Annotated in this window: 55 protein-coding genes and 1 riboswitch (1 of these 56 running past the window's edge); of the genes, 24 read left to right on the top strand and 31 right to left on the bottom strand. The window is 72.6% G+C overall.

The window, feature by feature from the left end; all coding sequences use genetic code 11:
* Positions 1-8: 8 nt before the first annotated feature.
* The 7 genes from K3554_RS12605 to K3554_RS12575 all read right to left on the bottom strand — a co-directional run bounded on the left by K3554_RS12605 (position 9) and on the right by K3554_RS12575 (position 7,070).
* Positions 9-1,205: a PQQ-dependent sugar dehydrogenase gene (locus K3554_RS12605; RefSeq protein ID WP_259940758.1), complete on the bottom strand. Its 1,197-nt coding sequence runs from the start codon at positions 1,203-1,205 to the stop codon at positions 9-11.
* A gap of 72 nt (positions 1,206-1,277) precedes the next feature.
* Complete coding sequence (locus tag K3554_RS12600) at positions 1,278-3,233, bottom strand: bifunctional 2',3'-cyclic-nucleotide 2'-phosphodiesterase/3'-nucleotidase (RefSeq protein ID WP_259940756.1); 1,956 nt, start codon at positions 3,231-3,233, stop codon at positions 1,278-1,280.
* 116 nt (positions 3,234-3,349) lie between these two features.
* Complete coding sequence (rplI, locus tag K3554_RS12595; protein ID WP_259940753.1) at positions 3,350-3,976, bottom strand: 50S ribosomal protein L9; 627 nt, start codon at positions 3,974-3,976, stop codon at positions 3,350-3,352.
* A 12-nt stretch (positions 3,977-3,988) separates the two neighbouring features.
* On the bottom strand, positions 3,989-4,216 hold the full coding sequence (gene rpsR, locus K3554_RS12590; RefSeq protein WP_259940750.1) for a 30S ribosomal protein S18: 228 nt from the start codon (positions 4,214-4,216) through the stop codon (positions 3,989-3,991).
* Between the two features lie 12 nt (positions 4,217-4,228).
* A complete protein-coding gene (gene rpsF, locus K3554_RS12585; RefSeq protein WP_259940747.1) occupies positions 4,229-4,585 on the bottom strand; it encodes a 30S ribosomal protein S6 in 357 nt (118 codons plus the stop codon).
* A gap of 140 nt (positions 4,586-4,725) precedes the next feature.
* Positions 4,726-6,426 (bottom strand): CHASE domain-containing protein, encoded by a 1,701-nt coding sequence (locus K3554_RS12580; protein WP_259940745.1) that lies wholly within the window; start codon positions 6,424-6,426, stop codon positions 4,726-4,728.
* A gap of 197 nt (positions 6,427-6,623) precedes the next feature.
* Positions 6,624-7,070, bottom strand: a complete 447-nt coding sequence (locus K3554_RS12575; RefSeq protein ID WP_311200334.1) for a PRC-barrel domain-containing protein — start codon at positions 7,068-7,070, stop codon at positions 6,624-6,626.
* A gap of 157 nt (positions 7,071-7,227) precedes the next feature.
* Between K3554_RS12575 and K3554_RS12570 the strand changes: the two genes are divergently transcribed.
* Positions 7,228-7,794, top strand: coding sequence for a YceI family protein (locus tag K3554_RS12570; protein WP_311200333.1), 567 nt, complete (start codon positions 7,228-7,230; stop codon positions 7,792-7,794).
* Positions 7,795-7,815: 21 nt separating this feature from the next.
* Here K3554_RS12570 and K3554_RS12565 read toward each other — a convergent pair whose 3' ends face one another.
* On the bottom strand, positions 7,816-9,039 hold the full coding sequence (locus K3554_RS12565; protein WP_259940743.1) for an acyl-CoA dehydrogenase: 1,224 nt from the start codon (positions 9,037-9,039) through the stop codon (positions 7,816-7,818).
* 120 nt (positions 9,040-9,159) lie between these two features.
* Here K3554_RS12565 and K3554_RS12560 point away from each other — a divergent pair, with 120 nt between their 5' ends.
* From K3554_RS12560 to K3554_RS12540, 5 genes are all read left to right on the top strand, one after another.
* A complete protein-coding gene (locus K3554_RS12560) occupies positions 9,160-10,050 on the top strand; it encodes a MoxR family ATPase (RefSeq protein WP_259940741.1) in 891 nt (296 codons plus the stop codon).
* A 69-nt stretch (positions 10,051-10,119) separates the two neighbouring features.
* On the top strand, positions 10,120-11,337 hold the full coding sequence (locus K3554_RS12555; RefSeq protein WP_259940740.1) for a VWA domain-containing protein: 1,218 nt from the start codon (positions 10,120-10,122) through the stop codon (positions 11,335-11,337).
* Between the two features lie 93 nt (positions 11,338-11,430).
* Entirely contained in the window at positions 11,431-13,815 is a 2,385-nt protein-coding gene (locus K3554_RS12550) for an OmpA family protein (RefSeq protein WP_259940738.1), read from the top strand.
* A 65-nt stretch (positions 13,816-13,880) separates the two neighbouring features.
* Positions 13,881-14,846, top strand: coding sequence for an XdhC family protein (locus K3554_RS12545; protein WP_259940737.1), 966 nt, complete (start codon positions 13,881-13,883; stop codon positions 14,844-14,846).
* On the top strand, positions 14,843-15,814 hold the full coding sequence (locus K3554_RS12540; protein WP_259940735.1) for a molybdopterin-binding protein: 972 nt from the start codon (positions 14,843-14,845) through the stop codon (positions 15,812-15,814). The genes K3554_RS12545 and K3554_RS12540 overlap by 4 nt, the downstream gene beginning before the upstream one ends.
* A gap of 388 nt (positions 15,815-16,202) precedes the next feature.
* Here K3554_RS12540 and infC read toward each other — a convergent pair whose 3' ends face one another.
* Complete coding sequence (infC, locus tag K3554_RS12535; protein WP_259940733.1) at positions 16,203-16,718, bottom strand: translation initiation factor IF-3; 516 nt, start codon at positions 16,716-16,718, stop codon at positions 16,203-16,205.
* 202 nt (positions 16,719-16,920) lie between these two features.
* Here infC and K3554_RS12530 point away from each other — a divergent pair, with 202 nt between their 5' ends.
* Positions 16,921-17,739: a hypothetical protein gene (locus K3554_RS12530; RefSeq protein WP_259940731.1), complete on the top strand. Its 819-nt coding sequence runs from the start codon at positions 16,921-16,923 to the stop codon at positions 17,737-17,739.
* A 121-nt stretch (positions 17,740-17,860) separates the two neighbouring features.
* Here K3554_RS12530 and K3554_RS12525 read toward each other — a convergent pair whose 3' ends face one another.
* From K3554_RS12525 to cysG, 6 genes are all read right to left on the bottom strand, one after another.
* Positions 17,861-18,706, bottom strand: coding sequence for a ferredoxin--NADP reductase (locus K3554_RS12525; RefSeq protein WP_311200332.1), 846 nt, complete (start codon positions 18,704-18,706; stop codon positions 17,861-17,863).
* Positions 18,707-18,777: 71 nt separating this feature from the next.
* Positions 18,778-19,197 carry a DUF934 domain-containing protein gene (locus K3554_RS12520; protein WP_259940730.1) on the bottom strand — a complete coding sequence of 140 codons (420 nt, stop codon included), beginning with the start codon at positions 19,195-19,197 and terminating at the stop codon, positions 18,778-18,780.
* 2 nt (positions 19,198-19,199) lie between these two features.
* Positions 19,200-19,940 (bottom strand): phosphoadenylyl-sulfate reductase, encoded by a 741-nt coding sequence (locus K3554_RS12515; RefSeq protein WP_259940727.1) that lies wholly within the window; start codon positions 19,938-19,940, stop codon positions 19,200-19,202.
* Positions 19,930-21,582, bottom strand: coding sequence for a nitrite/sulfite reductase (locus K3554_RS12510; RefSeq protein ID WP_259940725.1), 1,653 nt, complete (start codon positions 21,580-21,582; stop codon positions 19,930-19,932). The genes K3554_RS12515 and K3554_RS12510 overlap by 11 nt, the downstream gene beginning before the upstream one ends.
* Before the next feature lies 1 nt (position 21,583).
* Positions 21,584-21,928, bottom strand: coding sequence for a DUF2849 domain-containing protein (locus K3554_RS12505; protein WP_259940722.1), 345 nt, complete (start codon positions 21,926-21,928; stop codon positions 21,584-21,586).
* Entirely contained in the window at positions 21,928-23,304 is a 1,377-nt protein-coding gene (gene cysG / locus K3554_RS12500; protein WP_259940720.1) for a siroheme synthase CysG, read from the bottom strand. The genes K3554_RS12505 and cysG overlap by 1 nt, the downstream gene beginning before the upstream one ends.
* Positions 23,305-23,440: 136 nt before the next feature.
* Here cysG and K3554_RS12495 point away from each other — a divergent pair, with 136 nt between their 5' ends.
* The gene (locus K3554_RS12495; RefSeq protein ID WP_259940718.1) at positions 23,441-23,902 is read left to right on the top strand and encodes an Lrp/AsnC family transcriptional regulator; all 462 of its coding nucleotides are present in this window, start codon (positions 23,441-23,443) and stop codon (positions 23,900-23,902) included.
* Positions 23,903-23,981: 79 nt separating this feature from the next.
* Here K3554_RS12495 and K3554_RS12490 read toward each other — a convergent pair whose 3' ends face one another.
* Both K3554_RS12490 and phaZ read right to left on the bottom strand, forming a co-directional pair.
* Complete coding sequence (locus K3554_RS12490) at positions 23,982-24,539, bottom strand: DUF6151 family protein (protein ID WP_259940714.1); 558 nt, start codon at positions 24,537-24,539, stop codon at positions 23,982-23,984.
* Complete coding sequence (gene phaZ / locus K3554_RS12485) at positions 24,539-25,852, bottom strand: polyhydroxyalkanoate depolymerase (protein ID WP_259940712.1); 1,314 nt, start codon at positions 25,850-25,852, stop codon at positions 24,539-24,541. Before phaZ ends, K3554_RS12490 begins: the two co-directional genes overlap by 1 nt.
* A 243-nt stretch (positions 25,853-26,095) precedes the next feature.
* Between phaZ and K3554_RS12480 the strand changes: the two genes are divergently transcribed.
* Positions 26,096-27,826: an alpha/beta hydrolase gene (locus K3554_RS12480; RefSeq protein WP_259945937.1), complete on the top strand. Its 1,731-nt coding sequence runs from the start codon at positions 26,096-26,098 to the stop codon at positions 27,824-27,826.
* 152 nt (positions 27,827-27,978) lie between these two features.
* Positions 27,979-28,428: a Phasin gene (locus K3554_RS12475; protein ID WP_259940709.1), complete on the top strand. Its 450-nt coding sequence runs from the start codon at positions 27,979-27,981 to the stop codon at positions 28,426-28,428.
* Positions 28,429-28,504: 76 nt separating this feature from the next.
* Here the strand turns inward: K3554_RS12475 and K3554_RS12470 are convergent, their stop codons facing one another.
* Entirely contained in the window at positions 28,505-28,768 is a 264-nt protein-coding gene (locus K3554_RS12470) for a DUF4242 domain-containing protein (protein WP_259940706.1), read from the bottom strand.
* Positions 28,769-28,889: 121 nt separating this feature from the next.
* Between K3554_RS12470 and K3554_RS12465 the strand changes: the two genes are divergently transcribed.
* Both K3554_RS12465 and phaR read left to right on the top strand, forming a co-directional pair.
* A complete protein-coding gene (locus tag K3554_RS12465) occupies positions 28,890-29,777 on the top strand; it encodes a LysR family transcriptional regulator (protein WP_259940703.1) in 888 nt (295 codons plus the stop codon).
* Positions 29,778-29,856: 79 nt separating this feature from the next.
* Positions 29,857-30,426, top strand: coding sequence for a polyhydroxyalkanoate synthesis repressor PhaR (gene phaR / locus K3554_RS12460; RefSeq protein ID WP_259940700.1), 570 nt, complete (start codon positions 29,857-29,859; stop codon positions 30,424-30,426).
* A gap of 7 nt (positions 30,427-30,433) precedes the next feature.
* Here phaR and K3554_RS12455 read toward each other — a convergent pair whose 3' ends face one another.
* Both K3554_RS12455 and K3554_RS12450 read right to left on the bottom strand, forming a co-directional pair.
* On the bottom strand, positions 30,434-31,681 hold the full coding sequence (locus tag K3554_RS12455; protein WP_259940698.1) for a DVUA0089 family protein: 1,248 nt from the start codon (positions 31,679-31,681) through the stop codon (positions 30,434-30,436).
* A gap of 53 nt (positions 31,682-31,734) precedes the next feature.
* Entirely contained in the window at positions 31,735-33,120 is a 1,386-nt protein-coding gene (locus K3554_RS12450) for an aminotransferase class III-fold pyridoxal phosphate-dependent enzyme (RefSeq protein WP_259940696.1), read from the bottom strand.
* A 165-nt stretch (positions 33,121-33,285) separates the two neighbouring features.
* Between K3554_RS12450 and otnK the strand changes: the two genes are divergently transcribed.
* The 6 genes from otnK to K3554_RS12420 all read left to right on the top strand — a co-directional run bounded on the left by otnK (position 33,286) and on the right by K3554_RS12420 (position 38,417).
* On the top strand, positions 33,286-34,539 hold the full coding sequence (gene otnK, locus K3554_RS12445; protein ID WP_259940694.1) for a 3-oxo-tetronate kinase: 1,254 nt from the start codon (positions 33,286-33,288) through the stop codon (positions 34,537-34,539).
* Positions 34,540-34,568: 29 nt separating this feature from the next.
* A complete protein-coding gene (locus tag K3554_RS12440) occupies positions 34,569-35,177 on the top strand; it encodes a DUF4178 domain-containing protein (RefSeq protein WP_259940692.1) in 609 nt (202 codons plus the stop codon).
* Positions 35,174-36,451, top strand: coding sequence for a DUF4178 domain-containing protein (locus K3554_RS12435; RefSeq protein WP_259940690.1), 1,278 nt, complete (start codon positions 35,174-35,176; stop codon positions 36,449-36,451). The genes K3554_RS12440 and K3554_RS12435 overlap by 4 nt, the downstream gene beginning before the upstream one ends.
* Position 36,452: 1 nt before the next feature.
* The gene (locus K3554_RS12430; RefSeq protein WP_259940688.1) at positions 36,453-36,629 is read left to right on the top strand and encodes a hypothetical protein; all 177 of its coding nucleotides are present in this window, start codon (positions 36,453-36,455) and stop codon (positions 36,627-36,629) included.
* Between the two features lie 10 nt (positions 36,630-36,639).
* A complete protein-coding gene (locus tag K3554_RS12425; RefSeq protein WP_259940686.1) occupies positions 36,640-36,864 on the top strand; it encodes a DUF350 domain-containing protein in 225 nt (74 codons plus the stop codon).
* Positions 36,865-36,944: 80 nt separating this feature from the next.
* Positions 36,945-38,417: a polyamine aminopropyltransferase gene (locus K3554_RS12420; protein ID WP_311200331.1), complete on the top strand. Its 1,473-nt coding sequence runs from the start codon at positions 36,945-36,947 to the stop codon at positions 38,415-38,417.
* On the opposite strand, the gene speD is transcribed toward K3554_RS12420, so the two are convergent.
* From speD to K3554_RS12365, 11 genes are all read right to left on the bottom strand, one after another.
* Positions 38,384-38,740, bottom strand: a complete 357-nt coding sequence (speD, locus tag K3554_RS12415; RefSeq protein WP_259940685.1) for an adenosylmethionine decarboxylase — start codon at positions 38,738-38,740, stop codon at positions 38,384-38,386. The genes K3554_RS12420 and speD overlap by 34 nt on opposite strands.
* Positions 38,737-39,174, bottom strand: a complete 438-nt coding sequence (gene dtd, locus K3554_RS12410; protein ID WP_259940684.1) for a D-aminoacyl-tRNA deacylase — start codon at positions 39,172-39,174, stop codon at positions 38,737-38,739. Before dtd ends, speD begins: the two co-directional genes overlap by 4 nt.
* Positions 39,171-40,052 carry a carbohydrate kinase gene (locus K3554_RS12405; protein WP_259940682.1) on the bottom strand — a complete coding sequence of 294 codons (882 nt, stop codon included), beginning with the start codon at positions 40,050-40,052 and terminating at the stop codon, positions 39,171-39,173. The genes dtd and K3554_RS12405 overlap by 4 nt, the downstream gene beginning before the upstream one ends.
* Positions 40,053-40,063: 11 nt before the next feature.
* Positions 40,064-41,146 (bottom strand): primosomal protein N' (replication factor Y) - superfamily II helicase, encoded by a 1,083-nt coding sequence (locus K3554_RS12400; protein ID WP_259945932.1) that lies wholly within the window; start codon positions 41,144-41,146, stop codon positions 40,064-40,066.
* Between the two features lie 83 nt (positions 41,147-41,229).
* Entirely contained in the window at positions 41,230-41,778 is a 549-nt protein-coding gene (locus K3554_RS12395) for a cytochrome b/b6 domain-containing protein (RefSeq protein WP_259940680.1), read from the bottom strand.
* 418 nt (positions 41,779-42,196) lie between these two features.
* Entirely contained in the window at positions 42,197-43,318 is a 1,122-nt protein-coding gene (locus tag K3554_RS12390; RefSeq protein ID WP_259940679.1) for an SPFH domain-containing protein, read from the bottom strand.
* A gap of 80 nt (positions 43,319-43,398) precedes the next feature.
* Positions 43,399-44,352: a DUF2927 domain-containing protein gene (locus K3554_RS12385; RefSeq protein ID WP_259940676.1), complete on the bottom strand. Its 954-nt coding sequence runs from the start codon at positions 44,350-44,352 to the stop codon at positions 43,399-43,401.
* A complete protein-coding gene (locus K3554_RS12380) occupies positions 44,349-45,539 on the bottom strand; it encodes a toxic anion resistance protein (protein WP_259940673.1) in 1,191 nt (396 codons plus the stop codon). The genes K3554_RS12385 and K3554_RS12380 overlap by 4 nt, the downstream gene beginning before the upstream one ends.
* Before the next feature lie 5 nt (positions 45,540-45,544).
* Positions 45,545-46,432 (bottom strand): 5-bromo-4-chloroindolyl phosphate hydrolysis family protein, encoded by an 888-nt coding sequence (locus K3554_RS12375; protein WP_259940670.1) that lies wholly within the window; start codon positions 46,430-46,432, stop codon positions 45,545-45,547.
* Complete coding sequence (locus K3554_RS12370; RefSeq protein WP_259940668.1) at positions 46,433-46,624, bottom strand: hypothetical protein; 192 nt, start codon at positions 46,622-46,624, stop codon at positions 46,433-46,435. It abuts the gene before it with no gap.
* Entirely contained in the window at positions 46,621-47,313 is a 693-nt protein-coding gene (locus K3554_RS12365) for a glutathione S-transferase family protein (protein ID WP_259940666.1), read from the bottom strand. The genes K3554_RS12370 and K3554_RS12365 overlap by 4 nt, the downstream gene beginning before the upstream one ends.
* A gap of 83 nt (positions 47,314-47,396) precedes the next feature.
* Positions 47,397-47,473: riboswitch (SAM riboswitch) on the top strand.
* 46 nt (positions 47,474-47,519) lie between these two features.
* Between K3554_RS12365 and metZ the strand changes: the two genes are divergently transcribed.
* From metZ to murC, 6 genes are all read left to right on the top strand, one after another.
* Complete coding sequence (metZ, locus tag K3554_RS12360; protein ID WP_259940664.1) at positions 47,520-48,713, top strand: O-succinylhomoserine sulfhydrylase; 1,194 nt, start codon at positions 47,520-47,522, stop codon at positions 48,711-48,713.
* 152 nt (positions 48,714-48,865) lie between these two features.
* Positions 48,866-49,921, top strand: a complete 1,056-nt coding sequence (gene folE2 / locus K3554_RS12355; protein WP_259940662.1) for a GTP cyclohydrolase FolE2 — start codon at positions 48,866-48,868, stop codon at positions 49,919-49,921.
* An 81-nt stretch (positions 49,922-50,002) separates the two neighbouring features.
* On the top strand, positions 50,003-51,238 hold the full coding sequence (chrA, locus tag K3554_RS12350) for a chromate efflux transporter (RefSeq protein ID WP_259940661.1): 1,236 nt from the start codon (positions 50,003-50,005) through the stop codon (positions 51,236-51,238).
* A 74-nt stretch (positions 51,239-51,312) separates the two neighbouring features.
* Positions 51,313-52,479, top strand: coding sequence for a putative peptidoglycan glycosyltransferase FtsW (locus K3554_RS12345; RefSeq protein ID WP_259940659.1), 1,167 nt, complete (start codon positions 51,313-51,315; stop codon positions 52,477-52,479).
* Entirely contained in the window at positions 52,476-53,564 is a 1,089-nt protein-coding gene (locus K3554_RS12340; RefSeq protein ID WP_259940657.1) for a glycosyltransferase, read from the top strand. Before K3554_RS12345 ends, K3554_RS12340 begins: the two co-directional genes overlap by 4 nt.
* Positions 53,561-54,164, top strand: the start of a protein-coding gene (gene murC, locus K3554_RS12335; protein ID WP_259940655.1) for a UDP-N-acetylmuramate--L-alanine ligase. 806 nt of this gene lie beyond the right edge of the window; 604 of the gene's 1,410 nt are visible here — the first part of the coding sequence; it begins with the start codon at positions 53,561-53,563; its stop codon lies beyond the right edge, outside the window. Before K3554_RS12340 ends, murC begins: the two co-directional genes overlap by 4 nt.

Below are 54,164 nucleotides of genomic sequence, written 5' to 3'. Positions count from 1 at the left end.
CTCTCGCGTCAGCCCTTCGGCGTGATGCGGTAGACGCCGCCGTTCTCGAAGTCGGTGAGGATCAGGAACGAGCCGTCGTCCATCACCTCCACGTCGCGCACCCGGCCGACCTCGCGCAGGAGGCGCTCCTCCTCGGAGACGCGGCCTTCGGCGTCGAAGGACAGGCGCACCACGCCGCCCGGATAGAGCGAGCCGATCAGCGCGTCGCCGTTCCACTCGGCGAAGCTGTCGCCGCTGTGGAAGTCCATGCCACCGGGCGCAATGACGGGGTCCCAGAAGTAGACGGGCTGCTCCATGCCCTCCATCGACGCCTGACCCGAACCCACGGCCTCGCCGCTGTACTGCTCGCCGTAGGAGACCACGGGCCAGCCGTAGTTCAGCCCGGCCTCGGGGCGGTTCAGCTCGTCGCCGCCCTTGGGTCCGTGCTCGATGGTCCAGAGCGTCCCGTCCGCGTCCACGGCGGCGCCCTGGATGTTGCGGTGGCCGAGCGACCAGATCGCGTCCTCGGCGCCGTCCTGCCCAACGAACGGATTGCCCTCGGGAATCGAGCCGTCGAGGTTCACGCGCACGACCTTGCCGTAGGTCTTGTCGAGATCCTGCGCGTAGTCCCGCTCCTCCTCGGTGAAGTGCTCGCCGGTGGTGATCACCGCCGTGCCGTCACCGGGGAACACGATGCGGCTGCCGTAGTGCATGGGCGAGGGCGAGGGCGGGCCCTGCACGAAGATATCCTCGACCTTCGAGACGCTACGGCCATCTTCGGACAGTACCATCTTCGCGGCCGCAGTGGCGGACATGCCGTCGCCCATCGGCTTGGCGTAGGTCACGTAGATCGTGCGATCCTCGGCGAAGGTCGGGCCGACCGCCACGTCGAGCAGGCCACCCTGCTTCTGGGCGTAGACCTCGGGAAGTCCCGAGATCGGCTCCGACAGGGTGCCGTCCTCCATCAGCATCCGCATCCGGCCCGGGCGCTCGGTGACGAGGCAGCCCTCGCCATCGGGCAGCACGGCGATGCCCCAGGGGTGGACGAGGTTGCCGGCCACCAGCGCGCGCTCCAGCTCCACGTCCGAGGTGGCCAGCTCGGCGCGGAACTGCTCGGGGAAGGCGGGCGCGAAGTCGGTGTTGCGCTCGCCCCAGGTGAAGGTCTGGGCGGCGGCAGGCACGGCAGCGGTGGCGGCCAGCAGGAGGGCGGGCAGGGCGCGGATCATGAGTGGCTCCGGTATCTGGGGTTTCCCCTAGGAGCCTAGGGCGTCCGCGCCCCGCGTCACGTCACGAAGGGGTCAGAGCGCCATGCGGTAGCGCTGGAATCCCTCCTCGGTCACCTCGGCCGGCTCCAGCGTCACGCCGGGCACGCCGTCCGCGTAGGCCGCGCCGCCGGGGCCGGTGTCGAACAGCACCGTGGTCCCGCCCAGGGGCGCGAACGTCCAGTTGCCGTCGGCCGAGGGGCTGATCGTGCCCTGCTCCACGATGTAGCGCACGATCACGTCGCGGTTGGTGTCGGGCGCCTCGAGGATGGTGGTGGATCCGTCCGCTCCGGGGAACGAGCCGCCGCCGCCGGCGCGGTAGTTGTTCGTGGCGATCACGAACTCCGCGTCCATGTCGAGCGGCGCGCCCCCGTAGGTCAGGTTCACGATTCGGCTCGCGTCCGGGTTGATCACCGCCCCCTCGCGGTCGAAGCGCGAGGGCTGGCTGAGGTCGATCTGATACTCGACCCCGTCGATCACGTCGAAGTTGTAGGACGGGAACTCGGGGTTCAGCAGCACCTGCTCGCCGCCGCCGGGCTCGATCTGGTTGAACATGCCGGCCGAGCGCTCCAGCCAGTCCTTGACCTGCTGTCCCGTCACGCGCACCGCGCGCACGGTGTTGGGGTAGAGGTAGAGGTCGGCCACGTTGCGGATCGCCACGTCGCCCGCGGGCACGTCCGTGTAGTACTCCGCGCCGCCCCGGCCGCCGGCCTTGAAGGGCGCCGCCGCCGACAGGATCGGCAGGCCCTCGTGTTCGGTGCCCTCGAGCAGTTGCTCGACGTACCACTGCTGGGCCTTGGAGACGATCTGCACCGAGGGGTCGTCGGCCACGAGCGCGAAGTAGCTGTGGAGCGGCGCATCGGTCTTGCCAACGGCGCGGCGCACGTAGGCGAGCGTCGCCTCGTGGTCGGCCTCGGTGGCCTGCAGCACGGCGTCCACGCTCTCCACGGTGGGGGTCCAGGAGCGGTCCTCGCCCCGGGTGGCGATGGGGCGCAGGGTCTGCTCCGAGGCGGCGATGCGCCAGCCGTTCCCGTCGCGCTCCAGCATCAGGTCCACCAGCCCCATGTGGCTGCCCCAGAAGCCGGGCATCACGGCGGGCTTGCCGTGGATCGTGCCGGCGGCGGCGTCCACGTTCGCCACGTCCGCGTAGGCGTCGCCCGGGAACTCGCGGTGGTGGTGCCCGGTCAGCACCACGTCGATGCCCGGGACGGCTGCGAGGGGGACGGAGGCGTTCTCCATCATCTCCTCGTACTCGGCTGGTCCGATGCCGGAGTGCGAGAGGGCGACCACGATGTCGGCGCCCGCCTCCTTCATCTGCGGCACGTAGGCCTCGGCGGCCTTCACGATGTCGCGGACCGTCACGTTGCCCTCGAGATGGCGGCGGTCCCACTGCATGACCTGCGGGGGCGTGAAGCCGATCACACCGATCTTGATGGGGTGCGCCTCGCCGGCGCCGTCGGTCAGCTCGCGCTCCAGGATCACGTAAGGCGGCACCAGCGTGGTGTCGGCGGTGATCTGGGCGCCCTCCTCCTTGACCACGTTGGCCAGCACCACCGGGAAGGCGGCCCCGGCAACGGCCTTGTCAAGGAAGTCGAGGCCGTAGTTGAACTCGTGGTTGCCGATGGTGGCGGCGTCGAAGCCGACCGCGTTCATGGCGGCGATCACGGGATGGACGTCGCCCGCCTTCAGCCCCCGCTCGTAGGCCATGTAGTCGCCCATCGGGTTGCCCTGCAGGAAGTCGCCGTTGTCGAGCACGAGGCTGTTGCCGGACTCGGCGCGCACGTCCTCGATCAGCGCGGCGGTGCGGGCGAGGCCCACGGTGTCGACCGGCTTGTCGCCGTAGTAGTCGTAGGGCCAGACGTGGACGTGAAGGTCCGTGGTCTCGGCGATGCGCAGGTGCGCCTGGTTCGCCTGGGCGCGGGCGGCGAAGGGATGCACGGCGACGAGGCCGGCGGCGCCGGCGGCGTGCAGGAAGGTGCGACGGTTCAGCATGATGGTCCCCCTGTGAGTGCGGGGAGATGAAGGCCCGTCCCGGCCCGTCATGCAAGGGTCAGATACGCAAAGGGGCCGCCCGAAGGCGGCCCCGATGGTGGTCGTGCAGTGCGGGTTCAGCGCGGCTGGTCGTCGCGGTCGGCCCGGCTCTCGGGCGTCTCCACGAGGCCGTCCTCGTCGTCCGAGGCGGCGGAGCCGATATCGTCGAACAGCTCGTTGATCTCGAACTCGGCCTGGGCCTCTTCCTCGGCGGCCAGCTCCTGGATCGACTTGCCGGCCTCCTGAAGCTCGGCCTCCTCGGGGGAGCGGGCGACGTTCATGAGGATCTCGACCTCGACCTCGGGGTGCAGCTTCACCGTGACCGGGTGGATGCCCAGGTCCTTGATCGGCTTCTGCAGCGAGACCTGGCCGCGGGCGACCGTGAAGCCGGCCTCGGTGGCGGCATCGGCGGCGTCGCGGGTGGTGACCGAGCCGTAGAGCGCGCCGGCGTCGGAGGCCTGGCGGATGATCACGAACTTCTGGCCGTCGAGGCGGGAGGCCATCGCTTCGGCCTCCTTCTTGGACTCGAGGTTGTCGGCCTCGAGCTGCGCCTTGCGACCCTCGAAGGCGGCGACGTTGGCGTCGGACGCCGACAGCGCCTTGCCCTGGGGCAAGAGGAAGTTGCGGGCGTAGCCGGGCTTGACGTCGACGACGTCGCCCATCTGGCCAAGCTTGGCCACGCGCTCGAGAAGGATGACTTGCATGATCTCAGCTCCTCACTTCACGGCGTAGGGCAGGAGGGCCAGGAAGCGCGCGCGCTTGATGGCCTGGGCGAGCCGGCGCTGGTTCTTGGCCGACACGGCGGTGATGCGCGAGGGCACGATCTTGCCGCGCTCGGAGATGTAGCGCTGCAGGAGACGGGTGTCCTTGTAGTCGATCTTGGGGGCGTTGGGGCCCGCGAAGGGATCGGACTTGCGACGGCGGAAGAAGGGTTTGGTTGCCATGTGCCTGTCTCCTTACCGGCGCTCGCGGCGGCGGTCGTCCCGCTCGTCGCGCTTCTGCATCTGAACCGAGGGGCCTTCCTCGTGCTCGTCGACCTTGATGGTCAGCACGCGCATGACGTCGTCATGCAGGCGGGCGAGGCGCTCCATCTCCTGCACGGCCGCGGCGGGCGCGTCGGTGCGGAAGAAGCTGTAGTGCCCCTTGCGGTTCTTGTTGATCTTGTAGGCCATCGTCTTGACGCCCCAGTACTCGGTCTCGACGACGGTGCCGCCGTTGTCCGAGATCACCGCGCCGAAGTGCTCGTTCAGCCCTTCGGCCTGCGCGTTGGACAGGTCCTGACGCGCGATCATCACATGCTCGTAGAGCGGCATGCCGTCTCCATCTCTCTCTGGCGGGCTTCACCGTCCGGACGTCGTCCCGCCCTCCGGACACGAGGGGCCGCGCGGTTCGGGGTCGCGGCGGGACGGACGGCGTATAGCGGGCGCGCGCCGGGGCGCAAGGCCCGCGTGCGTCAGGACGCGCCGGCGAGGACGCCGCGGCCGCCGTCCGTGGCGCGGATGCGGTCGGCGTCGCAGGCGAGGTGCCACTCGAAGCCCTCGCGGGCGTAGCAGGTCTCGATCTCGCCGCCAAGCGCGGCGCGCGCCATGATGTCGGTGACCTTCGTGCCGAAGCCGCGGCGCGAGGGCTTGGCGACGGGCGGGCCGCCGCGCTCGGTCCAGCTCATGCGGAAGCGCGCGGCGGGGCCGGTGCCCTCGAAGCGCCAGGCGATGCGCACCACGCCGCCGTCGTTCGACAATGCCCCGTACTTGCTGGCGTTGGTCGCCAGCTCGTGCAGCGCCATGCCGAGGGTCTGCGCGGTCTCGGCGTCGAGGCCGAAGTCCTCGCCCTCGATCACGATGCGGTCGTCCACGAGGTCGGCGAAGTGGGCGAGCTGCGAGCGCACCAGCTCGTGGATCGCGACCGCGCTCCAGCCGCTGCGGACCAGGAGGTCCTGGCTCTTGCTCAGGGCGCCGAGACGCTCGCCGAAGGTCCGGGTGAAGGTGCCGGGGTCGTCGGCGCGGGTCTGGCGGGCGATCGCCTGCACGAGGGTCAGGAGGTTCTTGGAGCGGTGGTTCACCTCGTCCATGAGCACCTCGATCTGCCCGTGGCTGCTGGCGATCGTGGCCGCGGCGCGGCGGCTGAGGCGGGCGCGCATGGCCTGCGCCCAGACCACGGCGGTCAGGAGGAACGAGACCATCAGGCCGAGGACCAGCATCACGTAGTCGCTGTGCGCCGGCAGCGCGGCCTCGAAGCGCGGGGTAGAGACGGCGCGGAACTGCCATTCGCGGCCGAACAGGGCCATCGCGTTCTCGGTCGCGTACCGGCCCGTGCCGGCATCGCCGTACATCGGCGTCGGGGAGGCGTCGGGGTCCACGTCGCGCAGCGTGACCGCGATCGCGGTGCGGTCGCCGTCGGCCCGGCCCGCGAGCACGCTCTCCATCAGGTCGGGGATGCGGAACACGCTGACGATGAGGCCCGTGGCGGCACGGCGCCGCTCCTCGGCGGAGGAGACGTCGGCGCCGGTCCGGTAGACCGGCTGCACCAGCAACACGCCCGCCTCGGATCGGCCGTCGCCGGCGTCGGCGTCGCCGCCCGCGAGCGTGACCTGCGCCGATAGGCTGGGCTCCCCGCTCTCGATGGCGCGGCGCACGGCGGCCCCGCGGTGGCTCTCGGAAAGGATGTCGAAGCCCACCGCCCGCTCGTTCCGCGCGCTCATCGGCTCGAGGTAGAGGATGGGCGCATAGAGCGAGCGCGCGCCACCGGGGCGCACCTCGAACTCGCCCATGCCGTCCCCGCGCGTGGCGCGAACGAGGTCGGCCAGGGCACCGGGACCGCGCAGGAGCGCGTTGTAGGACACCGCCTGAACGCCGGGATAGGTCTCGCCCATGGCCAGGTCGTCCACGTAGCGCCGCCAGTCGGCCCGGCTGACCGCGCCCGAGGACCGGAACAGGCTGACGCCTCCGCGCAGGAACTGCGCATAGGCGTTCATCGTCGCCTGGAGGTCGTGACGGACGTCGTCGGCGGCGGCGGCGAACATGACCTGGTTGCGCTCGTGGGTGCGGCCCCGCTCGAAGAGGAAGCCGGCCACCGTCGCCGAGACCGACAGCACCAGCACGAAGGCCACGATCAGGCGATCCCTGGGCGTGGCGCGATCGTCGGCATCGCTTCCCATGGTCGGACCTCGCTTCCTGGCGACCGGATCGGCGCCTCTCGCGCGCCGGTTGCATTGTCCAATCGCACAGGCGGGTTTGCGTTTCCACCGCTAAGTTGCCGCACGGCCCCGATTTTCGCAGCGGTGCCGGGCGGTTGGCCATACGAAAGAGGGGACCCGAAGGCCCCCTCTCACGTCATCCGACGTGGGTCGTTGGATCAGTCGAAGAAGCCTTCGTCCACCGAGGGTAGCTCTTCGAGCTGCTCTTCGCTAAGGCGCGTGACATAGCTGTAGGTGGCGTCGTCGACCGCCACGAGACGCAGGTCGCCCACGGGAACCATCACGTGCTTGTCGCCAATGTCGAGGAAGCCGCCGACTTCGGCCACGAGGCCGACCATCTGGCCCGACTTGTCGAGGATGATGTCCTCGATCTCGCCGATCTGGTCGTAGTCGGTGCCGTAGGCGTAGTTGTTGTAGCCGTAGGAGTCACGGTCTTCCATGTCCATCCAGGTGGCTTCGTCGTAGTTGTTGGCGATCGAGTAGACCGGGCCGCCGGTGATGTCGCGGGTGCGGATGTAGTCGGCCATGTCCATCATGTGGGCATCGGCCAGCACGGGGCCGGCGATCGCGGTGGCGAGGGCGGCGGAAGCGAGGGTGCGGATCATGTGTCTCTCCTGTCGTTGTTTCTGTGCGGTGAAGCACTCGGGGCAGACAACGGACGCGGCGGGCGATGGTTCCGCGCCGCGCCGCACACGCCGAAGTGAGGCCGGACGCGGCGCGGGGCGGGGCAGGATGCGCCGACGCCCCCCCGGGAGACCGCCGATGATCCGATCCCTCCTCCTCGCCGCGACGCTCGCGGCGCCCGCCGCTGCGGAGCCGGAACGCTACGCCCTCGCGCCCGATCACAGCCAGATCCTGTTCCAGTTCGAGCACCTCGGCTACTCCACCACCTGGGGGCTGCTGTCGAACCTCGCGGGGACGATCGTGTTCGACCCGGACGACCCCGCGGCCTCCTCGGTGGAGGTCGCGATTCCGCTGGCCGCGATGTTCACCGGCTGGGAGCCCCGCGACGAGGCGTTCCGCTCGGCGGAGTTCCTGGGAGCGGACGAGAACCCCGAGGCGACGTTCCGCTCCACGGCGATCGAGGTGACGGGCGAGGACACCGGGCGCATCGCCGGCGTGCTCGCGCTGAACGGGGTGGAGCGCGAGGTGGTTCTGGAGGCGCGTCTGAACCACCGGGGCGATCACCCGATGGAGCGGGTGCCGTGGATCGGCTTCGACGCCACCGCGACGCTGCGGCGCTCGGACTTCGACGCGGGCCGCTTCGCGCCGTTCATATCGGACGAGATTGAGGTACGGATCTCGGTGGAGGCGCGGCGGGCCGACTGAGGCGGCCCGCCGGCGGGGGCGTCAGAAGAACGCCTGCAGGCCGGTCTGCGCGCGCCCGAGGATCAGGGCGTGGACGTCGTGGGTGCCCTCGTAGGTGTTCACGGTCTCGAGGTTCATCATGTGGCGGATCACGCCGTATTCCTCGGAGATGCCGTTTCCGCCGTGCATGTCGCGCGCCAGCCGCGCGACGTGCAGCGCCTGCCCGCAGTTGTTGCGCTTGATCAGCGAGATCATCTCCGGCGCGGCCTGTCCCTCGTCGAGGAGGCGGCCCACCCGCAGCGCGGCCTGGGTGCCCAGCGCGATCTGGGTCTGCATGTCGGCCAGCTTGAGCTGGAACAGCTGGGTCTGGGCCAGGGGCTTGCCGAACTGCTTGCGATCCAGCCCGTACTGGCGCGCCGCCATCCAGCAGGCCTCGGCGGCGCCCATCACGCCCCAGGCGATGCCGTAGCGGGCGCGGTTCAGGCAGCCGAACGGACCCTTCAGTCCTTGCACGTCCGGCAGCAGCGCGTCCTCGCCGACCTCCACGCCGTCCATCACGATCTCGCCCGTGGTCGAGGCGCGCAAGCTCTGCTTGCCCTTGATGCGCGGGGCCGACAGACCCTTCATTCCCTTCTCAAGCACGAAACCGCGGATCTTGCCGTCGTGGGCGTCGGACTTGGCCCAGACCACGAAGACGTCCGCGAAGGGCGCGTTCGAGATCCACATCTTGGAGCCGGTCAGGCGGTAGCCGCCATCGATCTTCTCGGCGCGGGTCTTCATGCCCGCGGGATCGGAGCCGGCATCCGGCTCGGTCAGGCCGAAGCAGCCGATCAGCTCGCCCGCCGCCAGGCCCGGCAGGTACTTCCGCTTCTGGGCCTCGGTCCCGTAGGCGTGGATCGGATACATCACCAGCGAGGACTGCACCGACATCATGGAGCGGTAGCCCGAGTCCACGCGCTCGATGGCGCGCGCGACCAGCCCGTAGGTCGTGTAGGTCGAGCCGAGGCCGCCGTACTCCTCGGGAATGGTGACGCCGAGCAGGCCGGCCTCGCCCATCTTCGCGAACAGCTCGGGCGCGTCCAGCTCCTTGGCGTAGGCCTCGCGGACGACGGGTTGCAGCGTGGACTGCGCGAAGCTCTCGGCGGCGTCGCGGAGCATCCGCTCGTCCTCGCTCAGCTGGTCCTCCAGCCGCAGCGGATCGGCCCAGTCGAAGGGGCCGAGGTCGGGGCCGTGGCCGGCGTGCGGCGGGATGGCGGCGTCTTTCATGGGGTGGCTCCTCTGTCGCCGCGGGTTGTATCCCTCGCGAACCCCTCCCGCAACGCGCGGGCGCCCATGCGCCTTTGGTCGGCTTGACCGCGCCGGCACGGACTGCGCCTCCTCCGTCCCATGAGCACACCCATGAACAGCATCGACGCGGTGCAATCCGCCCTCGCGGGACAGGACTACGTCTGCGGCCGGGCGCTCGCCACGGTGACGTTCCTCGCGCTGCGCCTGCGGCGGCCCCTGTTCCTCGAGGGCGAGGCGGGGACGGGCAAGACCGAGATCGCCAAGGCGATCGCGTCGGCGCTGGGCCGGCGCCTGATCCGGCTGCAGTGCTACGAGGGGCTGGATGCCCACTCCGCCGTGTACGAGTGGAACTTCGCGGCGCAGATGGTGGCGATCCGCCGCGCCGAGGCGACCCACGAGGCGCCGCCCGACCTGTTCTCGGACCGCTTCCTGATCGCGCGGCCCCTCCTGGAGGCGATGCGCCCCCAGCCCGGCGGCGCCCCGGTGCTGCTGATCGACGAGATCGACCGCACCGACGCCCCGTTCGAGGCGTTCCTGCTGGAGGCGCTGTCGGACTACCAAGTTACGATCCCCGAGACGGGCACGGTCCGCGCCCCCGAGCCGCCGATCGTGATCCTCACCTCGAACCGCACGCGCGAGGTGCACGACGCGCTCAAGCGGCGCTGCCTCTACCACTGGGTCGACTACCCCGACCACGCCCGCGAGATGGAGATCCTCGCCGCCCGCGCGCCGGAGGCGTCCGAGACGCTCAGCCGCGAGGTCGTCGCCTTCGTGCAGCGCCTGCGCACCGAGGACCTGTTCAAGAAGCCCGGCGTCGCCGAGACCATCGACTGGGCCAAGTGCCTGCTCGCCCTCGACATGATCGAGTTGTCACCTGCGGTCATCGCCGACACGCTTGGCGCGCTCCTGAAGTATCAGGACGACATCCAGCGCCTCCAGGGCTCCGACGCCCGGCGCATCCTCGACGAGGTCCGGGCGGAGTTGGCGTGATGGCCCTCCCTCATCCTGCCGGAAATACCTTGGGGGGTCCGGGGGGCTAGCCCCCCGGCATCGCACGCCGTGGAACACATCCCCCTCGACCTCCCCGAGAACCCGCGCCTCGCCGGCAACATCGCGCATTTCGCCGCCGCATTGCGCCGCGCCGGGGTGCCCGCCGGTCCCGACCGGGTGATCCTGGCCGCCGAGGCCGTCGCCGCGGCAGGCTTCACCGAGCGCGCCGACTTCGCCCACGCGTTGGAGGCGGTGTTCGTCCGCCGGCCCGAGCACCGCGCTGTCTTCCGGCAGCTCTTCCGCCTCTACTGGCGCGACCCGCGGTTTCTGGAGCACATGATGGGCCTGCTGACGCCCACGGTACGCGGCGTGCAGGACGAGCGGCGCGCGCGGGCGGCCGAGAAGCGCGCCGCCGAGGCGCTGCTGGGGGACGCAGACCGCGAGACGCCCGAGCCGCGCGAGGAGGAGGCACCCGAGGAGGTGGAGATCGACGCCGCCGCCACGGCGAGCGGCCGGGAGACGCTGCGGACCCTCGACTTCGAGCAGATGTCCACCGCCGAGATGGCCCGCGCGCGGCGCATCCTCTCGACCCTGCGCCTGCCGGTCGATCCCATCCCCACCCGCCGCCGTGCCGCGGACGTGCGCGGCGGTGTGGACCGCCGCGCCACCCTGCGCGCCGCGATGCGCAAGGGCGAGCTGCGCGACATCCGGCGCGCGACGCCGGGGCGGCGTTGGCCGAACCTCGTGGCCCTGTGCGACATCTCCGGCTCCATGTCGGCCTACAGCCGGGCGCTGCTCCATTTCCTCCACGCGGTCTCGAACGCGGAAGGGCAGGGGTGGGCGGACGTCCACGCCTTCACCTTCGGCACCCGGCTGACCAACATCACCCGTCACATGCGGGGCCGCGACGTGGACGCCGCCCTCGCCGCCGCCGGGGCCGAGGCGCAGGACTGGGACGGCGGCACGCGCATCGGCGCGGCCCTGCGCGCCTTCAACCGCGACTGGTCGCGGCGCGTCATGGGGCAGGGCGCCGTGGTGCTGCTCGTGACCGACGGATTAGAGCGGGGCGACGCCGACGCGCTTGCCTTCGAGGCCCGGCGCCTGCACCTCGCGGCCCGCCGGGTGATCTGGCTCAACCCGCTGCTGCGCTGGGACGGCTTCGCGCCGAAGGCCGCCGGCATCCGCGCGATCCTGCCCCACGTCGACCTCCTGCGCGCGGGCCACAACATCGCCGCCTTCGAGGGCCTCGCCGCCGCGCTGTCGGAGCGGGGCACGGCAAGGCGCTGACGCCGCCCGGCCATCCGATATCGCGGCCCGCTTCGGAACGTCCCGCGCCGGCAAGGGGTTGTGGTCCGCACAACTCAAGGGAGCCCACCGCCCATGCCCGTCCAGACCCTATCCGCGCGTCTTCGCGCCGCCACCGCCCTCGCCGCCGGCCTCGCCCTCGCGCTGCCGCCGCTGCCCGCTTCCGCCCAGCTCCTGCCCGGCGCGCTGATCGAGATGCCCGTGCCCGACATCGCGGCGCGCTGCCTCGACGAGGGCATCGCCGTGGACCGCCTCGCGCTCTGCGCCCGCGTGCTGCTGCTCAGCGAGCAGGGGCTCGCGCTCCTGAACGAGCACCCCGACGCCACGCTCGACGCGAGCGGCGCCGTGTTGGCCGCCGACGGCTCGCAGCTCGTGCCCGCCGCGCCCGAGCTGGAGTCCGCGCTCGCCGGGATCGGCCTCGCGCCGGGCGACGCCGCCGGCGCCGAGCGCTTCGCCGCCGTTGCCGCCTCCGACGGCGTGGCAGGGCTGCTGGGGTCCAACGACACCCAGACCACAGAGCCTGATGTGGAGATGGACGAGGCCGAGGCCGAGACCGCCGACACCGAGGTCGCTGCCGTGACCGAGGAGGAGGGCGCCGACGCCCGCGCCGAGGGCCAGACCGATCCCGCCGGAGCGGAGGCGGACGACGGCGCGGACACGTCCGAGGCCGGCGCCGTGGACGAGGCCACCGCCGAGAGCGTGATCGCCAATATCGAGGCCGCCGCCGACGAGCCCATCGACGAGGAGGCCGCGCTCGAGGAGGCCGCCGAAGCGCCCGTCGAGGCCGAGACCGCCGTGGCGCCCGAAACCGTCGAGTCGCCCGTGGAGGAGAACGCCGAGACCGCGCAGGACCCGACCGAGGACACCACGCCGACGGACGTGGCCGAGAACCCCGAGATGCCCGTCGTCGAGGAGCCCGCGGGCGACCCCGACGCCGAGGAGGTCGCGGTGATCCCGGAGGATGCCGGCACCGGCACCGCCACCGTGGGCGACGGCGTCGCCGATGGCGAAGTCACGACCGTGGACGGCACCGTCGCGGACGACCCCGACACCGAGGTGACCGCCGAGACCGAGGGCGCCGACGCCGGATCGGACGCGGCGATGGAGGAGGCCGCCGAGGAGGCCGGAACCGAGGAGGACGCCTCCGTGGGCGCCGGCGCGACTCCCGACGCCGCCACCGCCACCGCCGAGGCGGAGCCCGAAGCCGAGGCGGAGACCACCGCCGAGGCCGAAGTGGAAGCCGAGGCCGAGGCCGAGCCGGCTGCCGAGGCCGAGACCGTTATGCCCGAGAGCGAGGCGGCGGCCGAGGTCGCGGCCCGTCCCGAGCCCGAGCTGACGCCCGAGCAGGAGCGCGCGCGCGACCAAGCGGAGGCGGCGCTTTCCTCGCTCGACACGCAGACCGGCAGCGACGACGCCGCGGCCGCCGAGCCCACCGCCGCCGCCGCGCTGTCGGCGTCCGACGAGGATGCCTCGGCCGACGCGGAGGTCACCGAGGAGGAGGTCACGGATGCCGACGTCCGCTCCGCCTCCGAGGACTTCGCGACCCAAGCCGTGGTCACCGACGACGACCGGGGCGGCCTGTCCGACACCCAGAAGCTCGCGCTGGGCGCGCTGGGCGCGCTGGCCGTGGGCACGCTGCTGAACAACCGCGCGCGCGTTGTGTCGAACAGCGGCGACCGGGTCGTGGTGCAGCGCGCCGACGGCGACTTGACCGTGCTGAAGGACGACGACGCGCTCCTGCGCCGTCCCGGCTCCACGGTCCGCACGGAGCGCTTCGACGACGGCTCCAGCCGCACGATCGTCACCCGCGAGGACGGCAGCCGCGTGATCACCGTGCGCGACGCGTCGCTACGCGTGCTGCGCCGGACGCTGATCGCCGCCGACGGCACCGAGTACGCGCTGATCGACGACACCGCCCCGGTGGAGCAGGTCGACGTCTCGCAGCTGCCCGAGTACCGCCCCACGGCCTCGACCCGCGACGGCGGCGACGACGCGCTGCGCATGGCCCTCGCCCGCGAGGCGGGCGTGGACCGCGCCTTCTCCCTCGCGCAGATCCGCACCATCCCCGAGGTGCGCGCGCTCGCGCCGGCGATCGAGCTTGACGCGGTGACCTTCGCCAGCGGCTCGGCTGCGATCATGCCCGACCAGGCCGGCGCGCTGACCGGTCTGGCCGAGGAGATGAAGGCGCAGATCCGGGCCAACCCGCGCGAGGTGTTCCTGATCGAGGGGCACACCGACGCGGTGGGGGATGCGGCCTACAACCTGGCCCTCTCGGACCGCCGGGCCGAGAGCCTCGCGCTGGCGCTCAACGAGTACTTCGGCGTGCCGGTCGAGAACATGGTGGTGCAGGGCTACGGCGAGCGCTTCCTGAAGGTGCCGACGCAAGCCTCCGAGCAGGCCAACCGCCGCGCCGTCGCGCGCCGGGTCACGGACCTCCTGCGGGTCGCAGCCGCCAACTGATCCGCGACCAAAGCGGGGGCAGGGCCGGGGTTGAGAGACCCCGGCCCTTGCTGTTTGGGTAGGGCATGGAACGGGACCCCATCGAAGCCATCATCGCTTGGCGCGACGCCGGACGGCAGGCCGCGCTCGCCACCGTCGTCGAGACCTGGGGCTCGGCGCCGCGCCCGCGTGGGGCGGTGCTGGCCATCTCCCAGGATGCCGAGCTGGTCGGGTCCGTGTCGGGCGGCTGTGTCGAGGGCGCGGTGGTGGCCGAGGCGCTGGACGCGTTCGGCGACGGGCGCCACCGGGTGCTGGAATACGGGGTCAGCGACGACGAGGCCTTCGCTGTAGGGCTGGCCTGCGGCGGCACGATCCGCATACTGCTGCAACCGGTCGTGCCCGCCGTGCTCGACGCGCTGCGGGCGGTTCAGGCGCAGCGAGAAGCAGCGCATCCTGCGGCGCTGGAGACGGACGTGGAGACCGGCGAGGTCCGGGCCGTCGCCGAGGGGCTGGAGGCGCGGGTGCGCGAGGACCGCTCGGGCTTCGAGGAGGACGGGCGGCGGTTCCGCGCGCTCTTCGCGCCGCCCCTGCGCATGGCGGTGGTGGGCGGGGTGCACGTGGCGCAGGCGCTCGTGCCCATGGCGCGCATCATGGGCTACGCGGTGTCCGTGATCGACCCGCGCGAGGCCTTCGCCAGCCCGGCCCGCTTTCCGGACACCGCGCTCGACCATGACTGGCCCGACGCGGCGATGCGGCGCTTCGCGCCCGACGCCCGCTCCGCCGTGGTGCTGCTGACCCACGACCCGAAGCTCGACGACCCGGCGCTGGAGGTGGCGCTGCGCTCGGACGCCTTCTACGTCGGCGCGCTCGGCTCCACGCGCACCCACGCCAAGCGGGTCGCCCGGCTGGAGGCGGCGGGGCTGGATGCCGCGGCCATCGCGCGGATCGACGCGCCCGTGGGCCTCGACATCGGCGCGCGCACGCCCGCCGAAATCGCGGTGGCGGTGCTGGGCGCCGTTACGCAGGCCCTGCGCCGTGGTCCCACGCGGTGAGGTTCGGCCCGGTCCCGGTGGACGACGCCGAGGGCGCGATCCTCGCCCACTCTGCCACGACCCCCGGGGGACGCCTGCGCAAGGGCGCGGTGATCGGCGCCGACGAGCGCGCGGCGTTGCAGGCCGCCGGGCTGACGTCCGTGATCGCCGCGCGGCTCGACCCAGGCGACGTGGGCGAGGATGCCGCAGCCACCGCGGTCGCCGCCGCCATGCAGGGCGAGGGACTGGCGCGGCGCGCGGCCTTCACGGGGCGCGCCAACCTCCACGCCGAGGGACCGGGCGTACTGGAGGTCGACCGCGCGGCCATCGACCGCGCCAACGCGGTGGACCCGGCCATCACCGTCGCCACCCTGCCGCCGTGGCAGCGCGTGGCCGCGGGCACCATGGCGGCCACCGTGAAAATCGTGGCCTACGGCGCACCGGGCACGGCCGTCGAGGCGGCGGCCGAGGCTGCGCGGGGCGCGCTGAGGGTCCGCGCGCCCGTGCTGCGGAGCGCGGTGCTGCTTGTGACGACCTTGCCGGGCGCACCCTCGAAGCACGGCCCCGTGGTGGCGCGGCTCGACCGGCTGGGGGTGGAATGCGCCGTCCGCGAGGTGCCCCACGCGGAAGCGCCCCTCGCCGCGGCGATGGGGGAGGCGGGGGCCGACTTCCTGCTCGTGCTGACCGCCTCGGCCACGTCCGACCCGCGCGACGTCGGACCGGCGGCCCTGCGCGCGGCGGGCGGGCGGCTGGAGCGGTTCGGGATGCCGGTCGATCCGGGCAACCTCCTGTTCCTGGGCGATCTCGGGGGGCGCCCCGTGATCGGCCTGCCGGGCTGCGCGCGCTCGCCCGCCCTCAACGGCGCGGACTGGGTGCTGGAGCGCCTCGTCTGCGGCGTGCCGGTGACGGGGGCGGACATCGCCGCGATGGGCGTGGGCGGACTGCTCGGCGAGATCCCGACGCGCCCCCAGCCGCGCGAGGGGCGCTAGCGCGACGATCCGCCCATCGCGCGGTTTTTGTGCCGGGCGCCGGAACCAATGCCCCGGCGCACGGTTCTCCCCGCATAGAGACGGACGCGCGGGGCCGACCTTCCCCCCTCCCTCCCCACCCGGAGGCACCGCGCGAGACCCCGCCTCATTACGGACCCGCGGCTTTCCCCCGCCGGCGTGGTCCGGAAGACCCGGCGCGCATTCCCTTCCCCAGGAATGCGCGCCTCCTCGTTTCCGGAGGCTGCCCGTGACCCGCAAGCGCCCACCCGTCGCCGGCGATCCCGCCGCGCCCGATCCCGCCGCGCCTCCGTCGGACGATGCGGAGGGCGCGGACGAGAAAGGGCGCCCGAAGGCGCCCCGCGAGGATCCCGGGCGGGACTGACCGGCCTCAGCGCTGCTGGGGCCCGATCATCATGACCATCTGGCGGCCTTCCATCTTGGGCATGTTCTCGACCTTGCCCAGCTCCTTGACGTCCTCGGCCACCCGCTCCAGCAGCTCGCGCCCGAGGTTCTGGTGCGCCATCTCGCGGCCGCGGAAGCGGAGCGTGACCTTCACCTTGTCGCCGTCCTCGAGGAAGCGGTACACGTTGCGCATCTTGACGTCGTAGTCGTGCGTGTCGGTGTTGGGGCGGAACTTCACCTCCTTCACCTCGATCGTCTTCTGCTTCTTGCGAGCCTCGGCCTCGCGCTTCTGCTGCTCGTACTTGAACTTGCCGAGATCCATGATCTTGCAGACCGGCGGGTTCGCGCTCGGGCTGATCTCGACCAGGTCCAAGCTGACCTCCTCGGCCAGCGCACGGGCGCGCGACGGGCTCATCACCCCGAGGTTCTCGCCCTCGGCGCCGATGAGGCGGATCTCGACGGCGCGGATCTTGTCGTTGGCGCGGGGGCCGGTGTCGCGCACGGGCGGCGCGTGGTGTGGTCTGCGGGCGATGGTCGTGGCTCCTGGGATTGTTCGCGATCAGGGCGGCAAGGTAGCGGCGCCGGGCCCGCGCTTCAAGTTGCGATCGCGTCGCTGCGGTGCGGAACCCCCGGGGGGCGGGGTGGTTGTCCCCCCGAGTGCGGCCGTCACGCGGTCGTGATTTCCGAAGGAAGGGGAGACGCACATGTCCCGCAACGTAATCGTAGGTCTGGCCGTGGTGGTCGTGGCCGTTCTGGCCTGGATCGTCATCGCGCGCTTCGACGACGGGGCCGAGGTGGCCGACGCGCCGGTCGACGGCCCGCTGACCACCGAGGTGGAAGGCGACGCCGTGGTCGTCGACGTCGATCCCGACGCCGAGCCCGAAGCCAACGTCGAGGCCGTGGTCGACGAGGCCGCGCCGCTGACCGAGGCCGGCGAGGACGCCGCCTCGTCGCTTGAGGAAGCGAACGAGGTCGCCGAGGAGGAGCCGCAGGTTCCCGCCGACGCCGCGCCCGACGCCGCCGACTCCGACGCCGTGGTCCTCGAGAACGAGGTGACCGTGGTCGGCGACGAAGCCGCCGCCGAGGTCGACGAAGCCGCCGACGAGGTGGAAGCCGCTGCCGACGCCGTGGGCGACGCCGCCTCCGATGCGGCCGCCGCCACCGGCGCCGCGATCGAGAATGCTGCCGAGGCGACCGCCGACGCCGTGGGCGATGCCGCCGACGCGACCGCCGAGGCGGTGGACGACGCGGGCGAGGCCGTCGAGAACGACGATCCCGAGGTCGTGACCACCACGGTTCCGATCACGCCGGCCGAGGGCACCGTCGACGCCGACGCGGAGATCGCCGAGCTGCTGACCCCCGAGACGTTCGACGCCGACCGTCTGATCGTCCTGATCGACGAGAGCGACCTCGACGCCGACGCCCGGACCTCGCTGCGCACCGCGGTCGAGGAGGCGCGCGACGACCCCTCGCTGGTCGACGCCACGATCGAGCGCATCCGGACCGACCTCGAGATCGAGTGATTCGAGCGCTCCGGCACGACGATTGGGCCGCCCTTCGGGGCGGCCCTTTTCGGTCGCGCCTCGAACATGCGAAAGGCGCCCCGCGGGGCGCCCTCTGGTCGTTCCGCTGGGCGTGCCGGCGTCAGCCCACGAAGGCCTTCTCGACCACGTAGTGCTTCGGGTCGGAGTTCGCGCCCTCCTCCAGGCCGAAGCCCTCGAGGATCGCCTTGATGTCTGTGTTCAGCCCCATCGAGCCGCAGACCATGGCGCGGTCGGTCTCGGGCGAGATGCGGTCGACGCCGAGGTCGCGCAGCGCTTCGCTGGAGCGCAGGAGGTCGGTGATCCGGCCCATCTTCTCGGACGGCTCGCGGGTGGTGGTGGGGTAGTAGCGCAGCTTAGCGAGGTTCTCCTCGCCCAGCAGCTCGCGCACCATCTCGTCGGAACGGAGGCCGTCGATCACCGCGCGGCCGTAGGCCAGCTCGGCGACGTCCCGGCAGGTGTGGGTGACGATCACCTCGTCGAAGCGCTCAAAGGTCTCTGGGTCGCGCAGGAGCGAGGCGAAGGGCGCGAAGCCCGTGCCGGTGGCGAAGAGCCACAGGCGCTTGCCCGGCAGCAGCGCGTCGTGGACCAGCGTGCCCACGGGCTTGGGCCGCAGGATGATCTCGTCGCCGGGCCGGATGTGCTGGAGCTTCGAGGTCAGCGGGCCGTCCTGCACCTTGATCGAGTAGAACTCCAGCTCGTCGTCCCAGGACGGCGAGGCGATTGAGTAGGCGCGCAGCAGCGGTTTCTGGCGACCGGTCTTCGGGTCCGGATCGCCCATCAGCCCGATCATCACGAACTCGCCCGAGCGGAAGCGCAAGCTCGCGGGCCGCGTCACGCGGAACGAGAACAGCCAGTCGGTCCAGTGGGTGACGGCGGTCACGGTCTGGGCGTCGGGCAGGGCGGGGGTGGCCGGCTTGGCGGCCGGAACGGCGGTCATCTGGTTCATGGTCTCGGATTGCGGGACTGGCCCGCACCTCTATTCGGTGAAGGAAGGGGACTCCAGCGGGAGGGGCGCGGCTATCCGGCGCGCCGCCGTCCCAACCGGGCCTGGTAGTCGTGAGCCTGCCAGTCGGCCCGCGCGAGCCACTGCGGCTCGGGCTGGCGCGCGGCGAGGGCGTCGTCGATCTCGACCTCGTCGAAGCCCGAGCGGCGGGCCATCGCGTACTGGTCGGCGATCACGTGGCCGGCGGCGCGCAGGCGCCCCTCGAAGCCCGCCCGGCGCAGGACCCGGGCGATCGTGAAGCCCCGCCCGTCCGAGAAACTCGGGAAGGCCACGCGCACCACGGTGATGCAGGCGAGGCGGTCCAGCAGCGCGTCCAGGTCGTCGGCCGGGCCCACGTCCACCGCCACGGGGCCGTTGGCGGGCAACTCGGCCAGCGGCACGAAGCGCGCGTCGAGGTCGTCGGCGTGGAAGCCGTCGTCGCGGATGATGGGCATGGTCAGCCTCCCGTCGCCACGGAGCCGTCGGGGCGCACGACGACGCCCCCGGCGAAGTGGATGCCGCACTCGGTCTTCTCGCGCCCGCGCCAGCGGCCCGAGCGGGCATCCTCGCCCGGCGCCACCTTCGTGGTGCACGGCGCGCAGCCGATCGAGGGGTAGCCCTGCGCCACCAGCGGATGCCGGGGCAGGGCGTGATCGTCCATATAGGCGGCCAGCTCGGCGCCGGTCCAGGCGGCGAGGGGGTTGGCGCGGATGCGCCCGCCCTCGGCCTCGAACAGCGGCATCGCGGCGCGGGTGCCGGCCTGCATGCGCTTGCGGCCCGTCACCACGGCGTCGAAGTCCTGCACCGCCAGCTCCAGCGGGCGCACCTTGCGGAGCGTGCAGCACAGGTCCGGGTCGCGGCCGTGCAGATCGCCTTCGGGGTCGTAGAGGAACAGGTCCTCGTTCGCGGGGCGGATGACGCGCACGTCCTCCAACCCGAGCGTCTCGGCCACGCGGCGCTGATAGGCCAGCGTCTCGGGGAACAGCATGCCGGTCTCGAGGAACAGCACCGGGACGGCGCGATCCAGCTGCGCCGCCATGTGCAGCAGCACCACCGAGTCGGCGCCGAACGACGACACCAGCGCCGTGGACCCCAGTCCGAGCGCCGCGCGCAGCACGTCCTCGGCCGGGGCGCCCTCGTGCTCGGCGGACAGCGCGGCGGCACGGGCCGCCAGCAGGGCGTGGGCGTCAAGCGGCATGGGCGCGCTCCTTGTCGTAGAGGGCGCTCTTGAAGGGCGCCATCCCGAGGCGGCGGAAGGTCTGGAGGAACGTCTCGTCGTCCCGCTCGCGCAGGTCGAGATAGGCGGTGATCAGGCGCTCCACGGCCGGCACGATCTCGTCGTAGGCGAAGCCGGGGCCGGTGCGCTCGCCGAGGGCGGCGGTCTCGGTGCCGTCTCCGCCGAGGGTGATCTGGTAGTTCTCCACGCCCGCCCGATCCAGTCCGAGGATTCCGATGTGTCCGACGTGGTGGTGGCCGCAGGCATTGATGCAGCCGGAGATCTTGATCTTGAGGTGGCCCACGTCGTGCTCGATCTTCAGCTCTTCGAGCCGGGTGGCAATGCCTTGCGCGACAGGGATCGAGCGGGCCGTGGCCAGCGCGCAATAGTCCATGCCCGGGCAGGCGATGATGTCCGAGGCCAGCCCGACGTTGGCGGTGGCGAGGCCGGCGTCCCGCAGCGCCGCATGGAGCGCGGGCAGCGCGTCGCGCGGCACGTGCGGAAGAATCACGTTCTGCTCGTGGCTTATGCGCAGCTCGCCGTAGGCGTGGGCGTCCGCGAGGTCGGCCAGCAGGCGCATCTGATCGGCGGTCGCGTCGCCCGGCGTGGCGCCGTGGGCCTTGAGCGAGACCGTGACGACCGCGTGGTCGTCGCGCCGGTGCGAAACCGTGTTCGTGTCGATCCACGAGCGCAGCACGGGGTCGAGAACGGGCGGCAGCGCGTCCGCCTCGCGGAAGGCGGGGGGCGCGAACTGGGCCTCGAGGTCCGCCAGCAGCGCCTGGTCCTCGCCGGTGAAGAGCGCGCGCACCTCGTCGAAGCGCGCCTCGACGGCGTTGCGGAACGCCTCCAGCCCGGTCTCGTGGACGGTGATCTTGATGCGCGCCTTGTACTTGTTGTCGCGGCGCCCGAGGCGGTTGTAGACCGACACGATCGCCTCGCAGTAGGGCAGGAGGTCCGCGCGGGGCAGGAACTCGCGGATCACCTTGCCGATCATCGGCGTGCGGCCCAGACCGCCGCCCACCAGCACCTCGAACCCCGGCTCGCCGTCGCGCTCGACCATGCGCAGGCCGATGTCGTGGGCGCGGGTGACCGCGCGGTCGTTCGGGCTGCCGGTCACGGCGATCTTGAACTTGCGCGGCAGAAACTGGAACTCCGGGTGGTCGGTGGACCACTGACGCACCAGCTCCGCCACGGGGCGCGGATCGGCGATCTCGTCGGCGGCCGCCCCCGCGAAGTGGTCGGCGGTCACGTTGCGGATCGTGTTGCCGGAGGTCTGGATGGCGTGGAGGCCCACCTCGCCCAGCCGGTCCAGCATGTCGGGAATGTCGACCAGCCGGGGCCAGTTGTACTGGATGTTCTGGCGCGTGGTGAAGTGGCCATAGCCCTTGTCCCAGCGTGTCGCGAGCTCGGCCAGCATGCGCATCTGCGCCGACGAGAGCGTCCCGTAGGGGATAGCCACGCGCAGCATGTAGGCGTGGAGCTGCAGGTACACGCCGTTCATCAGCCGCAGCGGCTTGAACTCGTCCTCGGTCAGCGAGCCGTCGAGGCGGCGCGCCACCTGGGCGCGGAACTGCGCGTTGCGCTCCGCGAGGAAGGCGCGGTCGAAATCGTCGTAGTGGTACATCTCAGTGCTCCGGGCGGATCGGGGCGCGGCCGGCATCGGGGCCGGGGCGCTGCCCGTGGGCCTTGCCGTGGGCGTAGTTCGTGGGCCCCGCGGCGCGGAACGCCTCGCGGAAGTGCGCGGGCTCGGGACCCTCGGGGCCCCGGCGGACGTCGGCGAGGTAGGCGCCGACCACGGCGCTCGCCTGCATCTCGGCGTCGAGGAGACGGATCTGCGCGTGGGCCTCGTCCTCGATCAGCTCGGCCTCGGCCAGGACGCGGACCCAGCGGTCGTCGACGGAGAGGTACACGACCTCGCCGTCACGCAGGTCGTTCGCGGTGACGACCTTGGGGGTGAAGGGCTTGGGCATCAGAGGGCGACCTCCATGGCAGGCGCTTCGGCCCGGCCGCGAGGGGCCAGACCGAATAGGATGAGGGCGGGACCGGCGGCATCGCCCGCAGCCTCGGCGAGAGTGGCGAGGGTGGCCGCACGGACGCGCTGCTCGGGGCGCGCGGCATTCTCGACCACGGTGACGGGGGTGTCCGGCGCGGCGCCGTGCATGAGCAGGCGCCCCTGCATCCAGCGCGCGGCCCGGAGGCCCATGTAGATGCCTGCGACCTCGCCGGGACGGGCCAGCGCGCGCCAGTCGTGGTCGACGAAGCCCTCCATGTCGTGCGCGGTCAGGAGGCGCACGGAGGCGTTGCGGCGGCGCTTCGTCAGGCTCTGCCCGATGGCGGCCACGGCGGCCGAAGCGGCGGTGATGCCGGGCACGACGGACCACGAGAGGCCGGCCGCGTCCAGCGCCTCGATCTCCTCGTCGAGTCGCCCGAACACGGCCGGATCGCCGCCCTTCAGGCGCACCACATGAGCGCCCCGGGCCGCGTGGCGGACCATCAAGGCATTGATGCTCTCCTGCGGCATCGAGGGGCCGAAGCCCGTCTTGCCGGCCTCCACGATGGTGGCCTCGCGGCGGGCCAGCTCCAGGATGGCGGCGGGCACCAGCCGGTCGTGGATCACCACGTCGGCGCGATCGAGCGCGCGGCGGGCCTTGAGGGTCAGCAGCTCCGGATCGCCGGGGCCGGCACCGACGAGGTCGACGTGTCCGGGGCGGGCTTCCGCCGCGAGGTGCTCGTCCAGCAGGGCGTGAAGCGTCGCGGCGACGTCCTCGCCGCGCTCCACCGCGCGGGGGCCGGCGGTGTCGTAGTACTCGGCCCAGAAGCGGCGGCGGGGCGCGCCGAAGGGCAGGGCGTCGGCCAGCTTGCGAAACCCCTTGGCGACGCGTGCCAGGGTGCCGGTGGCGGGGGGCAGCGCGGCTTCCAGCTCTGCCTTGATCTTGCGGGCCAGCACGGGCGCGGTGCCTTCCGTACCGATGGCCACGGTCACGGGGTTGCGGTCCACAATGGCGGGGGTGATGAACTGCGAGTTCTCGAGGTCGTCCACCACGTTCACCAGCGCGCCGTCGGCTGCGGCCATGCGCAGCGTGGCGGCGTCGAGCGCAGCGTCCTCGGAGGCGGCGTAGGCGATGGGGCAGCACAGCGCGTCGCCGGGGGTCTGGGTGCGGCGGTGGAGGGCGAGGCGGCCCTCGGCGGCCCAGGCCTCGATCTCGGGGGCGGGGGACTCTGCCACGACGTTGACGTGGGCGGTGGTCTTGAGCAACAGGCGCAGCTTCGCCACGGCCGCGTCGCCGCCGCCGACGACCAGCACGCGGCGGCCTTCGAGGGCCAGGAAGACGGGAAAGTGGTTCATCGCGCGGCTCCGTGTCTGCCGCTCAATATAGGACAATGTCCTTGCCGGGGGGGAGGGGGCGGGCGATAACAGGGACATCCTGATGCCTGCCGCGTAGGCAGGGGGGACGATGTTCCGGGTGCGGGGGGATAAGCGGATGGCGGTCCGGATGGACGAGCTGGATCGGAAGATCCTTCGGGAGTTGCAGCGCGATGCGGGGCAGGCGCTCGATGCGATCGCCGCAAAGGTGGGATCGTCGAAGACGCCCGTGTGGAACCGCATCCGCAAGCTGCGCGAGGCCGGCGTGATCGGGCCGAACACGGTGGTCGTGGACCCCGAGGCGCTGGGGCTGGAGGCCTGCTTCTTCGTGCTGATCCGCACCTCGGAGCACGAGGCCGGGTGGCAGGCCAAGTTCCTCGAAACGCTGCGAAAACGCCCCGAGGTGCTGGAGGCGCACCGGCTCGCCGGGGAGATCGACTACATCCTCAAGGTGCGGGTCGAGAACGCCCGCGCCTACGACGCCTTCTACCAGGCGCTGATCTCCGAGGTGCGCGTGTTCAACGTCACGGCGCTGCTCTCGATGGAGGAACTGAAGAACGAGCACGCTCTGCCCGTGTGACGGAATCGGGGGGGGGCGCCCCCCGTACACCCCCCGTACACCCCCCGTGCATACGGGGAGGCGCCGGGGAGGGGGGCACCTAAACCGTCAGCGCCGCCAGCGAGGCGCGGCGTTCCTCGGGGCTCAGGACGTGGGGCTCGGCGATCGGCTCGCCGCCCTGGAACAGGGGGGAGCGCTTCCAGGCGCCCTGGAGGTTCTCGGCGAGGAGCTTGGCGAGGCTGTGGGGGATCACGGCGGCAAGGCCCTGGTGGGTTGGCTTCTCGGGGCGGAAGAACGCGGCGCGGATCGGGCCGAGGTCGCCTTCGAGGCGGTCGGCGTTGACCGAGAGGTGGGCGAGGCGGGGCGTGCTGGTGGAGAGGAACAGCGGCGCGCCGCAGCAGGCCGCGTACCAGCGCAAGGGCGCGCGGGGGCCGTTGCGGTAGCAGCGCAGGTTCTCAGCGCCCGCCTTCAGCGTCAGGCGCGACTGGGCCGCCATCACGAGGTCCACCGCGCCGGGGTCCGGCTCGTCGCGCAGCGTGTAGGCGGCGCGGCAGTCGCGGCAGTGGCACCGGGCGTGGATCGTCTCGCGCGGGCCGGTGTCGAGGGAGCCGCGCACCGCCCCGCAACGGCAGCGCAGGGGGCGGGCGGCGGCGCTCATCAGACCGGCAGCGAGTTGGCCGGCTCGACGGGGGGCTGCACCGGGCGGCCGCGGCGGCCCTTGCCCTTGGGCGGCGTGGGCTTGCCGGCGTTGGCGTCGATGAAGTCGAGCACGAGGGGCCGGATGTTGCGGCGCCAGGAGCCGCCCGCGAAGATGCCGTAGTGCCCGGCCTCGGGCTCGAGGTACGAGGCCTTCTTGGAATCGGGCAGGCCGGTGAGGAGCTTCAGGGCGGCGACGCACTGGCCGGGCGCCGAGATGTCGTCCTTGCCGCCCTCCACGGTCTTCACGGCCACGTCGGTGATGGCGCCGATGTCGATGGCCTCGCCGCGCACGGTGAAGCGGTTCTGGGCGATCTCCAGCCCCTTGAAGATGCGCGCCACGGTCGAGAGGTAGAACTCGGCCGGCATGTCCATGACGGCGAGGTACTCGTCGTAGAAGCGGTTGTGGCGGTCGTGGTCCGAGGCCGAGCCGTCCGCCGTCCGCAGCACCTGCTGCCAGAAGGCGGAGCCGTGGGTCTCGGCGTTCATGCTGATGAACGAGGCGAGCTGCAGGAGGCCGGGATAGACCTTGCGGCCCGCGCCGCGCTGGCCGAAGCCCACCTGCTGGATCATGGACTGCTCGAGCATGCCCATGGTCACGCGGCGCCCGAAGTCAGTGACCTCGGTGGCCGCCGCATCGGGGTCCACGGGGCCGCCGATCAGGGTGAGCGTGCGCGGCTGCGCCTCGGGGTCCTGCTGGGCGAGGAGGGCGGTGGCCGCCAGCGTCAGCGGCGCGGGCTGGCACACGGCGATCACGTGGAGGTCGGGGCCGAGATGGCGCATGAAGTCGGCGAGGTAGAGGGTGTAGTCCTCGACGTCGAACTTGCCCTCGGAGACGGGGATGTCGCGGGCGTTGTGCCAGTCCGTGACCCAGACGTCGGCGTCGGGCAGGAGCGAGGCGACCGTGGAGCGGCAGAGCGTGGCGTAGTGCCCCGACATGGGCGCCACGAGGAGGATGCGGCGCGGCGAGGCGCTGCGTCCCTGCACCTTGAAGTGCAGCAGGTCGCCGAAGGGACGGGCGAGGGCCACCTCGGGCGCGACCAGGTGGTCCTGCCCGTCCTCGCCCGGGATCGGGGCGAGGTTCCAGTCGGGCTTGGCGACCATGCGCTCGAACGAGCGCTCGGTCACGGTGCCCCAGGCGGCGAGCAGCTGCATCGCGGGATTGGGCATCAGCGCGAAGGCGGGCAGCGAGCCCACGGTGCGGGCGGTGGCTCCGAGCCATGCGTTGGTGTTCCGCATGGTCTCCATGAGGTCGTAGGCGGCCATGTATCGCATCGGCGGCTCCTCGCAGGTCGGGCTCCTGCGCGGGGCCGGGTGAGGCGGGCGGGCGCGGGAACGGAATTGGTCCCCGTCGCGGTTGTGCTATGGGAGGGGTGCGGCGAAACTTGCACCGGCATGTGAGGAAGGCAAGCGATGGCGAAGGGCGATCACGGAAACGCTGGCACGGAGGGCACATCGGCCCCGTCCGTGCCCGATGGCGCGGCGGCGCTGGAGCGGCTGAACGCCAACCTCGCGCGGATGGACGGGCTGACCAAGCGGCTGGTGGCCGCGCTGGCCTCGCGCGAGCAGTCCGATCCGGGCCTCCAGGGGCCGGGGCCGGACGTCTACGCCAAGGCCATGGCCGCCTACTGGAGCGAGATGGCGCGCAACCCGGCCAAGATGATCGAGCAGCAGGTGGGCTACTGGGGCGAGTCGCTGCGCCACGCGATGGCGGCCCAGCAGGCGATGCTGCGCGGCGAGTCGCCGAAGGACGAGCTGCCGGCCGACAAGCGGTTCAAGGACCCGGTGTGGCGCGACAACCCGTGGTTCAGCCACCTACGCCAGCAGTACCAGATCAGCGCCGACGCGATCCGGGACATGGTCGGCGGGCTGGAGGGGCTCGACGCCAACGACAAGCGGCGGGTCGCGTTCTTCTCGCAGCAGATCGTGGATCTCTTCGCGCCCACCAACTTCCTGGCCACCAACCCCGAGGCCATGCGGCGCGCGATCGAGACGGAAGGCGACAGCCTCGTGCAGGGCCTGGAGAACCTCGTGCGCGACATCGAGCGCAACGAGGGCGACTGGCTGGTCACCCTGTCGGACCCCGACGCCTTCACCTTGGGCGAGAACATCGCCACCACGGAAGGCTCGGTGGTGTACCGCAACCGCCTGTTCGAGCTGATCCAGTACGCGCCCACCACCGAGAAGGTGCGCCGCACGCCGCTGGTGCTGTTCCCGCCCTGGATCAACAAGTTCTACATCCTCGACCTGAAGCCGCAGAACAGCTTCGTGAAGTGGGTCGTGGACCAGGGCTACACGCTGTTCGTGGTGTCCTGGGTGAACCCCGACGCCTCGCACCGCGACGTCGGCATGGAGGACTACGTGCAGGACGGCTTCCTGGAGGCGGTGGCGCAGGCCAAGGCGATCACCGGCGAGGACCAGGTGAACGCGATCGGCTACTGCATCGCGGGCACCACGCTGTCGGCGACGCTGGGGCTGATGGCGAAGCGCGGCGACGACTCGGTGCGCTCGGCCACGTTCTTCACCACGATGACGGACTTCTCGGACCCCGGCGAGATGGGCGTGTTCCTCGACGAGGACTTCGTGCGCGGGATCGAGCGCGAGGCGGCCAAGAAGGGCTATCTCGACAAGTTCTTCATGGGGCGCACGTTCTCGTACCTGCGCTCCAACGACCTCGTGTACGCGCCGGCGGTGCGCTCCTACATGATGGGCGAGGCGCCGCCCGCCTTCGACCTGCTGCACTGGAACGGCGACGGCACCAACCTGCCGGGGCCGATGGTGACGGGCTACCTGCGCGACCTGTGCCTCGGCAACCGGCTAGCCGAGGGCGGCTGGCCGCTGCTGGGCGAGACCGTGTCGCTTGAGGACGTGCAGGTGCCGCTCTGCGCGATCGCCTGCGAGACCGACCACATCGCGCAGTGGAAGGGCTCGTTCGAGGGGATCCGGCGGATGGGGTCCAAGGACAAGACCTTCATCCTAAGCGAGAGCGGGCACATCGCCGGCATCGTGAACCCGCCGTCCAAGAAGAAGTACGGCCACTACACCCGCGGCGGCGCCGTGGAGGGCACGCCCGAGGCGTGGCTGGAGGCGGCCGAGTACAACGAGGGCTCGTGGTGGCCGCGCTGGGAGGCGTGGCTGCGCAAGCGCTCGGGGCCGCAGGTGAAGGCGCGCGCGCCGGGCGGGCCGGAGCATCCCGTGCTGGCGCCGGCGCCGGGGACCTACGTGCGGCCCGCGAAGGCCGCCGCGTAAGGCTTCGGGTGCCGCTGCGGAAAATTTTTGCTGCGCTGCGGAAAAAGCTTGCAATGCCGCGGCGCAGCATCTAGTTACCTCGCATCCGCAGCAAGGCGACCGGGACCGAGCGTCCAGAGGCTCGCCAGAGACACATACCGAAAGGCGATGCCATGACCCGCTCCAACGACTTCACCAAGTACGTCACCGACTTCATGGGCTCCATGCCCGTCGACAACGCCGCCATGCAGGAAGCCTTCCGCACCCAGGCCCAGTTCGCCGAGAAGCTCTCGCGCATCGCCCTGGGCGCCGCCGAGCAGTCGGCCGAGATCGGCCACAAGTGGACCCGCGAGACCCTCTCGAAGATGGCGCCCGTCGCCACCGTGAAGGAGGACGCCTCGGACTACGCCAAGGCCATGACCGACTTCGCCTCGTCCTACGCCGAAGTGTCGGCCGAGAACATGGCCGCCTTCGCCGAGGTGGCGAAGAAGGTCCAGACCGAGACCATGGAAGTGCTGATGGCCGCCGGCAAGGAAGCCCAGGAAGACGCCACCGTGGCCATGAAGAAGGCCACCGTGCAGGCCTCCAACGCCCCCAAGCGCGCCGCCACCGCCGCGAAGTGATCCGCGCCCCTTCGGGGGACGCACCGACCGACCCGAGGGCGGCGCCGCGAGGCGCCGCCCTTTTCCGTCGTGCCGGTCAGGGCGCGAGGTCGAGCGCCGGGGTGACGCGATCGTAGGGCAGGCCCGCGTCGTCGTTGAGCCGGCGCACCTGCTCGTCCGTGTCCGCCTCGAAGAGGCAGAAGCAGCGCCCGTCGTCCGGCGCGAAGGTCGAGCGGAGGTAGCGCACGTTCTCGCCCTGCTCGCGCATCGCGCTCGCGGTGGCGATCGCCGCGCGCTGGGCGCCGCCGAGATCCTCGCGCGAGATGCCGCCGAGATTCCGTTCCACCATGTAGGTCGTCATGGGTTCCTCCCCTGGCCTGCGGTTGCGCCCCGAGGATCGCACCGCGGGCGTCTCCGCGACAGGGCACGGGCGGATATGGTAGGATAACCGAGGGTTCGGACGCCGGCCGGGAGGACGGGGCATGGAGATGGCGCAGGTCCGCTACGCGCTGGCCGCCGCGGAGCGGCTGAACTTCACGCGCGCGGCCGAGGCCTGCGGCGTGACGCAGCCGGCGCTGACGAAGGGGGTGAAGGCGCTGGAGACGGAGCTGGGCGCGCTGCTGTTCCTGCGCGAGCACAAGCGCGTCACGCTGACCGCCTTCGGCGAGCGGATGCTGCCCTGCCTCCAGCAGATCCGGGAGGGCGCCGAGGCGGTGCGCGCCGCGGCGCGCGCGCACCGCCTGCTGGAGCGCGTGCCGCTGCGGGTGGGGGTGCTGGACACCGTGGGCCACGTGCGGCTGGCGCGGTTCCTCGCGCGGCTGGAGCGCGAGCACCCCGCGCTTGAACTCGGCGTCGAAACAGGGATGGCCGATGCGCTGGCCGACCGGCTGGAGGCGGGCGCGATCGACGTGGCGATCACCGGCGCCGCGGAGCCGGCGGCGGGGGCGGCGCCGCGCTTCGAGGCGCTGCCGCTCTACGCCGAGCGCTACGTGGTGGTGCTGCCGCCCGGCCACCGCCTGCTGGGGGAGGGCGCGGTTCCGCTCGCCGCGCTCGACGGCGAGCCCTACGTGGACCGGCTCGGCTGCGAGATGCGCGAGATGGTGATGGCGGCGTGCGAGGGGGCCGGGGTCGCGCTCTATGCCCGGTTCCGTTCGGAGCGCGAGGACTGGGTGCAGGCGATGGTGCTGGCGGGGATCGGCTTCGCGTTCATGCCGGAGTACTCGGTGACGCTGCCGGGGCTGGCCCAGCGCCCGCTCGTGGAGCCCGAGGTGAGCCGCCGGATCGTCGTCGCCACCGCGCCGGGGCGGCGCCATCCGCCGGCCGTCGCGGCGCTGCTGGGGGCGGCGCGGCGCTTCGCCTGGCCGGGCTGAGGCGCGCGCGGGGGCGAATCCCGTTGCACGGTGCGGCATGCGCGGTATCGTCCGCTGCAACTGCGAGGGGAGGCCCGCCATGGCGGACGACACGAAGCCGCTTCTGATCAAGCGCTACGCGAGCCGCCGGCTCTACAACACCGAGACCAGCGACTACGTGACCCTGGAGGACATCGCCGGGTTCATCCGGGCGGGGCGCGAGGTGAAGATCGTGGACCTGAAGTCGGGCGACGACCTCACCCGGTCGTACCTCCTGCAGATCATTGCCGAGCACGAGGCGAAGGGCGACGCGGTGCTTCCCCTGGCGGTGCTGACCGACCTCGTGCGCTCCTACACCGGTGCGACGCGCTCGGTGGTGCCGGACTTCCTGCAGGCCAGCTTCGAGATGCTGCGCGGCGGACAGTCGAAGATCATCGAGAACATGGCCTCCATGAACCCGATGGCGCAGATGCCGGGGCTTAAGGCGATGCAGGAGAGCCAGGCCGCCTTCTTCAAGGCGATGTCGGGCGGGGCCTGGCCGCCGGCCGGGATGGCGCCGCCGCCCGCGAAGGCGGGCGAGGACGAGGCGCCGAAGTCGGGCGAGGACCTCGACGCGATCCGCCGCCAGCTCGCCGAGATGCAGGCGATGCTGGCCAAGATGAACAAGTAGCGGCGCCTCAGGGCGCGGGCACGTAGCGCTCCAAGAGGAGGCGGATCGTGCCGGCGCCGCCCGCCGGCGCGCCCCCGCCCGACAGGTCGCGGACCCCCACCACGTAGCGGCCCGGCTGGGCGCGGTGGACGAGGAAGCTGTCGAGCCCCTCGGGCCCGTCGTCGTTGCGCGCAACCTCGCGCCCCAGGCGGTCGAACAGGGCCACCTCCGGGTCGGCGCCCTCGGCGGCGCCGGCGGCCTCCACGAGCAGGAGGCCCCCGGCGGGCAGGTCGAGCGCGAACCAGCGCGCCGCGGCGTCCGCGGGCGCGTCGACGCGCAGGGTGGTGCCGAGCGTGCCGAGCTCGCGCGTCTCCACCGAATCGCCCTCGGCGGGCGGGAACTCCATGGCGCCGATCCGCGCGAGGCGGTCGGCGGCGGGGTCGAAGCGGGCGAGCTGCAGGTCGATGGGCGTGCCGCCGCCGCTGAGATCCTCGATCTCCACGCAGTAGCGCCCGGCGGCGAGCGGCTCGGCCATGTCGATGCGGCTGCTGAGGCCGTCGTGGTCGTCGTTCTCGGCCAGCGTGGCGCCGGTGGCGTCGAGGAGGCGGATGTAGGGATCGCCCCCGCCCTCGCCGCGGGCGGTGACGGTGAGGGCGAGCGGCTCGGCCAGCTCGAACTCGGCGGCGGGCCGGCTCTCGGCGGAGGCGGCGGAGCCGACGCCCGCATCCAGCGCGGCGGCGCCGAACGGGGCGGGGGCGAGCGCGGCCACGTCCGGCTCGCCGCATCCGGCGCCCGCGGGGGCCTCGGCGGCGGGGAGCGCCTCCTCGAAGTCGCCCTCGAACTGGTCGGGGCGGCCGAGGCGGCCGGCGACCTCGGTGGCGCCCGACTCATAGGAGCGCACGGCGAGGCAGTAGGTGCCCGCGGGCAGGTCGGCCACGAGGCTGGAGGCGAAGTCCTCGCCCCCGTCGTCGTCCGCCGCGACCTCGGTGCCCTCGGCGTCGAACAAGGCCACGTAGGGGTCGCCCGAGGGGACCGCGGCGACGTCGATGCGCACGGCGCCGTCCTCGGCGAGGGTGAACATGCGCACGAGGTGGCCGGCGATCGGCACGCGCCCCGCGATCGCGAAGGGAACCTCGGCGCTGCCGGGGTCGGACTGCGCCGGCTCGCCGCCCACCCATTCGCCCACGGGGCTGATGCCGCCGCAGATCGGCGCCTCCTGCGCCGCGAGGGGCGAGGCGAGGACGAGGGCGGCGGTGGCGGCGAGGGGAATGCGCATGGGGGGCCTCCGGGAAGCGGTCGCCGCCATGCTACGCGCCGCGCGCGCCCGCGTCAGCCGCCGATCTCGCGGAACACCGCATCCAGCGCGTCGCCGAGGCGGGCGAACATGTCGTCCATCTGCGCTTCGGTGAGGATGAAGGGCGGGCAGAGCACCACCGCCTGCCCGAGGGGGCGGCAGATCAGGCCGCGGTCGGTGCAGGCGTTGGCGATGCGCTCCGAGACCGACAGGTCCGAGGGCCAGGGCTCGCCGGTGGCGCGGTCGCGCACCGCCTCGAGGGCGCCCATGAGGCCTCGGCCGCGCCATTCGCCGATGTGCTCGTGCTCGGCGAGGCGGGCCATGCCGGCCTCGAAGCGGGGGGTGAGCGCGCGCACGTTGTCGATGAGGGGCGGGGCGCCGTCGGCGCCTTCCAGGATCACCTCGGCGGCCTTCAGGGCGATGGCGCAGCCGGCAGGGTGGCCCGAGGCGGTGAAGCCGTGGGGGAACTCCTCGATCCGGTCCACGGCGTGCTGGAGGCGGTCCGCCAGCTCGGGTCCGAGGATCACGGCGCCCATGGGGAAGAAGCCGGCGGTCATGGCCTTGGAGGCGATGATGGCGTCGGGCGTGAACCCGTAGCTCTCGCAGCCCCACGCCGCGCCCGTGCGGCCGAAGCCGGTGATGACCTCGTCGGCGATAACGGGGATGCCGTGGCGGCGCAGGATCGGGAGGATCGCGTCGAAGTAGCCCGCCGCTGGGGGGATCACGCCGCCGGCGCCCTGGACGGGCTCGGCGAAGAAGCCGGCGATGCTGCCGGGGCCCTCGCGGGCGATGAGCTGCTCCAGCTCCTCGGCGAGGCGGGCCACGAACTGGGCCTCGCTCTCGCCCGCGCGGCCCTCGCGCCAGTAGTGGGGGCAGGTGAGGTGGTGGAAGCCGGGCAGGGGCAGGCCGAACACGGCGTTGTAGGGCTTGCCGGTCATCGAGGCGGAGACGGCCGTGACGCCGTGGTAGGCGTTCCAGCGGGTCACGATGGCGCGGCGCTGGGGATGGCCCTCGGAGCCGTGGAGGAACCACAGCATCTTGACCATGGTGTCGTTCGCCTCGGAGCCGGAGTTGGTGTAGAACACGCGCCCGTCCTCGAAGGGCGAGAGGGCGACGAGCTTCTCCGACAGCTCCACGGTCGTGTCGGCCATGCGGCCGAAGAAGGCGTGGTAGCCCGGGAACCTGGCGTAGGCGTCCTGCGCGGCCCGGACGAGGCCGGGGTGGTCGAAGCCCGCGACCATGTTCCAGAGCCCCGAATTGGCGTCGAGGTAGCGGCGCCCCTCGGTGTCGATCACGTAGGGCCCCTCGCCGCCGCGCAGCACCACGGTGCCGCGCTCGCGGATCGTGGGCAGGTCGGTGAAGCCGAAGAAGCTGGCCGCCTTGGCGCGGGCGTCCCAGGAGTTCGGATGGTCTTCGGGCATGGCGCGGCTCCGTGGTGGTCGAGCCGCGACGCTACGCCCCGCCGCGTGCGGCGTCCATGCGCGGCATTCCGGCATCACTGCGCGCGCAAACCCCTCCGGGTGAAGGGCTTGCGCTTCATCACCGGCCCTCGTGCGGGGCAAACTTCCGTCGGGGAGATACACGACATGAACGAGGCCTTCTTCGGCGCGATCGCCGACGACTTCACCGGCGCGACGGATCTGGCGGCGATGCTCGCGCGGGCAGGGGTGCCCGTGACCTTGCGGATCGGGGTGCCCGAGGCCGGGACGCGCGCCACGGCCTTCGAGGTGGTGGCCCTGAAGATCCGCACGCTTCCGCCCGAGGAGGCGGTGGCCCAGGCCCGTGCCGCCCTGCGCTGGCTGCAGGGCGCCGGGGTGCGGCACGTGTTCTGGAAGTACTGCTCGACCTTCGATTCCACGCCGCGCGGCAACATCGGCCCCGTGGCCGAGATGCTGATGGGCGCGCTGGGCGCGCCCCGCACGGTGCACGTGCCGGCGTTCCCCGAGAACGGGCGGAGGGTGTTCATGGGCCACCTCTTCGTGGGCGCCCTGCCGCTGCACGAGAGCTCGATGCGGGACCACCCGCTGACCCCGATGCGCGACAGCTCGCTCCAGCGCCTCCTGAAGCCGCAGACGACGCGCGGCACCGCGCTGGTGGACTGGCCCACGGTGCGCCAGGGCGCGGCGGCGGTGCGCGCCGCGGTGGAGGCCGAGGCGGGGCATGTGGTGCTGGATGCGGTGGACGACGCGGACCTCGCCGTGCTGGCCGAGGCGATCCACGCGATGCCGCTGGTCTGCGGCGGCTCGGCGGTGGCCCTTCCGATCGCGCGGCACCTGCGCGACGCGGTGCCCGAGGCGACCGTGCCGCCGCTGCCCGTGCCGGGACCGGGGCGGCTGGTGCTGTCGGGATCGTGCTCGGAGATGACCCGCCGGCAGGTGGCCGACTACCTGCGCCGTGCCGAGGGCTACCGGCTCGACCCCGTGGAGCTGAGCCGCGGCGGGCTCGCCGATGCGCGCCACTGGCTGGAGCAGCAGGACCCCGCGAGCGGCCCGATCGTCTACGCCACCGCCGAGCCCCACGCCGTGGCCCGCGCGCAGGAGGTGCTGGGCGTGGCCCGCGCCGGGGCGCTGGTGGAGAAGGCGCTCGCCACCCTGGCCGCGGACGCCGCCGGCCGGGGCGTGGGCGCCATCGTGGTCGCGGGCGGCGAGACCTCGGGCGCGGTGACCACGGCGCTGGGCGTCACGCGCCTGCGCATCGGCCCCGAGATTGCGCCGGGCGTGCCGTGGTGCTTCGCCGCCGGCGGTCCGGCGCTGGCGCTGAAGTCGGGGAACTTCGGCGAGGCGGGGTTCTTCTCGGACGCCTTCGCGATGCTGGAGGGGGGTGCCGTCGCCGCGCAGTAGCGCTAGCCTCTCCCGAGGAGGATCGCGCGATGGCCGAGGCCCGCACCTGTCCGAACTGCGGCGCGGCGCTGCCGCGGCTGCTCGCCCACGCGCGCATGGTGGACTGCGGGTTCTGCGGCTCGTCGGTGATGCTGGAGGACGCGGCGCTGCGGGTGGCGGGCGAGGCGGGCACGATGCTCGATGCGCCGGAGCTGATCGGGCTGGGCCGCGCGGTGGAGCTGGGGGACGAGGGCGTGTTCACCGCCACGGGACACCTGCGCTACGACTACGGCCGCGGCCACTGGGACGAGTATCACGGCGCGCTGCTGGGCGGTGCGCTGCTCTGGGTCGCGGTGGACGAGGGCGACGTGGCCGTGCAGACCGCCTTGCCGCGCGAGCGCTGGCCCCGCGGCGCGGCGTTCCGCCTCGGCGCGCAGGCCGAGGTCGGGGGCGAGCGGTTCACCGTGGACGAGGTGGAGAACGCGACGCTGACGGCGTTCCGTGGGCAGCTGCCGGAGCCGGTCGCGGTGGGCGACGTGCATCTGTATGCCAACTTCTCGGGTGAGCGCGGCATGATCCTGTCGGGCGAGCGCTGGGCGGGGGGCGAGGCCTGGTTCCTCGGCCGCTGGGTCGACCCGTTCCGGGTGCGCCCCGCATGAGCGCCGCCGCCGCCGGATCGGTCCGCGCGATCGACTGCCCGAACTGCGGCGCGGGCCTGCCCGTGCTGGGCGGCGGGCGCGTCGCGGTGCAGGTCTGCGGCTACTGCGGCGCCGCCTTGGACGCGTCCGACGCCTTCCGGGTGCTGGAGGTGTTCGCGAACATGGAGCGGCCCGCCTCGCCGTTCCGCCTCGGCATGGAGGGCGAGATCCGCGGCGTGCGCTGGACGGTGATCGGCACGCTGGGGCTGGAGGAGCGCTGGCGGGGCACGGTGGAGCGGTGGGTCGACCACATGCTGTTCTCGCCCACCCACGGCTACGCTTGGCTCACGGTCGAGGACGGTCACGCGGTGTTCACCCGCAAGACGCGCGAGCGGCCCCGCGAGGGCTGGCTGTCGCCTGCCGAGGTGGAGCGGGCCGAGAAGCCCCCGGTGCGGACCGTGGGGGGACGGAGCTACCGCTACTTCCAGACCACGGAGTGGGCGGTGCACTTCGCGGAAGGGGCGTTCAACTTCCGGCCCGCGCGCGGCGACCGGGGCACCACGGTGTCCTGCCTCGGCGAGGTTGCGGGCGTGCCCGAGATGCTGGGCTTCGTGGAGGGGGCGCGCGAGCGCGAGCTGGAGCTGTCGCGCCACGCCCCCGAGGCCTTCGCCGCGTTCGGGGCCGAGACGCCGGAGCCGGGCGAGCTGCATCCGCTGGAGCGCTACACTGCGCGCGGGCGCTTCTATCCGGCGTGGTTCGGGGCGATGGCGGCGGCCTCGCTGGCCACGGCGGTGTTCGTCGCGGGCGCCGAGCCGCCCCGCGCGGTCCTGTGGGAGGGCGCGGTGGCGGAGCTGCCGGTGGCGCTGTCGGTGGACGTCGCCGACCCCTCCCGGCCCCTCGCCATCGCCGTCGAGACCGACGCCGAGAACGGCTGGATCGAGTTCGCGGTCGACGTGGCCGGGCCGGGCGGCGCGCCGGTCGCCACCGTCCATGCGCCGGTGTCCTACTACCGCGGCTTTGAGGACGGCGAGAGCTGGAGCGAGGGCAGCCCCGATGCTGCGTTCCGCGTGATGCCGGCGGGCACGGGGCCGCATGCCGTGCGCGTCTCGGCCGGAGAGCGGGGCGACGCGGGGGCGCGCGCGGCGCAGGTCGTGGCGCAGGAGGGCGTGCGCGCCGTGCGCTGGCCCTTGATCGCCGCCGCTGCCTTCGCGCTGCTAGCGCTCTGGGCGGGCACGGGCCGCCTGCGCCATGGCATGATGCGCCGCGCGCGCGGCGACTGGTCGGAGGAGGACTGAGATGCGTCTGGCGGTGATCGTCGTCTCGCTCGCGCTGCTCAGCGCATCGGGCTACGGGGCGTGGACGGGCTTCGGCCTCGGCACCGTGTCCTCCGCATCGGGCGCCGCCGCCACGCGCGGCGCCATCCGCGCCGGCTCGGCGGGCCTTCGCGGGCCGGGAAGCTCACGGATCAAGTAGGGAGACCACCATGCGCGCCTTCGAGGGCATCCTCTTCAGCGAGATCGTCTCGACGATCTTCTATTCGTTCTTCGGCCTGTTCCTGCTGCTCGCCTCGTGGTGGCTGATCGAGGCGTTCACCCCGTTCTCGCTGCGCAAGGAGCTGGAGGAGGACCAGAACATCGCCGTGGGCATCGTGATGGGCGCCATGTTCATCGCGCTGGCGATCATCATCTCGGCCGTCATCCGGGCGTGAGCGGGATGGAGGCGCCGGGGGGCCAGCCCCCCGGACCCCCCGAGATATCTACTGCCAGAGGAAGGGGGGCGGAGGTCTGGTTGCTGTCGGCGACCTTCGTCGTCGCCGTGGCGGGGCTGATCTACGAGCTGATCGCGGCCACCGTGTCGTCCTACCTGCTGGGCGACAGCGTGCGGCAGTTCTCGTTCGTGATCGGGGTGTTCCTGGCCTCGATGGGGGCGGGGGCCTGGGCGTCGCGCTTCGTGGGCGACGCCGTCGCGGGCTTCGTGCGGGCGCAGGTGGGGCTGGGGCTGTTCGGGGGCACGGCGGCGGCCGTGGCCTTCTTCGCCTATAGCACCACGGGCGCGGTGGCGGTGCCACTCTATGGGGCGCTGGTGATGGTGGGGGCGCTGTCGGGCATGGAGATCCCGCTGCTGGCGCGCATTCTGGGGGAGATCGGCGCGGGGCGGTTCCGGTTCGAGAACGTGCTGAGCGTCGACTACCTCGGCGCGCTGCTGGCCTCGCTGGCCTTTCCCGTCCTGATCGTGCCGCACCTGTCGCTGGTCGCCGCGGGCGCCGCCTTCGGGCTGCTGAACCTCCTCGTCGCACTGGGCACGCTGGTGCTGTTCCGGGATCGGCTAGGCTGGGCCGACCGGGGCGCGTGGGCGGGGGCGATGGTGGCGGTCGCGGCCCTGCTAGTGTTGTCGGGGCCGGTGCAGGGGGCGCTCGACGCGCGGCTGTACGAGGACGAGATCGTGTTGGCCGAACGGTCCGCGCACCAGCGCATCACCGTCACGCGGTTCCGGGACCGCACGCGGCTGTTCCTCGACGGCGCGGTCCAGTTCGACACCGCCGACGAGCGTCGTTACCACGAGTTCCTGGTCCACCCCGCCATGGCCGCCGCGCCGCGCCGCGCCCGCGTCCTGATCCTCGGCGGCGGCGACGGCATGGCCGCGCGCGAGGTGCTGCGGTGGGGGCCCGACTCGGTGACGCTGGTGGACCTCGACCCCGACGTCACCGCGCTGTTCCGCGGGCGCGACGACCTCGCGGCGCTGAACGACGAGGCCCTGCGCGATCCGCGGGTGGAGGTGGTCCACGCCGACGCGTTCGCCTGGGTGCAGGAGCCAGGCGACGCGTTCGACGTGGCGATCCTAGACCTGCCCGACCCGCGCACCCTGTCGCTGTCGCGCCTGTATTCCGCGGAGTTCTACCGCCTCCTGCGGCGGCGCATGGGGGCGGGCGGAGTGATCGCGACGCAGGCCGGCTCGCCGGTCTTCGCGCCGGACGCCTTCTGGATCGTGGAGCGGACCGTGGGCAAGGCGTTCGACCCCGCGGCCTACCACGCCTACGTGCCGAGCTTCGGCATGTGGGGCTTCGTGCTGGGCCTGCCCGAAGGGATGCGCCTGCGGCAGGCGCGTTATCCCGAGGGGCTGGAGGTGCTGACGCCGGAGGCCTTCGCCGCCGCCCGCGTGTTCGACGCCGCCACGGGGCCGCGCGGGGGGCCGGTGAACCGGCTGTCGTCGCACCCCCTCGTGGCGGCCTACGAGGCGGGCTGGGACGCCTGGTTCCGGTAGCCGCGGGCGAGCGTCCGTCGCTCGGAGCGCTCGGGGGCGAGCATGGCGTCGAGAACGTCGGCCGCCCGCTCCACCGGGGCCTCGCCGCACATGAAGAGGTCGAGGGCGGCATAGCCGTGCTCGGGCCAGGTGTGCACGGTCACGTGGCTCTCGGCGAGCAGGAGGACGCCGGTGACGCCACCGCCCTCGAACGGATGGAAGTGGGCGCCGAGGATGTGGGCGCCGGCCTCGCGGGCGGCGGCACGCATGGACCGCTCCAGCAGGGCGGCGTCGCGAAGGCCCCGCCCGCCCCAGTGCTCCAGGAGGAGGTGGCGGCCGATCATCGCTCCAGCATGATCGTCACGGGGCCGTCGTTCACCAGCGAGACCCGCATGTCGGCGCCGAAGCGGCCCGTCTCGACCGCGACGCCGAGGTCGCGGAGGGCTGCGGCATAGGCTTCGTAGAGGCGCTCGCCGTCCTCGGGCGCGGCGGCGGCCGAGAAACCCGGTCGGTTGCCGCGCGAGGTGTCGGCGGCAAGCGTGAACTGCGAGACGACGAGTGCGCTGCCCCCGATGTCGAGGAGCGAGCGGTTCATGCGCCCCTCGTCGTCGCGGAAGATGCGGAGCTTCGCGGTGCGGGCGGCGAGGTCGAGGGCGTTGGCCTCGGCGTCGCCCTGCATGGCGCAGACCAGAACGAGGAGGCCAGGGCCGCAGCGTCCGACCATCTCGCCGTCGACGGTGACGAAGGCTTCCGCGACGCGCTGGACCAGCGCCCTCACAACTCGTCGCGGCGGGGCGGGTTGGCGCCCGCGCGGCTGACCGTGACAGCGGCGGCGGCGGCGCCGAGCTCCAGCGCCCCGCGCAGGGCGTCCTCGGGGATCGTCTCGGCGCCGAGCACGCCGCGCTCGTGGAGGCCGGCCATGAGGCCGGCGTTGAACGTGTCGCCCGCGCCCACGGTATCCACGACCTCGACCCGGCGGGCCGGGACCGAGACGCGCGCTTCGGGCGTGATCGCGGTGACGCCCTTGGCGCCCTCGGTCAGGCAGAGCACGCGCACGCCGCGGGCGAGCACGTCCTCGGGCGTCATGCCGAGCCAGCCCATGTCCTCGTCCGACAGCTTCACGATGCCGGCCACGCCGAACAGGCGGTCGAGGCGGGCGCGGAACGCGGCCTCGTCGCGGATGAAGCCGGGGCGGATGTTGGGGTCGATCATCACCGGGAGGTTGGGGTGGGCGAGGGCGAGCGCCTCGTAGGCGCGCGCGCAGGGCTCCACCGCGAGGGAGATGCCGCCGACGAACAGCGCGGAGATGCCGGACATGTCGGGTAGGTCGGATTCCGCCAGCATGCGGCCCGCCGTGCCCTCGTCGTAGAAGGCGTACTCGGCGTGGCCGTCGGTGAGGGTGACGAAGGCGAGCGTGGTGGGACGGTCGGCGCGCGCGGCCCGGTCCTCGACGTTCGAGGCGGCGAGGGCGTCCGCCAGGCGGGCGCCGAACAGGTCGTCCGAGAGGCCGGTGAACATGGCGACCGGGGCGCCGAGGCGGCCGAGCGCGATCGCGGTGTTGAACACGGCGCCGCCGGGGACCGGCAGGAACGCGGTGCCTTCCGGGGTCTCGCGGGGGAGCATGTCGATCAGGGCTTCGCCCGCGCACAGGATCATCGGAATCTCCGTCAGTCGTTCAGCCAGTCGGGTCCGCCGAAGCCCCCCGAGGGCAGGCCGCCCCCGCCCTCCAGCATGGCGTAGACGTATCCGGCCACCAGCGCCACCACGAGGGCGGCGAGCACGGCGGCCGCGATCTTCCACTTCGACCAGGGCCGCTCGCCCTGCACGCGGCCCGTCTGGCCGTTCACCACGAAGCGGAAGCTGCGCCCCTGGTACCGGTAGGCCGCGACCCAGATCGGCAGCAGCACGTGCTTGAACGTGACGTCGGTCATGGTGGTCTCGGCGTGGTCGACGCGCTGGCGGTCGCCGCCGATGTCCATGCGGATGTCGCGGGCGATCACCGCGTCCATGCGGCGGCGGGCCTCGACGAGCCCGTCCTCGAGCGAGACGCGGTAGGCCTCGGCGCGGAAGCCGGCGATGTACTGGGGGGCGTAGGGCGCGAGGCCGGACAGGTCCCAAGGCTCCAGCGCGTCGGTGTGGGTCTTGGGCAGCGAGGGCGAGGCCAGCACCAGCACGTCGTCGAAGAAGCGCCGCACGCGGCCCCGGCGGGGCGTCCAGCGGATCTTCGGCACCTGCACCTGCTGGCGCTTGCCGTCGCGGATCACGGTGCGGGTCTCGTAGTAGGTGTCGCCGCGGGCGCCCGAGTAGGCGGTGTCGGTCTGGGCGTCGAAGGTCCAGTAGGGCACGTAGATGCCCTTGAGCGTCTCGTTGTGGCGGGCGTAGCGCTTCAGCCCGTTCGGCGCGAACCACAGTGCGCCCAGCCATTCGGTCATGGCGCGGTGGGCGACGCGCTCCTCCAGCTTGAAGGGCACCAGCGCGGCGGGCTTGATGTGCCGGTCGGTGCCAGTGTCGGCCACCACGGGGGTGGCGCAGAACGGGCATTCGGCGGCGTGGATCGCGGGGTCGAACTCGAACCGGGCGCCGCAGTTCGGACAGTCGGTGACCTGCGTCTCCTCGGTCTCGGCGCCGCCCGCGCCCAGTCCTTCGGCGATGGCGATCTCGTCGATCACCTCGGTGGGGTGGCGGCCGAGCTTCTCAACGTTGCCGCAGTGGTCGCAAACGAGCTGGTCGCCGCCCGGATCGAAGCGCATGTCGCCGCCGCACTCGTCGCAGGGGAAGCGGTGCTCGTGGCGCGCGGGCACGTTGGCCGGGCGCTCCCAGGGGGACGGAATGCTCACAGGAAACGGTGGAGGATGCGGGGTGCCATGATGCGGAGGGCATTATCGCGAAGGCGCAGGTGGCGCCAGACGTGGAACGCCGCGTGGCCGGCGGCGAGGAGGCCGAGCAGGTAGAACTCCACCGAGTGGACCATGCCGACGAGCGCGTTGGCCCCCGGCAAGCCGAGCGGCGGGGCGATGGGAAGGATCGTGCCCGCGAACAGGAGGCGCGACGAGGTCAGGCCGATCAGGAAGCCGGTGAGGGCCACGCCGAACAGACCCCACACGAGGGCCAGGTGCATGGGCCGGTGGATGCGCCGGGCCCAGCCGCGCAGCTTCGGGCCGGGACGCGAGGCGAGGCCGCGCCGCAGGTGCATCGCGGTCCAGAACAGGGCGCCCGACACGAACATGAGGCCGAACACGCTGTGCAGGTCCACCGCCCAGTCGCCCCAGCGCGCCACGTCGCGGGGCTGGACCACGAGGAACCACACGAACAGTGGCAGCATCGACCAGTGCAACCACTTGAGCACGGTGCGGCGGACCGGAAGGGGCGGGGGCCATGTCATGGGGCGAGCATGGCGGGGCCGGGGGCGCGGGGCAACGGCGGGCGTGGGGGATCAGCGGATCGTGAGGGGGGCGGAATGCGGACCTCGTCCCGGCCCCGAGCCGGGGCCTCTGGTGGCAGTTAGTGCTGGCATCGGGGATTGGGTAACGCAAAGGATGCAGCGAAGGCCTGCCGGAGCAATTCTCAGTTTCCCAACGGTATCACCAGCTTGCCCCCTAGGCCCCGGAGCAAGTCCGAGGCGTGGCGGGATCAACTTTGCGGAACGCGCCCCGGCCTTGCGCCGGGGCCCCGGCGGGCCGCAGGTGATGGCGCCGCGGAACGAGGTGATGCGGGGGTGGCCTTCGGATCGGGCGACAAATTCCCGACCCCATCGCCGAGCCCCCGGCGCACGGCCGGGGCGGGATGTGTCCTAGGGGCCCCTACACCCCCGGCGGCGGGGGCGGCGGCATCACGGTGAAGAGCTGGGCCAGCTCGTCCACGTCCTCGGCGCGCTGCCAGCCGTCCTGGCCCTGGGTCCACACGTAGGTCTCGCGGGTGATCTCGCCGTCGGCGACCATGCGGCCCAGCCGGGCCTTCGAGAACGGGCCCTTGGTCGCGCCGCCCTCGGCCACGTGCCAGACGTGCTCTACGGGGGGCGGGGGCGGCGGCGCGGCCTGCGCGGGCGAGCGGGCCGCCGGCGCGGCGCCCCAGGGGCCGGCCTGCGCCATGCCCTGGGCCATGCCCATGCCCATCCCCATGCCGAGCCCGGCGCCCATGCCGGAGTTCGGCGTCGCGGCGGCGGTCTGCATGGCCTCGGCGGTGGCGTACTGCTGGTACTTCGACAGATCGCCCAGGACGCCCATAGACGTGCGCTTGTCGAGCGCGGCCTCCACGGCGGGGGGCAGGGAGATGTTCTCGAAGTAGAGCTCGGGCACGGCGAGGCCGTACTCGGCGATCGAGGCGGTGATCTGCTCGGCCACGATGCGCCCGAGCTGGTCGGTGGCGGCGGCCATGTCGAGCACGGGGATGCGGCTGGAGGCCAGCGCGCGGCTCGCCGACTGCACGATCATGTTGCGGATCTGGAACTGGATCTCGTCCTGCGTGAAGTCGCCGTCGGTGCCCACGATCTCGCGGATGAAGAGCGCCGGGTCGGCGACCTTGATCGCGTAGGTGCCGAAGGCGCGCAGGCGCACGGGGCCGAACTCGGGATCGCGCAAGGTCACGGGGTTCTTGGTGCCCCACTTCAGGTCCGTGAAGCGGCGGGTGGCGACGAAGTAGATCTCGGACTTGAACGGCGAGCGGAAGCCGTGGTCCCAGTGCTGCAGCGTGGTCATCACCGGCATGTTGTTGGTCTCGAGCATGTAGAGACCGGGCATGAACACGTCGGCGATCTGGCCCTCGTGCACGAACACGGCGGCCTGGCCCTCGCGCACCGTGAGCTTGGCGCCGTACTTGATCTCGTTGCCGTAGCGCTCGAAGCGGTGGACCAGCGTGTCGCGGCTGTCGTCCGTCCACTCGATGACGTCGATGAACTGGCCCTTGATGAAGTTCATGATGGGCATCGCTGTCTCCCCCGGCGTTCCGTGCTGCCGCTATATGGGCGCGCGGCCCCCGCCGCGCATCCCCCCCCATGCGTCCCGGGTCACACCGGGCCGCGGTCTCCCACCAGCTCGCGCGCGATCCGCTGGATCACGGGCCGGGCCTGCTCGGCCGTCATGCCGACCCGCAGGCGCGGGTCGTAGAGCATCTGCAGCAGCAGGGCGTCGTGATCGGTCAGCAGCGCGAACTCCTCGTCGTCGTTGAAGATCGACGGGCGCGCGGCAGGGCTGTCGTTGGCCAGCCCGAGGCCTTGCGCGATCTCCTCGTGGTAGCACGAGAGGCGCATGAGGTCGGGATGCTCGGAGCGGATCAGCGAGATCGCCGAGACGTAGGCGTGGGGGCGGTCCGAGGTGGAGGAGGCGTAGACCGCGCAGTAGGTGGTGCGGTCGAGCTCGGTGATCTCGCGCACGGTCTGGCGGCTCAGGCCCGGCTCCAGCCGGCTGATCTCGGGGCCGAGGGCGCGCTGCTCGTCGATCGAGGCGACGAAGACGTGGTAGTTGCCGCCCGAGGGCACCATCGAGATGTCGTGGCCCGTCAGGCGGGCGAGCCGGGAGACGTAGGCCGCGACGCGGGCGCGGTCGGCCTGCCGGGTGGCGGCGTCGACGCTCGCGCCGAAGTGCAGCTCGAGGCGCACCGGGCCGGGCCAGCGGCGGAGCTGCGCCCGGCTCTGCTGGGGCACGTAGCGCCCGCCGATCTGGGTGTATTCCGAGAACAGGGCGATGCGCTCGAAGTTGCGCGCCAGCATGTCGGCGGTGAAGCGCGCGTCGGCCCCGCCGCCGTCGCGGCGCAGGAGGCCGCGGTCGAGGAGCTGCGCCTCGATCCGGCGGTAGAAGTCGGCCGCGGAGCGGCTCTCGGTGGAGGGACCGCGGCGCACGGGCGCGGGGCGCGGCGAGGCCGTGGGCGCGATCACCGCGGCGCGGGCCTGCGGCTGGGGCGGAGGGGCCGCGGGCTGGCACGCGGCGAGCGCCGCCGCGAGGAGGGGGACCGCGCGTCTCACCGGGCGGGCACCGCCGTGCCCGCGGTGTCGCCGGGGCCGTCGCGGCGCGCGCGCGCCGAGGCCAAGGTGTCGCGCAGTTCCGCCTCCATCTTCTCGAGCTCCTTCTCGGCTTCGGCACGGCGGGCCTTGCCCTCGTCGGCGATCTGCAGCGACTCGTCGATCGTCGCGATCAGCTGCTCGTTCGCCGTGCGCACGGCCTCGATGTCGAAGACGCCGCGCTCCATCTCCTTACGTACAACGGCGTTGGCCTCCCGAAGGTTCGCCGCATTCGACGTGAGCAACTCGTTCGTGAGGTCGTTCGCGCCCCGGATCGCCTCGGCGGCCTCGCGGCTGCGCTGGATCGTGACGGCCTGAGCGAGCTGCGTCTCCCACAGCGGCACAGTGTTCACGAGCGTGGAGTTGATCTTGGTGACGAGGCTCTTGTCGTTCTCCTGCACCAGCCGGATCGAGGGCAGCGACTGCATGGTGACCTGCCGCGTCAGCTTCAGGTCGTGGACGCGCCTCTCCAGGTCGTCGCGGGCGGCGCGCAGGTCGCGCAGCTCCTGGGCGCCGATCATCTGGTCCTCCTCGGGCAGCGCCTCGACGGCGCGCTCCTTGGCGGGGATCTCGGTGCCGTCGAGCTCGCCCAGCTTGGCCTCGCCGGCGGCGATGTAGAGACCCAGCTCGCGGTAGAACTCCAGGGTCTTCTCGTAGAGCTTGTCGAGCGCCTTCACGTCCTTGAGGAGCGCGTGCTCGTGGCGCAGGAGCTCCTCGGTGATGCGGTCGATCTGCTCCTGCACGTCCTCGTAGCGGGCGATGAACTGGGCGAAGGGCGCGGCGCGGCCCGTGATCCGCTCCCAGAGCGAGCGCTTGCGGCGCACGTCCAGCTCCGAAACCGAGAAGCCGCGGATCGCCGAGACCATGCCGCGCAGGGACTCGCCGGCGGGGCCGACGTCCTTGTTCTTCACGTCCTGCAGCATGGCCTGGCTGATCTGCTGCAGCTCGGCCTGCGCGGCCGACCCGAAGGCGATGATCGAGTTGGTGTCGGCGAGGTCGATCTCGTCCATGCGGCGGCGGATCGCGTCGGCCTCGGCCGGCTCGGCGCGCTCCAGTGGCACCAGCTCCTGCGCGGGCTGGGGCAGGGGGAGGGCGGCGGCGTCCACCTCGGCGACGAGCGCCTCGGCTCCGGCTCGGGTCTTGCTGTCCATGGGTGTCATCCTTCGGTCGGCAGGCCGTCGCGGCGCAGACGGTCCTTCAGCGTTTCGATCTCGACCTCGAGGTCGGTGCGGTCGGCGAGGAGCAGGCGCTCGCGCTTGGCGTCGAAGCCCTGCTCCAGCTCGCCCAGCAGCGCGAGGTAGTCGGACTTCGCCTGCGCGTCGGGGCGCGCGGCGTGGATGTCGGCGAACTTGGCGGCGGCGTCGCGCGCGCCCATGAGGTAGACGCCGAGGTACTTGCGCGCCGCCGTGAGGTCGCGGGGGTCGTCCTCGACGGTGCGGAACATGGCCTCGGCCTTCGCGGCGAAGCGCTCGGTCGCCTCCAGCGCCTCGCGGTCGCGGGCGCGCAGCACGGCGTCGCGCATCTGCGCGAGCAGGCGGCGGCCCTCCTCGACGGAGCGCGCGGCGCGGTCGGTCTGGAGTCGGTCCACGCCCTCCATGCCCTTGTCGCGCATCGGATCGAGCCCGAAGGCGGCGACGTGGAGCGCGGCGGCCACGATCCCGTAGATCAGCGCGGGGCCGATGCCGTCAAGGCCGGTCATGGCGGCGAGCGTGACGCCGACGCCGGAAAGGGCCGCGCCGAACATCTTGCGCGGCCAGGCGGGGCGGCGGGCGACCTTGCGCTCGGCCCACGCCGCCTCGGCCTTCAGCCCCTCGCGGGTCAGGACGCCCGCGGCGAAGAGGGCGCCGCCGGCGAGGAGGTTCACGGCCAGCGCGGTGGCGCTGCCTTGCGCGAAGGCGGTGGCGACGGGGATCGCGGCCAAGGCCATGAGGATGGTGGTGCGCGCCCGGCCCCGGAGCGGGCGGCCCAGCGCGGGCGGGGGCGGCGCCTCGGCACCGTTTTGCGAGGGGCGGGGGCTGAACGCGCCGCCGTAGCGCCGGGCCATCTAGAGGCCGCTCCCGTCCAGCACGCCGGCCCCGGCCAGCGCGACCAGCACGGCGAAGGCCGCGAAGGCCACCTTCCGAACTCCGTCCGATTTCACGAGACTCGCGCTCCGCCCTTCGTCGTCGGCGGCACCATAGGTCCCGCCGCGCCGGGGTGCCAGCGCGAAGCCCGCGAGGCGGCCCGCCCGGATCATTCCCGCCGCCCGAACATCTGCGCGCGGGCGGCGGCATTGGGCGCCTCATCGCGCAGCTCGGCCCGAAGGGCGCGGCCCGCCCGCACGCCCTCGCGCGCGCCGACCGTGTCCAGCCACCGCGCGAGGTGGGGCTTGTCGTCCAGCGTCTGCTGCTGGCCCTCCCACAGCGAAGCCCAGGGCCAGATCGCCATGTCCGCGATGGTGAAGGCGTCGCCGGCCACGAAGGGGCGGTCAGCGAGGCGCCAGTCGAGCACGCCGTAGAGCCGGGCCACCTCGCCGCGGTAGCGGTCCTTCGCGTAAGCGATGTCGTGGCCCATCTGCGGCGCGTACTTCAGGAAGTGGTGCGCCTGCCCCGCCATCGGCCCGACGCCGCCCATCTGCCACATAAGCCACTGGTCGACCTCGATGCGCTCGCGCTCGGTCGATCCGCCGAAGCGCCCCGTCTTGCGGGCGAGGTACTGCAGGATCGCGCCGCTCTCGAACAGCGAGATGGGGGCGCCGTCCGGCCCGTCGGGGTCGACGATGGCCGGCATCCGGCCGTTGGGGCTGAGGGCGAGGAACCCGGGCCGCCGCTGGTCGCCTGCGCGGATGTCCACGAGGTGCAGGTCGTAGTCGAGACCCATCTCGTGCAGCGCGATCGAGACCTTCCAGCCGTTCGGCGTGGGCCAGTAGTGCAGCTGGATGGGCATGGGCGTCTCCTTCCCGCACAACATGGCGCCCGGACACGCGCGCGCAACCCGCCCGCTTGACCGTTCCCCGGCGGGGGCCTATCCGCCGCCCCCGAGGGGATTTGTTCCGGCTTGCGGCCCTCGTTAAAAAAACCGCTAAAGAGGTCTCGCGCGGGCACGGCGCCCCGCGGCTTCCCCGGTCCATCGCCACGGTCGAGGAGGCCGACATGAAGGACACCACAGACAGACCGCTGCACCCGCGCACCCGCGCCGTCCACGCGGGGACCCGCCGCTCGCAGTACGGCGAGGTGTCCGAGGCGATGTTCCTGACGCAGGGCTTCGTCTACGAGACCGCCGAGGCCGCCGAGGCGCGCTTCGTGGAGGCCGCGCGCGACGAGTTCATCTACGCCCGCTACGGCAATCCCACGGTCGCCATGTTCGAGGACCGCATCGCGGCCATCGAGGGCACCGAGACCGCCTTCGCCACCGCCAGCGGCATGGCCGCCGTGAACGGCGCGCTGGTGTCGATGCTGCGCGCGGGCGACCACGTGGTGGCGGGGCGCGCGCTGTTCGGCTCGTGCCTCTACATCCTCGACGAGATCCTGCCGCGCTACGGCGTCGAGGTGATGCTCGTCGACGGCACCGACCTCGCGGCGTGGGAGGGGGCGATCCGCGCGGGCACCAAGGCCGTGTTCTTCGAAAGCGTGTCGAACCCGGCGCTGGAGATCGTGGACATAGAGGCGGTCGCCAAGCTCGCCCATGCCGTCGGCGCCACGGTGATCGTCGACAACGTGTTCGCCACGCCCACCTTCAGCCGCGCCGTGGAGCAGGGGGCCGACGTGGTCGTCTATTCCACCACCAAACACGTGGACGGGCAGGGGCGCTGCCTCGGCGGCGTGATCTGCGGGACGGAGGCGTTCGTGCGCAAGGTGGCGGAGCCCTACCTCAAGCACACCGGCGGGGCGATGAGCCCGTTCAACGCCTGGGTGATGCTCAAGGGGCTGGAGCACATGGACCTGCGCGTGCGCGCGCAGGCGGACGCGGCCCTGCACCTCGCCGAGGCGCTGGAGGGGCATCCGAAGCTGGCGCGCGTGCTGCACCCGTTCCTCGCCTCGCACCCCCAGGGCGCGCTGGCGCGGCGGCAGATGGACGGCGGCGGCACCGTCCTGAGCCTCGATCTGGCGGGCGGCAAGGCGGCGGCGTTCCGGTTCCTCAACGCGCTCCGGATCGTGACGATCTCGAACAACCTCGGCGACGCGAAATCGATCGCGACCCACCCCGCGACCACCACGCACCAGCGCTTGCCCGACGCGCAGAAGGCGCAGCTCGGCATCACGCCGGGGCTCGTCCGCCTGAGCGTCGGGCTGGAGGACGCGAACGACCTGCTGGCCGACCTGCGGGGCGCGCTCGACGCGGCCTGAGGTCCGGCCCGCGCGGTCCGGCACGCCGCCCCACCCGCCCGGGGCGTCGCGTCCGGGCGGCACGCCGCGGGCATGCCCTGCGATAAGGGGGGGTGGGATTCCGGGGCTGGAAGGCGCACATGGGACGCAGCGTGAACCGAAGGGGGGACGAGATGAACGTCCATGCACCGGATATTGACCGCGACGTCTCCGAGGCCGAAGCGCAGGACGCGCTCGCGCTCCTGCGCCGCTACGCCGCCCAGCAGGCGCCCGAGGCGCGCGCGGGGCTTCCGGGCGAGTACCCCGCCCTCGCCGCCGTGTTCGACGCGGGCCTGCAGGCTGATGACGCCTACCGCGCCACGCTGCCCGATTTGCAGAACGGTCCCGCCTCGACGATCCGCGGCGCCGACCGGCGCATCCAGCACGTGGGCATCTCGAACTTCCGCCTGCCGCTCTGGGTGCCCACGCGCGCCGGCGCCCGCACCGTGGACGCCGCCGTCACCGGCACCGTGAGCCTGGAGGCCGGGGCCAAGGGCATCAACATGTCGCGCATCATGCGCTCGTTCTACGCGGGCGCGGACGGCACGATGGGCTTCGACGCGGTGGACGCGGCGCTCGACGGCTACCTCGCCGAGCTGGGCGCCCTCGACGCGCGCATCCTGCTGCGCTTCTCGCTGCCGCTGGAGCAGCGCGCCCTGCGCTCGGGGCTGGCGGGCTGGCAGTACTACGACTGCGCCATGGAGGTCGTCCAATCGGGCGGCCTGCGCCGCCGGGTGCTGCACCTCGACTACGTCTACTCCTCGACCTGCCCCTGCTCGCTGGCCCTGTCCGAGCACGCGCGCCGCGAGCGGGGGCGGCTGGCCACGCCGCACTCGCAGCGCTCCGTGGCGCGCCTGTCGGTGGAGGTCCGCGGCCCGCTCTCGGTCGAGGACCTGGTGGAGGCCGCTCGCCGCGCGATCCCGACCGAGACGCAGGTGATGGTGAAGCGCGAGGACGAGCAGGCCTTCGCGGAGCTGAACGCCGCGAACCCGATTTTCGTCGAGGACGCCGCGCGCCTCCTGGCCGAGGCGCTGGATGCCCTGCCGGGGGCGGGCGACTACCGCATCGCCTGCTCGCATCAGGAGAGCCTCCACAGCCACGACGCGGTGTCGGTGCTGTCGTCCGGCCCGCTGTTCGAGGCCGCCACGCTGGAGCCGCGCCTGTTCGGCACGCTGACGCACGGTAGCTAGGGGCGCGGCGACGGATCACCGGGGTGTCAACGGGTTGTGGGGCGACGTTCACGTAAGGAATGCGCCTGCCGGGACCGGCACGTGAGCCCGCCGCCCCCCTGGCCCGCGATGGTCGCGGCGTTCGGGCACATCGGGGTCGCCAGCTTCGGCGGGCCGGCCGCGCAGATCGCGGTGATGCGCCGCGAGCTGGTCGAGCGGCGCGGCTGGATCGACGACGCGACGTTCCTGCGGGGGCTGGGCTTCTGCACGCTCTTGCCGGGGCCCGAGGCGATGCAGCTAGCCACCTTCGCCGGATGGCGCATGCGGGGGTGGCGGGGCGGCGTGCTGGCGGGGCTCCTGTTCGTGCTGCCGGGGGCGGCGGTGATGATCGCGCTGTCGGCGCTCTACGTCGCCTTCGGCCGCGTCGAGGCGGTCGAGGCGGCGTTCCTCGGGGTGAAGGCCGCGGTGCTGGCGATCGTCGCCACGGCGCTGTGGAAGCTGCGGGTCCACGCCCTGTCGGGACCGCTCGCCGGGGCGGTGGCGGTGGGGGCCTTCACGGCGCTGCTGCTCGACGTCCCGTTCCCGGTGGTGATCGGCGCGGCGCTCGCCGTCGGCCTGCTGCGGCCCGCCGCCGCGGGCGAGGTTCCCGCGGCATCCGGCCCGGCGTATCCCATCCGCGCCACGCTGCGCACCGTGGCGGTCTGGCTCGCCGTGTGGTGGGCGCCGCTCCTGCCGGTGCTCCTATTCGCGCCCGGCACGCCGCCCGCCGAGGCGGCGGCCCTGTTCTCGTGGCTGGCCGCCGTCTCGTTCGGCGGGGCCTACGCGCTGCTGGCCGCGCTCGCGCAGTACGCCGTCGAGGGGCACGGCTGGCTCACGCCCGAGGCGATGATCGACGGCCTCGGGCTGGCCGAGACCACGCCGGGGCCGCTGGTGCTGGTGACGGTCTTCGCCGGTTGGCTCGGCGGCGCGGCGGCGGGCGGATGGCCCGTCGCGCTCGCCACCGCCGGGGTGACGCTGTGGGCCACGTTCGCGCCGTGCTTCCTGTGGATCTTCGCCGGCGCGCCGTACGTGGAACGGCTGGCCGACGCGCCGCGGATCGGTGCCGCCCTGGGCATCGTCACGGCCGCCGTGGCGGGCGTGATCGCGAGCCTCGCGGTGCGCTTCGGGGCGGCGGTGTTGCTCGGGGGCGACGGCCCGGGAGGGCTGGACGCGGGCGCCGCCATCCTCGCCGGAGCCGCGGCGGCGCTGCTGTGGAGCGGCCGGGCGCGCCTCCTGCCGACGCTCGGGACCTGCGCCGCCGGGGGCCTTGCGCTCCATCTCCTCGCGCCGGGGGGGTAGCGGGGCGAATCGCCATCCGCTACACTCGGGGGACAGACCCGGGACAACCCGGGCGGGCAGATGCGGGCAGTTCAATGACAGAGATCGCGCACGGGACCGTCGTGGCCCTGCCGGGCGAGGCCATCCTCTCGCGCTGGTGGCGCACCGTGGACAAGGTGGTGCTGGGGTGCCTCGTGGCGCTGTTCGCCGTGGGCATCCTGCTGGGGCTGGCCGCGAGCGTGCCGCTGGCCGAGCGCAACGGCCTGCCGCAGTTCCACTACGTGGAGCGACAGATCGTGTTCGGCGTCATGGCCTTCGCGGTGATGCTGGTGACCTCGATGATGCGCCCCTCGGTGGTCCGGCGCCTCGCCGTGGTCGCCTTCGCGATTACGCTTGCCGCGGTGATGCTGCTGCCCGTCGCGGGCACCGACTTCGGCAAGGGCGCGGTGCGCTGGTTCTCGTTCGGCTTCGCGAGCGTGCAGCCCTCGGAGTTCCTCAAGCCCTGCTTCGTGGTGGTGACCGCGTGGCTCATGGCCGCCTCCCACGTGCCGGGAGGCCCGCCGGGCAAGACCATCTCCGCCTGCATCACCCTCGTGATCCTGGCCTTCCTCGCCGCGCAGCCCGACTTCGGGCAGGCGATGCTTCACGTGATCGCCTGGTCCGCCGTCTACTTCGTGGCCGGCGCGCCGATCGTGCTGATCACCGCCGTGATCGTGTTCGTCGGGCTGGCCGGCATCGTGAGCTACCACAACTCCGAGCACTTCGCCCGCCGCATCGACGGCTTCCTCGACCCGGAGATCGATCCGCGCACGCAGATGGGCTACGCGACCAACGCCATCCGCGAGGGGGGCTTCTTCGGCGCGGGCGTGAACGAGGGCACCGTGAAGTGGACCCTGCCCGATGCCCACACCGACTTCATCATCGCCGTCGCCGCCGAGGAGTACGGCCTGCTGATGGTGCTGTTCGTCACCGCGCTCTTCGCGACGATCACGCTGCGCTCGCTGATGCGCCTGACGCGCGAGCGCGACATGTTCGCCCGGCTGGCGGGAACGGGGCTCACGGTGCTGATCGCCGCGCAGGCCTTCATCAACCTCGGGGTGGCGGTGCGCCTCCTGCCCGCCAAGGGCATGACGCTGCCCTTCGTCTCCTACGGGGGCTCGTCGCTGATCGCGATGGGGGGTCTGGCGGGGATGCTGCTGTGCTTCACGCGCCTTCGGCCGCAAAACGAGATCGGCGACGTGCTGCTGAGCAGCTCGCGATGAGCCGGCACCTCGTCATCGCCGCGGGCGGCACCGGCGGGCACATGTTCCCCGCCCAGAGCCTCGCCGAGGAGATGCTCGATCGCGGCTGGCGCGTGACCCTGTCGACCGACGAGCGCGGCGCGCGCTACAGCCGGGGCTTTCCCGACGACGTGCCGGTCGAGGTCGTGCCCGCGGCCACCTTCGCGCGGGGCGGGATGGCGGCGAAGGCGGCGGTGCCCCTGCGCCTCGCGAGCGGCACGTGGCGGGCCATGCGCAGCTTCCGCGGCGACCGGCCCGACGTGGTGGCAGGCTTCGGCGGCTACCCCTCGATCCCGGCGCTAGCGGCCGCCGCGCTGCTGAAGCTGCCCACCCTGATCCACGAGCAGAACGGCGTGCTGGGCCGGGTCAACCAGGTCTTTGCCCGGCGCGTCGACGTCGTGGCCTGCGGCACGTGGCCCACGGCGCTGCCGGAGGGCGTGGAGGGGCTGCACGTCGGCAACCCGGTGCGCAGCGCGATTCGGGCGCGCGAGAACGCGCCCTACATCGCGCCCGGCGACCTTCCCATGACGGTGCTCGTGACCGGCGGCAGCCAGGGCGCGCGCATCCTCTCGGACGTCGTGCCCGAGGCGATGCGCCTCCTGCCCGACGAGACGCGGCGCAACCTGCGCGTCGCCCACCAGGCCCGCCCCGAGGACGTCGCGCGCGTCGAGACCGCCTACGCCGAGATCGGGATGCGCGCCGAGGTGGTGGAGTTCTTCGACGACATGCCGCGCCGCATGGCCGACGCGCAGCTCGTGATCGCGCGCTCGGGCGCCTCCACGGTGGCCGACCTCGCGATGATCGGGCGCCCCTCGATCCTCGTGCCCCTGGCCGCCGCGATCCGCGACGAGCAGACCGCCAACGCCCGCGCGCTGGTGGAGGCGGGGGCGGCGATCCTGGTGCCCGAGCGGCGGATGACGCCCGCCATCCTGGCGGAGCAGGTCGGGCTGATCCTCGCCGACGGCGACGGCGCCTCGCGCATGGCGCGCGCCGCCCATTCCGTCGCGGTGGTCGATGCGGTAGGGCGCTTGGCGGATTTGTGCGAGCAACTGGCGGAGAGATCATGAACCGAACCAAGCTTCCCAGCCAGACCGGCCCGATCCACTTCGTGGGCATCGGCGGCATCGGAATGTCGGGCATCGCCGAGGTGCTGCTCGGGCAGGGCTTCGCCGTGCAGGGTTCGGACCTGAAGCGCTCCAAGATAACCGACCGCCTCGGCGAGAAGGGGGCGCGGGTGTTCATCGGCCAGGACGCTGCCAACCTCGACGGCGCCGAGGTCGTGGTGATCTCCTCGGCGATCAAGCCCGGCAACCCGGAGCTGGACGCGGCGCGCGCCCGCGGCCTGCCCGTGGTGCGCCGCGCCGAGATGCTGGCCGAGCTGATGCGCCTGAAGTCCAACGTCGCCGTGGCCGGCACCCACGGCAAAACCACCACCACGACGATGGTCTCGGCGCTGCTCGACGCGGGCAAGCTCGATCCCACGGTCATCAACGGCGGCATCATCCACGCCTACGGGTCCAACGCCCGCGAGGGCGGGGGCGAGTGGATGGTGGTCGAGGCCGACGAGTCCGACGGCACCTTCAACCGCCTGCCGGCCACCATCGCCATCGTCACCAACATCGACCCCGAGCACATGGAGCACTGGGGCGACATCGAGAACCTGCGCC

Source organism: Jannaschia sp. W003, assembly GCF_025144335.1.
In the GTDB taxonomy this organism is placed as follows: Bacteria; Pseudomonadota; Alphaproteobacteria; order Rhodobacterales; family Rhodobacteraceae; genus Jannaschia.
This window is presented reverse-complemented; position numbering and strand designations above follow the sequence as displayed.

What these genes read in the sequence shown, in the direction of transcription:
- K3554_RS12450 (WP_259940696.1), bottom strand. Translation starts at nt 33,120, where the DNA reads ATGCCCGAAGACCATCCGAACTCCTGGGACGCCCGCGCCAAGGCGGCC.
- K3554_RS12440 (WP_259940692.1), top strand. Translation starts at nt 34,569, where the DNA reads ATGGCCGAGGCCCGCACCTGTCCGAACTGCGGCGCGGCGCTGCCGCGG.
- metZ (WP_259940664.1), top strand. Translation starts at nt 47,520, where the DNA reads ATGAAGGACACCACAGACAGACCGCTGCACCCGCGCACCCGCGCCGTC.
- K3554_RS12495 (WP_259940718.1), top strand. Translation starts at nt 23,441, where the DNA reads ATGGCGGTCCGGATGGACGAGCTGGATCGGAAGATCCTTCGGGAGTTG.
- K3554_RS12570 (WP_311200333.1), top strand. Translation starts at nt 7,228, where the DNA reads ATGATCCGATCCCTCCTCCTCGCCGCGACGCTCGCGGCGCCCGCCGCT.
- K3554_RS12390 (WP_259940679.1), bottom strand. Translation starts at nt 43,318, where the DNA reads ATGCCCATCATGAACTTCATCAAGGGCCAGTTCATCGACGTCATCGAG.
- K3554_RS12565 (WP_259940743.1), bottom strand. Translation starts at nt 9,039, where the DNA reads ATGAAAGACGCCGCCATCCCGCCGCACGCCGGCCACGGCCCCGACCTC.
- rpsF (WP_259940747.1), bottom strand. Translation starts at nt 4,585, where the DNA reads ATGCCGCTCTACGAGCATGTGATGATCGCGCGTCAGGACCTGTCCAAC.
- K3554_RS12505 (WP_259940722.1), bottom strand. Translation starts at nt 21,928, where the DNA reads ATGCCCAAGCCCTTCACCCCCAAGGTCGTCACCGCGAACGACCTGCGT.
- K3554_RS12600 (WP_259940756.1), bottom strand. Translation starts at nt 3,233, where the DNA reads ATGCTGAACCGTCGCACCTTCCTGCACGCCGCCGGCGCCGCCGGCCTC.
- K3554_RS12510 (WP_259940725.1), bottom strand. Translation starts at nt 21,582, where the DNA reads ATGTACCACTACGACGATTTCGACCGCGCCTTCCTCGCGGAGCGCAAC.
- K3554_RS12465 (WP_259940703.1), top strand. Translation starts at nt 28,890, where the DNA reads ATGGAGATGGCGCAGGTCCGCTACGCGCTGGCCGCCGCGGAGCGGCTG.
- K3554_RS12515 (WP_259940727.1), bottom strand. Translation starts at nt 19,940, where the DNA reads ATGCCGCTTGACGCCCACGCCCTGCTGGCGGCCCGTGCCGCCGCGCTG.
- K3554_RS12480 (WP_259945937.1), top strand. Translation starts at nt 26,096, where the DNA reads ATGGACGGGCTGACCAAGCGGCTGGTGGCCGCGCTGGCCTCGCGCGAG.
- K3554_RS12365 (WP_259940666.1), bottom strand. Translation starts at nt 47,313, where the DNA reads ATGCCCATCCAGCTGCACTACTGGCCCACGCCGAACGGCTGGAAGGTC.
- K3554_RS12475 (WP_259940709.1), top strand. Translation starts at nt 27,979, where the DNA reads ATGACCCGCTCCAACGACTTCACCAAGTACGTCACCGACTTCATGGGC.
- K3554_RS12560 (WP_259940741.1), top strand. Translation starts at nt 9,160, where the DNA reads ATGAGCACACCCATGAACAGCATCGACGCGGTGCAATCCGCCCTCGCG.
- K3554_RS12580 (WP_259940745.1), bottom strand. Translation starts at nt 6,426, where the DNA reads ATGGGAAGCGATGCCGACGATCGCGCCACGCCCAGGGATCGCCTGATC.
- K3554_RS12380 (WP_259940673.1), bottom strand. Translation starts at nt 45,539, where the DNA reads ATGGACAGCAAGACCCGAGCCGGAGCCGAGGCGCTCGTCGCCGAGGTG.
- K3554_RS12370 (WP_259940668.1), bottom strand. Translation starts at nt 46,624, where the DNA reads ATGATCCGGGCGGGCCGCCTCGCGGGCTTCGCGCTGGCACCCCGGCGC.
- otnK (WP_259940694.1), top strand. Translation starts at nt 33,286, where the DNA reads ATGAACGAGGCCTTCTTCGGCGCGATCGCCGACGACTTCACCGGCGCG.
- K3554_RS12545 (WP_259940737.1), top strand. Translation starts at nt 13,881, where the DNA reads ATGGAACGGGACCCCATCGAAGCCATCATCGCTTGGCGCGACGCCGGA.
- K3554_RS12530 (WP_259940731.1), top strand. Translation starts at nt 16,921, where the DNA reads ATGTCCCGCAACGTAATCGTAGGTCTGGCCGTGGTGGTCGTGGCCGTT.
- K3554_RS12455 (WP_259940698.1), bottom strand. Translation starts at nt 31,681, where the DNA reads ATGCGCATTCCCCTCGCCGCCACCGCCGCCCTCGTCCTCGCCTCGCCC.
- K3554_RS12405 (WP_259940682.1), bottom strand. Translation starts at nt 40,052, where the DNA reads ATGATCCTGTGCGCGGGCGAAGCCCTGATCGACATGCTCCCCCGCGAG.
- K3554_RS12340 (WP_259940657.1), top strand. Translation starts at nt 52,476, where the DNA reads ATGAGCCGGCACCTCGTCATCGCCGCGGGCGGCACCGGCGGGCACATG.
- K3554_RS12575 (WP_311200334.1), bottom strand. Translation starts at nt 7,070, where the DNA reads ATGATCCGCACCCTCGCTTCCGCCGCCCTCGCCACCGCGATCGCCGGC.
- K3554_RS12490 (WP_259940714.1), bottom strand. Translation starts at nt 24,539, where the DNA reads ATGAGCGCCGCCGCCCGCCCCCTGCGCTGCCGTTGCGGGGCGGTGCGC.
- phaR (WP_259940700.1), top strand. Translation starts at nt 29,857, where the DNA reads ATGGCGGACGACACGAAGCCGCTTCTGATCAAGCGCTACGCGAGCCGC.
- K3554_RS12400 (WP_259945932.1), bottom strand. Translation starts at nt 41,146, where the DNA reads ATGCGCTTCGATCCGGGCGGCGACCAGCTCGTTTGCGACCACTGCGGC.
- phaZ (WP_259940712.1), bottom strand. Translation starts at nt 25,852, where the DNA reads ATGCGATACATGGCCGCCTACGACCTCATGGAGACCATGCGGAACACC.
- folE2 (WP_259940662.1), top strand. Translation starts at nt 48,866, where the DNA reads ATGAACGTCCATGCACCGGATATTGACCGCGACGTCTCCGAGGCCGAA.
- rplI (WP_259940753.1), bottom strand. Translation starts at nt 3,976, where the DNA reads ATGCAAGTCATCCTTCTCGAGCGCGTGGCCAAGCTTGGCCAGATGGGC.
- K3554_RS12435 (WP_259940690.1), top strand. Translation starts at nt 35,174, where the DNA reads ATGAGCGCCGCCGCCGCCGGATCGGTCCGCGCGATCGACTGCCCGAAC.
- K3554_RS12395 (WP_259940680.1), bottom strand. Translation starts at nt 41,778, where the DNA reads ATGACATGGCCCCCGCCCCTTCCGGTCCGCCGCACCGTGCTCAAGTGG.
- K3554_RS12430 (WP_259940688.1), top strand. Translation starts at nt 36,453, where the DNA reads ATGCGTCTGGCGGTGATCGTCGTCTCGCTCGCGCTGCTCAGCGCATCG.
- rpsR (WP_259940750.1), bottom strand. Translation starts at nt 4,216, where the DNA reads ATGGCAACCAAACCCTTCTTCCGCCGTCGCAAGTCCGATCCCTTCGCG.
- K3554_RS12375 (WP_259940670.1), bottom strand. Translation starts at nt 46,432, where the DNA reads ATGGCCCGGCGCTACGGCGGCGCGTTCAGCCCCCGCCCCTCGCAAAAC.
- K3554_RS12470 (WP_259940706.1), bottom strand. Translation starts at nt 28,768, where the DNA reads ATGACGACCTACATGGTGGAACGGAATCTCGGCGGCATCTCGCGCGAG.
- K3554_RS12525 (WP_311200332.1), bottom strand. Translation starts at nt 18,706, where the DNA reads ATGAACCAGATGACCGCCGTTCCGGCCGCCAAGCCGGCCACCCCCGCC.
- K3554_RS12605 (WP_259940758.1), bottom strand. Translation starts at nt 1,205, where the DNA reads ATGATCCGCGCCCTGCCCGCCCTCCTGCTGGCCGCCACCGCTGCCGTG.
- speD (WP_259940685.1), bottom strand. Translation starts at nt 38,740, where the DNA reads ATGATCGGCCGCCACCTCCTCCTGGAGCACTGGGGCGGGCGGGGCCTT.
- K3554_RS12550 (WP_259940738.1), top strand. Translation starts at nt 11,431, where the DNA reads ATGCCCGTCCAGACCCTATCCGCGCGTCTTCGCGCCGCCACCGCCCTC.
- K3554_RS12520 (WP_259940730.1), bottom strand. Translation starts at nt 19,197, where the DNA reads ATGCCCATCATCCGCGACGACGGCTTCCACGCCGACGACCTCGACGCG.
- cysG (WP_259940720.1), bottom strand. Translation starts at nt 23,304, where the DNA reads ATGAACCACTTTCCCGTCTTCCTGGCCCTCGAAGGCCGCCGCGTGCTG.
- K3554_RS12425 (WP_259940686.1), top strand. Translation starts at nt 36,640, where the DNA reads ATGCGCGCCTTCGAGGGCATCCTCTTCAGCGAGATCGTCTCGACGATC.
- K3554_RS12345 (WP_259940659.1), top strand. Translation starts at nt 51,313, where the DNA reads ATGACAGAGATCGCGCACGGGACCGTCGTGGCCCTGCCGGGCGAGGCC.